This window comes from Allobosea sp. 05T438, from assembly GCF_056396025.1.
Genome location: NZ_JBFTKQ010000010.1, coordinates 1 through 57538 on the forward strand (window position 1 = coordinate 1; position 57538 = coordinate 57538).

The 57538-nt window shown below is 64.2% G+C and carries 46 protein-coding genes and 3 pseudogenes (1 of these 49 cut by a window edge); 18 read left to right on the forward strand and 31 right to left on the reverse strand.

Going from position 1 to position 57538, the window contains the following annotated elements; genetic code table 11:
* Positions 1–660: MFS transporter (locus tag AC1DIN_RS19065; RefSeq protein WP_476810928.1), on the reverse strand; the 660-nt coding region annotated here is incomplete at its 3' end.
* Between the two features lie 91 nt (positions 661–751).
* Between AC1DIN_RS19065 and AC1DIN_RS19070 the strand changes: the two genes are divergently transcribed.
* A complete protein-coding gene (locus AC1DIN_RS19070) occupies positions 752–1648 on the forward strand; it encodes a LysR substrate-binding domain-containing protein (RefSeq protein WP_441473893.1) in 897 nt (298 codons plus the stop codon).
* Between the two features lie 108 nt (positions 1649–1756).
* Here the strand turns inward: AC1DIN_RS19070 and AC1DIN_RS19075 are convergent, their stop codons facing one another.
* The 6 genes from AC1DIN_RS19075 to AC1DIN_RS19100 all read right to left on the reverse strand — a co-directional run bounded on the left by AC1DIN_RS19075 (position 1757) and on the right by AC1DIN_RS19100 (position 7556).
* Positions 1757–3079: an MFS transporter gene (locus AC1DIN_RS19075; protein WP_476810929.1), complete on the reverse strand. Its 1323-nt coding sequence runs from the start codon at positions 3077–3079 to the stop codon at positions 1757–1759.
* 53 nt (positions 3080–3132) lie between these two features.
* Positions 3133–4224 carry an Ldh family oxidoreductase gene (locus tag AC1DIN_RS19080; protein WP_476810930.1) on the reverse strand — a complete coding sequence of 364 codons (1092 nt, stop codon included), beginning with the start codon at positions 4222–4224 and terminating at the stop codon, positions 3133–3135.
* A 53-nt stretch (positions 4225–4277) separates the two neighbouring features.
* Positions 4278–5009, reverse strand: coding sequence for an SDR family oxidoreductase (locus AC1DIN_RS19085; protein WP_476810931.1), 732 nt, complete (start codon positions 5007–5009; stop codon positions 4278–4280).
* Position 5010: 1 nt separating this feature from the next.
* Positions 5011–6141, reverse strand: coding sequence for a mandelate racemase/muconate lactonizing enzyme family protein (locus AC1DIN_RS19090; RefSeq protein WP_476810932.1), 1131 nt, complete (start codon positions 6139–6141; stop codon positions 5011–5013).
* A gap of 75 nt (positions 6142–6216) precedes the next feature.
* Positions 6217–7332, reverse strand: a complete 1116-nt coding sequence (locus tag AC1DIN_RS19095; RefSeq protein WP_476810933.1) for a mandelate racemase/muconate lactonizing enzyme family protein — start codon at positions 7330–7332, stop codon at positions 6217–6219.
* A 56-nt stretch (positions 7333–7388) separates the two neighbouring features.
* On the reverse strand, positions 7389–7556 hold the full coding sequence (locus AC1DIN_RS19100) for a hypothetical protein (RefSeq protein ID WP_476810934.1): 168 nt from the start codon (positions 7554–7556) through the stop codon (positions 7389–7391).
* A 255-nt stretch (positions 7557–7811) separates the two neighbouring features.
* Between AC1DIN_RS19100 and AC1DIN_RS19105 the strand changes: the two genes are divergently transcribed.
* The gene (locus AC1DIN_RS19105; RefSeq protein WP_476810935.1) at positions 7812–8504 is read left to right on the forward strand and encodes a GntR family transcriptional regulator; all 693 of its coding nucleotides are present in this window, start codon (positions 7812–7814) and stop codon (positions 8502–8504) included.
* Positions 8505–9191: 687 nt separating this feature from the next.
* Here the strand turns inward: AC1DIN_RS19105 and AC1DIN_RS19110 are convergent.
* Positions 9192–9929, reverse strand: coding sequence for an SDR family NAD(P)-dependent oxidoreductase (locus tag AC1DIN_RS19110; RefSeq protein ID WP_476810936.1), 738 nt, complete (start codon positions 9927–9929; stop codon positions 9192–9194).
* A 106-nt stretch (positions 9930–10035) separates the two neighbouring features.
* On the opposite strand from AC1DIN_RS19110, the gene AC1DIN_RS19115 reads away from it, so the two are divergent.
* The 4 genes from AC1DIN_RS19115 (at position 10036) to AC1DIN_RS19130 (ending at position 15818) form a co-directional block, all read left to right on the forward strand.
* The gene (locus AC1DIN_RS19115) at positions 10036–10626 is read left to right on the forward strand and encodes a TetR/AcrR family transcriptional regulator (protein ID WP_476810937.1); all 591 of its coding nucleotides are present in this window, start codon (positions 10036–10038) and stop codon (positions 10624–10626) included.
* 372 nt (positions 10627–10998) lie between these two features.
* Positions 10999–12564 (forward strand): hypothetical protein, encoded by a 1566-nt coding sequence (locus AC1DIN_RS19120; protein WP_476810938.1) that lies wholly within the window; start codon positions 10999–11001, stop codon positions 12562–12564.
* 151 nt (positions 12565–12715) lie between these two features.
* Entirely contained in the window at positions 12716–14467 is a 1752-nt protein-coding gene (locus tag AC1DIN_RS19125) for a type I secretion system permease/ATPase (protein ID WP_441522338.1), read from the forward strand.
* Positions 14468–14474: 7 nt separating this feature from the next.
* A complete protein-coding gene (locus AC1DIN_RS19130; protein ID WP_476810939.1) occupies positions 14475–15818 on the forward strand; it encodes an HlyD family type I secretion periplasmic adaptor subunit in 1344 nt (447 codons plus the stop codon).
* A 305-nt stretch (positions 15819–16123) separates the two neighbouring features.
* Here AC1DIN_RS19130 and AC1DIN_RS19135 read toward each other — a convergent pair.
* Both AC1DIN_RS19135 and AC1DIN_RS19140 read right to left on the reverse strand, forming a co-directional pair.
* Positions 16124–16297: pseudogene (locus AC1DIN_RS19135) on the reverse strand (transposase domain-containing protein); the annotation flags it as partial.
* Between the two features lie 179 nt (positions 16298–16476).
* Complete coding sequence (locus AC1DIN_RS19140; protein WP_476810940.1) at positions 16477–17271, reverse strand: metallophosphoesterase; 795 nt, start codon at positions 17269–17271, stop codon at positions 16477–16479.
* A gap of 1845 nt (positions 17272–19116) precedes the next feature.
* On the opposite strand from AC1DIN_RS19140, the gene AC1DIN_RS19145 reads away from it, so the two are divergent.
* The 4 genes and pseudogenes from AC1DIN_RS19145 to AC1DIN_RS19160 all read left to right on the forward strand — a co-directional run bounded on the left by AC1DIN_RS19145 (position 19117) and on the right by AC1DIN_RS19160 (position 25574).
* Positions 19117–20649, forward strand: a complete 1533-nt coding sequence (locus AC1DIN_RS19145) for a hypothetical protein (RefSeq protein ID WP_476810941.1) — start codon at positions 19117–19119, stop codon at positions 20647–20649.
* A gap of 339 nt (positions 20650–20988) precedes the next feature.
* Entirely contained in the window at positions 20989–22203 is a 1215-nt protein-coding gene (locus AC1DIN_RS19150) for an MFS transporter (protein WP_476810942.1), read from the forward strand.
* 75 nt (positions 22204–22278) lie between these two features.
* Positions 22279–22845: pseudogene (locus AC1DIN_RS19155) on the forward strand (glycosyltransferase); the annotation flags it as partial.
* Positions 22846–23300: 455 nt separating this feature from the next.
* Entirely contained in the window at positions 23301–25574 is a 2274-nt protein-coding gene (locus AC1DIN_RS19160; protein WP_476810943.1) for an FdhF/YdeP family oxidoreductase, read from the forward strand.
* Between the two features lie 277 nt (positions 25575–25851).
* Here AC1DIN_RS19160 and AC1DIN_RS19165 read toward each other — a convergent pair whose 3' ends face one another.
* Genes AC1DIN_RS19165 through AC1DIN_RS19175 form a run of 3 tightly spaced genes read right to left on the reverse strand, consistent with a single transcriptional unit; the run spans position 25852 to position 29872 of the window.
* The gene (locus AC1DIN_RS19165; protein ID WP_476810944.1) at positions 25852–27435 is read right to left on the reverse strand and encodes an MFS transporter; all 1584 of its coding nucleotides are present in this window, start codon (positions 27433–27435) and stop codon (positions 25852–25854) included.
* Positions 27432–28601, reverse strand: a complete 1170-nt coding sequence (locus tag AC1DIN_RS19170) for an HlyD family secretion protein (RefSeq protein ID WP_476810945.1) — start codon at positions 28599–28601, stop codon at positions 27432–27434. The genes AC1DIN_RS19165 and AC1DIN_RS19170 overlap by 4 nt, the downstream gene beginning before the upstream one ends.
* 41 nt (positions 28602–28642) lie before the next feature.
* Complete coding sequence (locus tag AC1DIN_RS19175; RefSeq protein WP_476810946.1) at positions 28643–29872, reverse strand: MFS transporter; 1230 nt, start codon at positions 29870–29872, stop codon at positions 28643–28645.
* Positions 29873–30095: 223 nt separating this feature from the next.
* On the opposite strand from AC1DIN_RS19175, the gene AC1DIN_RS19180 reads away from it, so the two are divergent.
* Complete coding sequence (locus AC1DIN_RS19180; RefSeq protein ID WP_476810947.1) at positions 30096–31214, forward strand: FAD binding domain-containing protein; 1119 nt, start codon at positions 30096–30098, stop codon at positions 31212–31214.
* 66 nt (positions 31215–31280) lie between these two features.
* Entirely contained in the window at positions 31281–33017 is a 1737-nt protein-coding gene (gene poxB / locus AC1DIN_RS19185; protein WP_476810948.1) for a ubiquinone-dependent pyruvate dehydrogenase, read from the forward strand.
* A 200-nt stretch (positions 33018–33217) separates the two neighbouring features.
* Here poxB and AC1DIN_RS19190 read toward each other — a convergent pair whose 3' ends face one another.
* From AC1DIN_RS19190 to AC1DIN_RS19205, 4 genes are all read right to left on the reverse strand, one after another.
* Positions 33218–34198 (reverse strand): alpha/beta fold hydrolase, encoded by a 981-nt coding sequence (locus AC1DIN_RS19190; protein ID WP_476810949.1) that lies wholly within the window; start codon positions 34196–34198, stop codon positions 33218–33220.
* A 110-nt stretch (positions 34199–34308) separates the two neighbouring features.
* The gene (locus AC1DIN_RS19195; protein ID WP_476810950.1) at positions 34309–34686 is read right to left on the reverse strand and encodes a response regulator transcription factor; all 378 of its coding nucleotides are present in this window, start codon (positions 34684–34686) and stop codon (positions 34309–34311) included.
* A gap of 117 nt (positions 34687–34803) precedes the next feature.
* Entirely contained in the window at positions 34804–35457 is a 654-nt protein-coding gene (locus AC1DIN_RS19200) for a response regulator transcription factor (protein ID WP_441471830.1), read from the reverse strand.
* A complete protein-coding gene (locus AC1DIN_RS19205) occupies positions 35454–37439 on the reverse strand; it encodes a PAS domain-containing sensor histidine kinase (RefSeq protein WP_476810951.1) in 1986 nt (661 codons plus the stop codon). Before AC1DIN_RS19205 ends, AC1DIN_RS19200 begins: the two co-directional genes overlap by 4 nt.
* A gap of 286 nt (positions 37440–37725) precedes the next feature.
* Between AC1DIN_RS19205 and AC1DIN_RS19210 the strand changes: the two genes are divergently transcribed.
* From AC1DIN_RS19210 to AC1DIN_RS19220, 3 genes are read left to right on the forward strand one after another with little or no spacing between them, the layout of a single operon-like run.
* Positions 37726–38244 (forward strand): Dps family protein, encoded by a 519-nt coding sequence (locus AC1DIN_RS19210; RefSeq protein ID WP_476810952.1) that lies wholly within the window; start codon positions 37726–37728, stop codon positions 38242–38244.
* A gap of 31 nt (positions 38245–38275) precedes the next feature.
* Positions 38276–38785, forward strand: coding sequence for a redoxin domain-containing protein (locus tag AC1DIN_RS19215; RefSeq protein WP_476810953.1), 510 nt, complete (start codon positions 38276–38278; stop codon positions 38783–38785).
* Complete coding sequence (locus AC1DIN_RS19220) at positions 38782–39426, forward strand: DsbA family protein (RefSeq protein ID WP_476810954.1); 645 nt, start codon at positions 38782–38784, stop codon at positions 39424–39426. Before AC1DIN_RS19215 ends, AC1DIN_RS19220 begins: the two co-directional genes overlap by 4 nt.
* Here the strand turns inward: AC1DIN_RS19220 and fumC are convergent.
* The 3 genes and pseudogenes from fumC to AC1DIN_RS19235 all read right to left on the reverse strand — a co-directional run bounded on the left by fumC (position 39326) and on the right by AC1DIN_RS19235 (position 42396).
* Positions 39326–40719 (reverse strand): annotated as a pseudogene (fumC, locus tag AC1DIN_RS19225) (class II fumarate hydratase). The gene AC1DIN_RS19220 and the pseudogene fumC sit on opposite strands and share 101 nt — an antisense overlap.
* 145 nt (positions 40720–40864) lie before the next feature.
* On the reverse strand, positions 40865–41851 hold the full coding sequence (locus AC1DIN_RS19230; protein ID WP_476810955.1) for an NAD(P)H-quinone oxidoreductase: 987 nt from the start codon (positions 41849–41851) through the stop codon (positions 40865–40867).
* Positions 41848–42396 (reverse strand): hypothetical protein, encoded by a 549-nt coding sequence (locus AC1DIN_RS19235; protein ID WP_476810956.1) that lies wholly within the window; start codon positions 42394–42396, stop codon positions 41848–41850. The genes AC1DIN_RS19230 and AC1DIN_RS19235 overlap by 4 nt, the downstream gene beginning before the upstream one ends.
* Positions 42397–42791: 395 nt before the next feature.
* Between AC1DIN_RS19235 and AC1DIN_RS19240 the strand changes: the two genes are divergently transcribed.
* Positions 42792–43706 carry a LysR family transcriptional regulator gene (locus AC1DIN_RS19240; RefSeq protein WP_476810957.1) on the forward strand — a complete coding sequence of 305 codons (915 nt, stop codon included), beginning with the start codon at positions 42792–42794 and terminating at the stop codon, positions 43704–43706.
* 433 nt (positions 43707–44139) lie between these two features.
* Here the strand turns inward: AC1DIN_RS19240 and AC1DIN_RS19245 are convergent, their stop codons facing one another.
* The 6 genes from AC1DIN_RS19245 to AC1DIN_RS19270 are packed head-to-tail and all read right to left on the reverse strand — an operon-like array spanning position 44140 to position 50862.
* Positions 44140–45006 carry an ABC transporter permease gene (locus tag AC1DIN_RS19245; RefSeq protein WP_476810958.1) on the reverse strand — a complete coding sequence of 289 codons (867 nt, stop codon included), beginning with the start codon at positions 45004–45006 and terminating at the stop codon, positions 44140–44142.
* Complete coding sequence (locus AC1DIN_RS19250; RefSeq protein WP_441471841.1) at positions 45003–45944, reverse strand: ABC transporter permease; 942 nt, start codon at positions 45942–45944, stop codon at positions 45003–45005. The genes AC1DIN_RS19245 and AC1DIN_RS19250 overlap by 4 nt, the downstream gene beginning before the upstream one ends.
* Before the next feature lie 27 nt (positions 45945–45971).
* Entirely contained in the window at positions 45972–46652 is a 681-nt protein-coding gene (locus AC1DIN_RS19255) for a DUF1028 domain-containing protein (RefSeq protein WP_441471842.1), read from the reverse strand.
* A 33-nt stretch (positions 46653–46685) separates the two neighbouring features.
* Positions 46686–47993 carry an NAD(P)/FAD-dependent oxidoreductase gene (locus tag AC1DIN_RS19260; RefSeq protein WP_476810959.1) on the reverse strand — a complete coding sequence of 436 codons (1308 nt, stop codon included), beginning with the start codon at positions 47991–47993 and terminating at the stop codon, positions 46686–46688.
* A complete protein-coding gene (locus AC1DIN_RS19265; protein WP_441471844.1) occupies positions 47990–49579 on the reverse strand; it encodes an ABC transporter substrate-binding protein in 1590 nt (529 codons plus the stop codon). Before AC1DIN_RS19265 ends, AC1DIN_RS19260 begins: the two co-directional genes overlap by 4 nt.
* The gene (locus AC1DIN_RS19270) at positions 49579–50862 is read right to left on the reverse strand and encodes a M20/M25/M40 family metallo-hydrolase (RefSeq protein ID WP_476810960.1); all 1284 of its coding nucleotides are present in this window, start codon (positions 50860–50862) and stop codon (positions 49579–49581) included. The genes AC1DIN_RS19265 and AC1DIN_RS19270 overlap by 1 nt, the downstream gene beginning before the upstream one ends.
* Before the next feature lie 126 nt (positions 50863–50988).
* Here AC1DIN_RS19270 and AC1DIN_RS19275 point away from each other — a divergent pair, with 126 nt between their 5' ends.
* Positions 50989–52029 carry a LacI family DNA-binding transcriptional regulator gene (locus AC1DIN_RS19275; protein WP_476810961.1) on the forward strand — a complete coding sequence of 347 codons (1041 nt, stop codon included), beginning with the start codon at positions 50989–50991 and terminating at the stop codon, positions 52027–52029.
* A gap of 441 nt (positions 52030–52470) precedes the next feature.
* Here the strand turns inward: AC1DIN_RS19275 and AC1DIN_RS19280 are convergent, their stop codons facing one another.
* The 5 genes from AC1DIN_RS19280 to AC1DIN_RS19300 all read right to left on the reverse strand — a co-directional run bounded on the left by AC1DIN_RS19280 (position 52471) and on the right by AC1DIN_RS19300 (position 56985).
* Positions 52471–53610, reverse strand: coding sequence for an ABC transporter ATP-binding protein (locus tag AC1DIN_RS19280; RefSeq protein ID WP_441471847.1), 1140 nt, complete (start codon positions 53608–53610; stop codon positions 52471–52473).
* A 47-nt stretch (positions 53611–53657) separates the two neighbouring features.
* Positions 53658–53993 carry an EthD family reductase gene (locus AC1DIN_RS19285; RefSeq protein WP_441471848.1) on the reverse strand — a complete coding sequence of 112 codons (336 nt, stop codon included), beginning with the start codon at positions 53991–53993 and terminating at the stop codon, positions 53658–53660.
* Between the two features lie 110 nt (positions 53994–54103).
* Entirely contained in the window at positions 54104–55216 is a 1113-nt protein-coding gene (locus AC1DIN_RS19290; RefSeq protein WP_441471849.1) for an ABC transporter substrate-binding protein, read from the reverse strand.
* A gap of 60 nt (positions 55217–55276) precedes the next feature.
* A complete protein-coding gene (locus tag AC1DIN_RS19295; RefSeq protein WP_476810962.1) occupies positions 55277–56113 on the reverse strand; it encodes an ABC transporter permease in 837 nt (278 codons plus the stop codon).
* Positions 56113–56985, reverse strand: a complete 873-nt coding sequence (locus AC1DIN_RS19300) for an ABC transporter permease (protein ID WP_441471851.1) — start codon at positions 56983–56985, stop codon at positions 56113–56115. Before AC1DIN_RS19300 ends, AC1DIN_RS19295 begins: the two co-directional genes overlap by 1 nt.
* 260 nt (positions 56986–57245) lie before the next feature.
* Here AC1DIN_RS19300 and AC1DIN_RS19305 point away from each other — a divergent pair, with 260 nt between their 5' ends.
* Positions 57246–57538: the 5' portion of a LysR family transcriptional regulator gene (locus AC1DIN_RS19305; RefSeq protein ID WP_441471852.1), read on the forward strand. Its footprint extends 661 nt past the window's final position; 293 of the gene's 954 nt are visible here — the first part of the coding sequence; the start codon lies at positions 57246–57248; its stop codon lies beyond the right edge, outside the window.

Genomic DNA, 57538 nt, shown 5'->3' on the forward strand with positions numbered 1-57538 from the left:
GAAGAACAGGACGAACATCAGGGCACTCGCGATCATGGCCCTGCCGTCGAGCTTCCGCGCCACGCCCTCAGTTGACGCCAAAACTGGGCCGGATGCCAGTACGACGATGCCGAGCGGTAAGTTGACGGCGAAGAGCCATGGCCAGGGCGCCACCGCCAGGATGGCGCCTGCAAGACCGGGCCCTGCGGCCGAGGAGATGGCGATCGTCATCGCGTTGATGCCGATGATCGTACCGAGCAGCCGCTGCGGCACCGACAGTCGAARGTTCGTCACGCCGAGAGCCATCACCGCACCCGCGCCCAAGCCCTGGACAAACCGCGCGGCGACCAGCATCGGCAGTGTCCCCGCGCAGGCGCAGGCGGCGGARGCCAAGGTGAAGAGCGCGACGCCCGCTAGAAAGACCCGCCGCGCCCCGACCATCTCGCCGATGGCGCCGCAGGGCAGCAGCGCAACCAGAACCGCGAGCTGATAGCTCGAAACGACCCAAACCGCATCGCTCGGGCTGGCATGCAACGAGGCGGCGATCGAAGGCAGTGCGATGTTGGCGATGGCGCCGTCGAGCACCACAAGCACCAACGTCAGGAGGAGGACGGCGATTGCGAAGTAGCGYCGCGGCGCCGGYAGGCCATCGATATGGGAATCGGCAACAGTCTGCGACATGGGAGCTTTCCTTGGTGGCTCCGTCCTGATAAGCCGCGGCCAGAGATTGCACCATACGCAACGAATTCAACTGACATTTGCGTATAACGCCATGCCAGACATAGATCTGAACCTGTTGATCGCGCTCGATGTCCTGCTTCAGGAACGCAGCGTGACACGCGCTGCGCTCAGGCTACGGCTCAGCACCTCCGCGATGAGCCGCACCTTGTCCAGGCTCAGAGACGCTCTCGGCGATCCGGTATTGGTACCGGCCGGCCGCGCGATGGTTGCGACACCTCGCGCCGAGGCCATTGCCGAGGAGGTGCACATGCTCCTGACGGGCGCGCAAGCGATGCTGCGGCCGCCGCCGCCGATCGATCCGCGGAGAATGGAGCGCGAATTCACYATYCGCGCCAATGAGGCATTCACGCAGCTCTATGCAGCAAAGCTCAGCGCCGCGGTGTCGGCCACGGCGCCCAGTGTGCGGCTTCGCTTCGTGCCGAAGCCCGATAAGGAGATAAGCCCTCTGCGGCACGGGACGGTCGATCTCGAGATYGGGGTGATCTCGGGCGAGGGACATGAACTTCGCGCACAAACCCTCTATCGCGACAGCTATGTCGGTGTGGCTCGGGCCGGCCATCCCCTCCTGGATGCGGCAGTCACGCCGGAGGGCCTTTGCGCGTGGGGCCATGTGGTGTTTGCGCGGCGTCGGGATCGATCCAGCCCGGCCGATGAAGCGCTGGCCGCCCTTGGGCTCTCGCGCCGAGTGGCCGTCATCGTCCCCGGCTTTCCAGCTGTGATCGCCGTTGCGGCGGCGTCCGACCTCCTGGGTCTCGTCCCGCGCTCGGCTTGCCTGGCACTTCCGGGATACACGACGGCTCTCTTCGATTTGCCGATCCAGATGCCCGAGCTCGTCGTGTCACAGATCTGGCACCCGCGGATGGATGCCGATGCCGGCCATCGCTGGCTCCGTGCACTGGTATTCGAAGCGTTCCGCAAGGGTCCGTAACCCCACGCGAAACCCGCCTTGGCGAGTTCGGATGCGACGGCATCAGGCGAAGCATCGTCCTCCGCCCTGCACGCGCTCCGCAGCCAACCGGCCCTTGCCAATATGCTGTTACTCCGACCCACGCTCGAAGGAGCGCGAACGCACCGCGATGATCGCAATCGCGCTGATCGCGCAGCACAACATCAGATAGGCGACGACCAAGATCGGCTTGCCGCCGGCTTGCGCTACCAGCGCCGAGGCGATGAAGGGCGTGGGCCCAGCAATGAGCAAGCTGTTCAACTCGCGCGTCATCGCGATGCCGGAGAAGCGGTAGCGCGTCGGGAACAGGTTCGCCAGGAAGGCGCCCTGGGCGCTGGCGAGCCCGGCGAAGCCGATGCCATATCCAATGCTGAGCGCGATCGAGGCGAGCACGACATTCTTCGTGTCGAGCAGCGCGAACATTGGAAATGCGTAGAGGAAAACGAAAATCGCGCCAAAGAGATAGACTCGCGCATGGCCGACACGATCGGCAAGCGCGCCCATCGGCGGTGTCAGGACGATGCCAGTGAGCGTCGCAATCATCACCGCGGTCAGCGAATCCGTGCGGCTCATATGGAGCGTATTGGTCATGTAGCTGAGGCTGAAGGCGCTCAGGATATAGGCGTTGGCATTGTGGCCAGTGACCGACAAGAAGCCGAAGAGCAGCTCCTTCGGGCTTTTGGTGATCAGCTCACCGAGCGGGACGCGCGCCTCGTGGCGCTTCTCGGCGGCCTTTTCCATCGCCGCGACATATTCCGGGGTCTCGTCGAGGTTCTTCCGGATATAGAGCGCGACGAAGAACAGCAGTGCCGAGATCAGGAAGGGTACGCGCCAGGCCCAGCCGAACAGCGTCTCCTCCGGCAGATAGGACACCAGCAAGAACATCAGCGTCGCGAGCATAATGCCGACCACCGTCGCGGCCTGGAGATAGGCGGTATAGTAGGCCTTGCGCTCTGGCGGCACGTATTCCGCGACCAAGGTCACCGCTCCGGCATATTCCGCACCGGCGCCGAAGCCCTGGAGCAAGCGCAGGATGACGAGGAGGACCGGAGCCCAGAGACCGGCCTGCGCATAAGTCGGCAACAATCCCATGGCCACGGTCGACAAGCCCATGAGCGCGATCGTGAAGATGAGAGCGGGCTTGCGTCCAAACCGGTCCCCCATATGCGAGATCAGCACGCCACCAAGCGGCCGGCTGAAGAAGCCGACGGCGAAGGTCGCGAAAGCCGCCAACACGCCGGCGGACTCCGAGAACTGGGGAAAGAACAGCTTGTTGATGATCAAGCCGGCAGCGGCTCCGTAAAGCGCATAGTCGAACCATTCGATGATGGTCCCGATCGTCGCTGCCGCGACCGCGCGTCGGATATTGGCTTGCTCGGCCGGGGCACGGCCTGCCGCGATTGACATCGTCATATGGGGTTCCCTCGATATTGTTGTTGTGATTGGCTAAGCCGCTTCGAATGGCTTCAGGTGACGGTTTCCGGCATTGCGAGCCCGAACCACCCCGCGCTCTCGGCAAGTCCCGCGACAATTCCTGCCGAGAGCTGGACGCCATCGCTTCGCTGCCGATCCCGCCGTGCGAGCGCCCGAGAACCGGGCAAATCCACATGATCGAAGCCGGATCGCGGCGCCGATGCGCGGCAAAGGCCGACGAGCGCTTCGACCTGTCGATCAAAGTCATCAGCTCCGCCGAAGGCGGACGGGTTGATCACGAGGATCAGCACCGCCGCGCTCCAGCCGTCGCCGCCCTCGGCCCGCCCGCGCCCGCCGAGGCAGCCGGTCAGCAGCTCGACGATCAGGCCGATCGAAAAGCCCTTGTGCCCAGCCTCCAGCCCGCCGAGCGGCAGGATCGAGCCCGGAGGATCGGCAGCGATGACGTTTGGATCGGTGGTCGGCCGCCCCTGCGCATCCATCAGGAACAGATGCGGCAGCGCCTCGCCGCGCTGGCGGAAGGCTGCGACACCGCCATTGGTCATCAGCGCCGTGGACATGTCGATCAGGATGGGCGCATCCGGCGCCGGCGCGCCAAAGGCGATCGGATTGGAGGTCAGCGCCGGCGTCACCCCGCCGAAGGGCGCGACGCTGCTGTGGCCGGGATCGGTCAGCGTCAGCAGCATCATGCAGCCAGCATCGATCGCCGGCTGGAGATAAGCGCCGAGGCAGGCGGTGTGATGGCTGCGCTGGATCGCGACCGCTCCGAGACCGAAGCGCTTCGCCCGTCCGATCGCTGCGGCGGTGGCGCGGCGCGCCAGCCAGGGACCGGGCAACTTGCGCCCGTCCCAGGTCAGGCATGCCCCGAAATCGTTGAGAACTATCGGCTCGCCCTCGACCAACAGGCCGCCTGTTTCGATCTCGCGCAGATAGAGCGGCAGCAGGGCGAGGCCATGGGTCGACTTGCCGAGCAGGTCGCCCTCGACGAGCACGTCGGCTACGTCGATGGCCTTGTCGGCCGGCATGCCCGCACGCTCCAACAGACTGCGCGCGAGGGCGAGCAGGTCCTCGGCGCGGTAGCGACCGCCGATCTGGCCGGCCGGCTTCTGCGATGAAGCCTCACTCATGCGTTATCCTCCTGTTCCCGCCCGCTTGTTCTTCTGTTTCAGGCGTGTGCCGGTCAGATCGTCCAGCCACCGTCGATGATGTGAGCCTGCCCGGTCGTGTAGGTGGCGCCGGCGAGATAGACGACGAGGTCGGCGATCTCCCGCGGCGTTCCGATGCGCCCGATCGGCTGGCGGGCGACGAAGGCGGCGCGTGCTTTCTCGTAGTCGCCCTGGGCGCTCAATCGCTGCTGCAAGGACGGGCTCTCGACCGTGCCCGGGCAGATCGCGTTGCAGCGGATGCCCTCGGCGACATAGTCGGCAGCGATCGACTTGGTCAGCCCGATCACGGCCGCCTTGGTCACGCCGTAGGCGAAGCGGCTCGGTACGCCTTTCACGCTGGAAGCGACCGAGGCCATGTTGACGATCGAGCCAGCCTTGCGTTCCAGCATGCCGGGCAGCGCGGCCTTGATCGTGCGGACCATCGCCTTGACGTTGAGGTCGTAGGCGAAGTCCAGGTCGGCTTCGCTCGCTTCCAGCACAGTCCCGTTCTGGACGACGCCGGCGCAGTTAAAGAGCACGTCGACCCGGCCGATATCGGCGAAGAAGGCGGCGACGGCGGGCCCGTCCAGAACGTCCAGCCGCCGGCGCTTCAACTGCGGCCCGGCTTCGATCGCAGCCAAGGCCTCATCATTGATGTCCGTCGCCCAGACGATGGCGCCTTCGCGGTCGAAGGCCTCAGCGGTTGCCCGGCCGATGCCCTGCCCCGCGGCGGTGATGACGACGACCTGTCCCGTGAGCGCGCCCATCTCAGGCCCCCGCCTTCAGGCCCGGCGCCGTGCCATGGCTCTTGCGGTGAACGATGGTCTTGTCGAGCGCCTCCCAATCCCAGTCGATACCGAGGCCGGGCTTGTCGGACGGGATCGCCTTGCCGTTCTCGATGCGGATCGTCGAGGAGGTCACGAGGTCGAGCTGCGGGATGTATTCGAGCCACCGGCTGTTCGGCACGGCGCAGCACAACCCGAGATGGATCTCCATCAGGAAGTGCGGGCAGACCGGCACGTTGAACGCCTCGGCCATATGAGCGACCTTGAGCCAAGGCGTAACGCCCCCGATCCGGCCAACATCGACCTGAACGATCGAGCAGGCCCCGGCCTCGAGGTAGTCCTTGAACTGCGACAGCGAATACATCGACTCGCCGACCGCGATCGGCACCGTCGTCGACTGCGAGAGCCGGCGATGGGCGCCGACATCATCGGCATGGATCGGCTCCTCAAACCAGGCGACGTCGAGCTTTTCGTAGTGCCGTGCACGGCGGATCGCTTCGTCGAGCGAGAGGCCCTGATTGGCGTCGGTCATCACCTCCCAATCCCAGCCAACCTTGTCGCGCACGGCTGAGAGGCGCTTCACGTCTTCGGCCACATGCGGACGGCCGACCTTGACCTTGGTCCCCCCGAAACCGCGTTCCTTCGCCTTGAGCGCCTCCTCGACCAGCTCGGACTCGGCCATGTGGAGCCAGCCACCCTCGGTATAGTAGAGATCGATCGCGTTCTTGGCGCCGCCAGCGAGCCGGTGCAGCGGCAGGCCGGTCTTGTGGGCGCGCAGGTCCCAGAGCGCCGTGTCGATGGCGGCCAGCGCGATCGAGGTCATGGCGCCGACCGTGGTGGCATGCACGCGGAAGAACAGGCTGCGCCAGATCCCCTCGATCTCCTCGGCGTCGCGGCCGATCAGGGCCGGTGCGAGATGGTCGTCGATCAGCTTGCAGACTGACGAGCCTCCTGTACCAATGGTGTAGCTGTAGCCCGTGCCGGTCACCCCATCCGCATCGGTTATGCGGACCATCGGCGTCTCCTGCAATTCGAAGCTCTGCACGGCGTCGGTGCGCTTGACCTTCGGCTTCAGGTCGGCCTGCAACACCTCGACGGATATGATCTTCGCCACTTCCGGCTCCCTTCTTAGTTGTTTCTCAGCGTTGCCGTGTCGCTCTTGCAGGGCAGAGCGGTTATCGGCGGCCGGTCACAAGCTCTTGCCGTACCGCACCATGCTGGCGGGCAGTGGCGTCGTGCCTGCTCCCGGCTGCTGCGGCAGCGAGTAAATGCCGCCCTCGACTCTGATCGGCTCCTGAAAGTGATCCTTGATCCACGGGATGTACTCGAGGATCGTCGAGGCCGGATGCCAGTAGGAGAGATGGACATGGACCTGGCTCATCTCGCCGGCATGAGGCACCACCGGTAGACGATACGCGTGGGCGAGATCCGCGACCTGGATGTATTCGGTGATGCCGGCGAGCCGGGTCACGTCGGGCTGGACAAAGGTCAGCGCGCCGGCTGTCAGGAACGCCTTGAATGCGTCCAGTGTGTAGAGCTGCTCGCCGAGCGCGACCGGGATCGAGGTCGAGCGGGCAAGCGCCGCATGACCGGCCACATCGTCGTACCAGAGCGGCTCCTCGAACCAGAAAATGTCGAGCGGCTCAGCTTGCGCGCAAAAACGCAGGCAGGTCGGCAGATCCCATTTGCCGTTGCCGTCGACCGCCATGCGGATGCTGGGTCCGATCGCCGTGCGCACGGCCGAGAGACGCTCGATGTCGACAGAGGGGTCGTCATGTCCGACCTTGATCTTGATACGCGTGAAGCCGTCGACCTCGACAGCCTTCTTCGCGCCCGAGATCAGGGCTTCCTTCGAGAAGGACAGCCAGCCGATATCCGTGTTGTAGGCCTCGAGTTTCTTGATGTTCTGGCCGCCGAGGAATTTCCACAGCGGCAGGCCGGCTTTCTTTGCCGCAAGGTCCCATAAGGCGACATCGATGGCGGCCAGTGCCAGATGCGTGATCCCGGCCCGCCCGACCCATTGCAGCGCCGGATAGCGTGCGAGCTTGGTCCAGAGTCGCGAGCGGTCGTTGGCGTCCTCGCCGATGAGCAGCGGCGCATAGGAGGTCGCTATGCAGGAGGTGATCAGCCGGTCGGATTCGAGATGGGCATGCGTGCCCGTGAAGCCATAGCCTTCCAGGCCGTCGTCGGTGCGGATGCGGGCTCCGACCACGCCCCAATGGGTGATGTTGTGGGTCGAATCGGAGATCGAGCTTTCCGTCAGCGGCAAGTGCAGGATGAATGGTTCTACGGCGACGATCTTCATGGGATGGCGGCCTTCCTGTTCCTGAAAAATGGGGAGGGTGCGGAGCATCTCGCGCGTCAGCGCATGGGCTGTGCGAGGCCGCTGCGTGACTGCTCGTGGCGCGACACGGCGAAGAATTCGGCGCGCGGCGCGCCCTCAACGATCGCGCCCGTATCCATGAAAATGACGCCATCGGCGCTTTGCCGAGCGAACGCCTTTTCGTGGTCGACGCAGATTATCGACATGCCGTCGCCGGGGCGCGTTCGAAGGCCGTGTCCCGCTCGCCGCTGCCAACACCACGATCGACACCGTCCTGTGCCTGGAGCGCGTCACACGTCTCGGCCGTTGCCCGAAGGCTTGCGAGTGCAACTGGGTACGCAAGCGTCTCGCTTGTCATTCTCATCCTCCCTCCCGAGGCGTGACGTTACTCAGGACAACGGAAATGTAAAATAAAAAATTTTCTGTTTTTTAAATTGCGCTGCCAAAGGGATTGCGCGATCATGGCCCGCATGAGCTCAGTCGTGCGCGCCACCTTGTCCGATCAGGCCTATGAGGAACTGCGATCGCGCATCCTCTCGGGGGCGCTACCGGGCGGGAGGCGACTTCTTCCCGAGGAGCTGGCGCTCAACCTTGCGATCAGTCAGACACCCATCAAGGAAGCGCTGTTGCGGCTGGAGGCCGATGGTCTTGTGGTCTCGCCGATGCGCAAAGGGGCGGTCGTGCGCCAATTCACCCGCGCCGACGTCGAGGAACTCTACGAAGCGCGCATGCTGATCGAATTAAACGCTGTCGGGCAGATCTTCGAAAAAGGGCCAATTGCGCCCGAATTGATCACCGATCTGTCGCGCTGCCTCGACGCTCACGAATTCTATGCGCGGCGCGGTACGCTCGACGACATCACTACCGCCCTCGTCCACGATCGCAAGTTCCACAGCGTGCTGATGACGGCGGCCGGCAACCAAATGATCTGCGAATGGCACCAGCGCATTCTCGGACAGACCCATACCGTATTCGTCTATCTCGCCGGCAATTACAGCCGCTCGGCCGACGAACACCGCGACATTCTCGATGCGCTGAAGGCCGGTTCGTCCGGCCAGACGCGAGAAGCTTTACGCCGACATCTCCTGCACAGCCACGACAACGCCTTGGAGAATGTCCGGCGCTCAGGACTGGCCGAAATAAAGGAGTCTTGAACAGGCCGCGTGCACTCTGTTGTACATCCGGGAGAATGCGAGGAGGTCTCCGGGCTTTGCCGGCACTCTCGCGCTTTGCCGTGCCCGCCGTCAGCGCCCTTGAGACCATTTCGGGTTTTCGAAAGGGAGTTTCTCAGGATCATCGCAGCCATTCAGGAGCGCAGATGAGACAAACCCGAAGGACCGCGCCATCGAGAACCTTCCTAGGTCCGTTATGGCCGCCCGCACACGGAAATCCTGACAGTACCATGCTGTTCATCCAGGCCGCGAAGGCATCATCATGAGACCGCAGAATTAGGCGAAGCTCAGCTTCGGAAACTGGTTGAAGGGAGCAGCTCCTTGGCAATAAGCTCGCTGCCGCCCTCGTCAACAAGCTGGCTCGCATCAGCTGGAGCGCACTGCGCAACGACCGATCGCTCGATACGCACGGGGACCGTCCGCTACCAGTTTCGTCATCAACCGGCAGCGTCGCGCCAGGATCGGACACTGAGCCACTGCCCGGTAGCGCACGTTCAGCAAAAGGGTGCAAGAAGCAGTTGTTACACTAGGAGTCGAAGTTGGCGCCCCTGCCAGGAAGCGCGTGGTCAGAAGCGTAGGGTGGCGACCCGTTGCGATGCTCTTTTGGAGCGGGGAGAGGCGCAAGCATGTGGCCTTATGTGATGCGATCGCCCCGCCCCGACCGCGTAGCTAGGCGGTCCATCCGCCGTCGATGGTCAGGCTAGCGCCGGTCATGTAGCCAGCTCCAGGACCCGTCAGCCAAGCAACAAGGTCGGCGATCTCATCTGGCTTCCCGATGCGGCCCAGCGGCAGCTTCGGAACGATGTACGCCATCAGATCAGCGGTCATATCGGTTTCCACCGGACCGGGCTGAACGTTGTTGATGGTGATCTGGCGGGGCGCGAAGTCGAGTGCGGCGCCGCGCACCAACTGGGCCACGGCGGCCTTTGTCATGGCGTAGACGCTGGAACCGGGCGAGCCGATCCGGTCTGCGGTGTTGCTGCCGATGGTGACGATGCGGCCACCGTCCAGAAGGTGAGAAGCAGCGTAGCGGATCGCAGCGAACACCCCACGCACATTGATTGCCAGCATGCGGTCGAAGTCGTCCAGGGTGAACTGATCGATGGCGCCGCCCATGAGGATGCCAGCGTTCACGACAAGGACACCCAGCTTGTCGAAGCGCTCGACAGCGGTTTCGACTGCGAGGCGCACGGCCTCGGGATCTGCGCTGTCGGCCCGGATGGCAAGCACGGTCCCGCCGGCGGCTTCGATGTCCTGGACCAGCGCGGCGGCTCGATCCGGCGCGCTGACATAGGTGAAGGCGACGGGGCGCCCCCCGGCGGCGAGACGACGAACGATGGCGGCGCCCATGCCGCGCGCGCCGCCGAAAACCAGGGCGGGCGCGGTCGGAGAAGAGGTGGTGGTCATGTGCCAATTCCATTCTTGACTGATTGGTCCTAAATCCATTCTCCATTCGGGACCAAGCAGTCAAGTATTTTCTGGATTGAATGATCAAAATTGGTACAGTGTAGCCATGGCTAGACCTTCAGAGTTCGATCGAGACGAGGCGATCGCTAGCGCGATCAAGGTGTTCGCGCGGCAGGGGTTTGAGGCGGCCTCGACCAGCGACTTGCTCGAAGGCATGGGCATCGCCCGGCAAAGCCTCTACGGCGCGTTCGGAGATAAGCGGGGCCTGTTCCTGGAGGCCCTCCGCCGCTACGCGGCGAGCTCACTTGCGCAGATGCGCGAGGCCCTTGCGGAAGGGACGGCGGCCGAAGGCATCGAGGCGGCCCTGCTAGTCGGGTTGGGTTCCAGCGACGATGTCGAAAGCGGCTGCCTGGGGGTCGGGTCGGTCGTCGAGTTCAGCCGCTCGGACCCGGAGATCAATGCTCTCAACGACGCCGCCGGCGAGACCGTTGTCGCGGCCTTCGCTGCTCGATTTCGCGATGGTGTCGAGGTCGGCGAACTGGACGCGGGGCTCGACGCTGACGCCGTCGGCCGGATGCTGCTGGTCCTGCGTTCGGGCCTCAAGGTGGCGGCGCGTGGCGGCGCCAGCGATGCTGAACTCCGCCATGCCGCCGGCCTGGCGCTGCGCGGCCTGATCACAGTAAGTCCAAGCCGCTAGTGCTGCTCTCCACCCGTGCGGTAGCGGCGTTGACCGGGTCCAAGACAGTCCTCGCGCCATTTGCTGACGTTGGCGCACCATCCAGAAGCGGACATGTCTGGCTCTATGGCGTACCTGAACTCCGCACCTTCGTGGAGGAGCGCCCCGTGAAAGCTAGCTTTGCTGGGCGGCGTCCTTCGGCAAATGGAGCGGGGCCTGGCACTGGCTAGGAAAGGTCGGCGCCACGACGTAGACCGCTTGGCAGCGAGCATGCGCGGAGCGCCCGGAGTGTCGTCGATCCAAGCGAACTACCCCGTTTGTGGTCGTTGTGGGCTTGGGCATATCAGCCTAATATCGCGACGGGCGCTGGGGTAACTCAGTGGGAGCATGACCATGTCTCACCGCGTGCCATTTACCCCGGGTGATCTGACCGATCATCAATTGGGCGCTGATGACACTCTTGCCGGCGATCCGACCAGCACTGTTTTGATTGGCGACGCAGGCGGCAACCTGCTCGATCATTCCAAGGGCGGCAACGACACGTTCAGCGGGGGCGCCCCTGCCAACTACACCTTCTACGGTGACGCGGTCGGCAGGATGCTCGACCATGCTCAGGGCGGCAACGACTCTTTCAGGGGTGCGCTCAGCTCCACCAACACGGCTTACGGTGACGTGGGTGGCGACATGCTCGACCACGGCAAGGGCGGCAATGACGTTTTCACGGGTGGGGGCCTCTCCACCAACACTTTTTTCGGGGATGCGGGCGGCCGGATGTCCGGCCAGGCTCAGGGCGGCGATGATCGTTTCGTGGGCGCTGCCCTGTCCAACAACATCATCATCGGAGATGCGGGCGGCGATATGTCCGGCCATGCTCAGGGCGGCAGCGACAACTTCATCGGCGCCAGCAACCAGGCCAACAACGCCTTCTATGGCGACACGGTCGGCAGCATGTTCGACCATGCTCGAGGCGGCAATGACAGCTTCACCGGCGGCGGCCGCGATGCCGACAACAGTTTCTACGGTGATGCGCTCCGCGACATGTCGGATTTCGCCCAAGGCGGCAACGACGATTTCACGGGTGGCGGTGCCTTCAGCAACAACGTTTTCGCCGGCGACGCCGGGCGCAGCATGTCCGGCCATGCTCGGGGCGGCGACGACAGTTTCACAAATAATGGCGCCTTTTCCACCAACTTTTTCTACGGTGACGCGTTCGACATGGTCGACTTTGCCAAGGGCGGCAACGACACCTTCACCAGCGGTCCCGGCTCCAGCAACACTTTCTTCGGTGATGCCGGCCACAACATGTTCGGCCGGGCTCAGGGCGGCGATGACGTGGCGTTCTTTGCCGGCAATGAGGGCCTATCCGCACAGTTCGCGAATGCGGCCTATGGCGACGCGCAGACGATGTTCGGCGATGCTGCCGGCGGCAATGACCGCCTGTCGGGCGGCGTCGGTTCCGGGGATGTCGTCAACCAGTTCTATGGCGACGCGCAATCCATGCGCGAGGCGGCGAGAGGCGGCAACGATACGCTGACCGGCGGCAGCAACAGCGGCGGAGGCGCGGTGACGAACAGCCTCTTCGGTGACGCCGCAACCCTGTCAGGCTTCGCCAGGGGCGGCAATGATACCTTGATCGCCGGGACCGCAGCATCCGGATCCGCGGTCAGCAACGACATGTGGGGCGACGGACAACTGAGCGACCACGCGCGTGGCGGCGCCGATCTGTTCCTGTTCAAGGATTCTGGTTCGATGACGGTCGGGACCAATAACACCATCGAAGATTTCAGTCAGGCCCAGCATGACAAGATCGGGTTCAACGGTGTGGCGGGCGTACACTCCTTCGTTGATCTGACCATCGCGCAAAGCGGCTCCGACACCGTCATTACCGCCGGGGCGGATCAGGTTACGCTGCACAATTTCACGCACATGCTGACACATAGTGATTTTTTGTTCGCCTGAAAGCAAAGCGGGATTTTCCGGCGGCTCGTTCAAGCGCAGCTGTCGGAAGTTCCGGGAAATCTTGCCTGCTGTTGGCCGAAGGCGGATCTCCGGTGAGATCCGCCGGGGCCGTAGGGTGGGCCCTGCCTGACCCGTTCACATCTGCTTAGGGATGGCTGCCTTGCTTCCCAAGCCCTCTTCCAATGCTGCCAGCGAGGCGTTGGCCTCCTGCCGCTCCGCCTTCCTGGCGGTCGCGCTGTTCTCTGCCCTGGTCAATGTGCTGATGCTGACCGGGTCGATCTACATGTTGCAGGTCTATGACCGGGTGCTGCCCTCGCGCAGCGTGCCGACGCTGGTCGCGCTCTCGATCATTGTCGCAGCCCTCTACATTCTGCTCGGCCTGTTCGATTGGCTGCGCCAGCGCATCATGATCCGGATCGGGATCGTGCTCGACCGCCAACTCAGCGCGCCGGTGGTCGGCGCAATCCTCGGTACGAACTTACGCGGCGGGCCGGGCGGCATTCAGCTCTCACGCGATCTCGACAGCGTGCGCGGCTTTTTCTCGGGGCTCGGGCCGACGACGCTGTTCGACCTGCCCTGGATCCCGCTCTATGGCGGTCTGTGCTTCCTGCTGCACCCTTCTCTCGGCTGGACCCTGGTCGCCGGCGCGGCGATCCTCATCTTCATCGCCTTGCTGACCGAAGTGCTGACGCGTGGCCCGGCGCGCGAGTCGTCTCGCGTGGGTGCCGAGCGCTCGGCCCTGCTCGAGGCCGCCAGGCGCAATGCCGAAGTGATCGGCGCGCTCGGCATGGAGCGGCGCGTCGCCACTCTGTTCGACCGCATCAACGACCGTTACGTCGTGACCAATCTTGGCTCGTCCGATCTCGTCAGCACGCTCGGCACGATGTCGAAGACCATCCGCTTCATGCTGCAGTCGGCCATGCTCGGCCTCGGCGCCTGGCTGGTGATGAAGAACGAGGCCTCCTCGGGCGTGATGATCGCCGCCTCGATCCTGAGCGGCCGGGCGCTGGCACCGATCGAACTCGCCATTGGCAGCTGGCGGCCTTTCATCGGTGCCCGCCAGGCCTGGCAGCGGTTGAAGGCCGCGCTGGCGGAGCCGCGCGGCCATCCCTCCATCGCGCCGGACCGGCCGACGCAGCGGCTGGTGCTGGAACATGTCTTCGTCGCGGCGCCGGGCGCCCAGGGCCCAATCGTGAAGGATGCAGGCTTTGCGCTGAATGCGGGGCAAGGGCTTGCGATCATCGGCCCCTCCGCCTCCGGCAAGTCGACGCTGGCGCGGGCGGTGGTCGGGGTCTGGCCGCTGATGCGCGGCAGCCTGCGCCTGGACGGCGCGACGCTCGACCAATGGGCTCCCGAGCAGCGCGGCGGGATCATCGGCTACATGCCGCAGGACGTGCAGCTCTTCGCCGGCACGGTGGCGGAAAACATCGCCCGCTTCGATCCGGATATCAGCGAGGAGGCCGTTCTCGCCGCAGCCAAGGCGGCCGGCGCCTACGCCATGATCCTCGGCCTGCCCAAGGGCTTCGAGACGCCGATCGGCGAAGCCGGCAGCCTCCTTTCCGGCGGCCAGCGCCAGCATATCGCACTCGCCCGGGCGCTCTACCGCGACCCGTTCCTGGTTGTGCTCGACGAGCCGAACGCTAGCCTCGATGCTGCGGGCGATGCGGCGCTCACCGCCGCCGTCAGCAGCGTGCGCGAGCGCGGCGGCATCGTGATCGTCATTGCCCACCGCCCCTCGGCGCTCGCTGGCACCGACCTCGTCCTGATCCTGGCTGAGGGCCAAGTGCAGGCGTTCGGGCCGAAGGAGGAGATCCTGCGCAAGAGTCTGGCGGCTGCCCCCGCAGCGGCCGGCGCCGGCTTCCCGACTTCGAAGAGGATAGTGACAACCGATGCGCACGGCTAACGAGAACATGGCAGGTAGGCACCTGTCAGGTCCTGCGAACCGGAAGATCGCGCGCCGCCTAGATCCCCGTCGCGATATCCGCCAGGCGGCGATCGCTGGCGTCGCCGTCATCGCCGTGCTCTTCGGCACAGTCGGGCTCTGGGCCGCGACCGCACCGCTGGCGGGCGCGGTCATCGCCTCCGGAAAGATAGTTGTCGAGAGCAATGTCCGCCGCATCCAGCATGCAGCCGGCGGCATCGTAGCGGAGATCCGGGTCAAGGACGGCGACCACGTCAAGGCCGGCGACGTCCTGGTCAGGCTCGACGAGACCCATGCCAGGGCAAGCCTGGCACTGATCGAGATCGAACTGCGCCGGTTCCAGGCCCGCAAGGCCCGCCTCGAGGCCGAGCGCGACGGCAAGGCCGAGGTCGTCGTCCCAACGGAGCTGGCGGAGCGGGCCAGAGCGCCGACGGTGATCCAGGCGCTGGACAGCGAGCAGGCCCTGTTCCGCACGCGACGCAGCGCGGCCGAGCTGCAGCGCTCGCAGTTCCGCGAGCGCATCGCCCAGTCGCGCGAGGAGATCAGGGGGATCGCGGCCCAGATCGAGGCCAAGCAGGGGCAGGCCGGCCTGATCAAGCAGGAACTCGACGGCGTACAGAAGCTCTACGACCAGAACCTCGTCGCGCTGTCACGGCTGACGGCGCTGCAGCGCGAGGCCTCACGACTCGCCGGCGAGCAGGGCAGCCTCATTGCCGACACGGCCCGGGTGAAGGGACGCATCGCCGAGATCGAGCTGCAGATCCTGCAGATCGACGAGGACCTACGCCGCGAGGTCACGACCGAGTTGCGCGATGTCGACGGCAAGATCGCCGATCTCTCCGAGCGGCGCATAGCAGCGGTCGACCAGCTAGACCGGACCGAGATGCACGCGCCGCAGGACGGCATCGTTCACCAGAGCACGGTGCACACGATCGGCGGCGTTATTTCGCCGGCCGAGCAGATCATGCTGATCGTGCCCGAGACGGACGGTCTCGTGATCGAGGCACGCATCGAGCCGGCCATGATCGACCGGTTGCGCATCGGCCAGGCTGTAGTACTGCGGTTTCCTGCTTTCGACAGTCGCGCGACCCCCGACCTGGAGGGGCGCCTGATCCAGATCTCGGCCGACGCCTCCACCGACGAGAAGACAGGTGTCTCCTTCTACACCGCCCGTATCGGCCTGAGATTGACCGAAGTGAAGCGGCTCGATGGCAAGGTGCTGCTTCCGGGCATGCCAGTCGAAGCCTTCATCCAGACCGGCCTGCGCACCGCCTTCGTCTATCTCGTCAAGCCGATCGAGGACCAGATCGCGCGATCGTTCCGATACGATTGACGCTGAGCATGCTTCTGGGGGGACACATTTCGTTCTCGGACACGTCAATTTGGAAGCGAGCCGCGGAGGTAACGGCAGCGACCGACCGGCTGGCAGATCATCGAATTCTGTGGCGGCTGTTCGTTTACAGGCGACGACGGCCATCGGCCCGGCACTCCGAAGCTGATCCGCCCCGTTGAGAGGCCAAATCTGAATGGACGGTTGGTCTGGCCCCAAGCCAGTCCGGCTACGCCGCCCGCGCTGGCGTCGAGGCCAACCGGCCACCAACAATCAAGCCGCACCTCTCAGCGGAGTAGCCGCTGTTTTCAGGCCCCGGCTTTGAGCGGCCGAGGTGCGTAGGCCCAGGGCATGAGGTCATCGATCTGGCTTTGCGGATGGCCAGCGACGATGCGGGCGATGACGTTGCCGAGATCGGCTTGCGGACCGACGGCGTTGAGCTCGCAGGTTTCCACCAGCGAGGCGACGACGGCCCAGTGCTCGCCGACTGGCCAGAGTACAGCCCAAAAAACCCGGCGATCTCCAAACTGGTCTGGCAGCTCGCCTATGATCACGGCGTGCGCGTTGTCGACATCGAGCTCATCATTGAGCGAGCCCTGCGCGAAGAGCTTTCGAAAGGGCAGGGCGATGGAAACTCCCCTCGCTCAGCACCCACCCCCGATCAGACTTGAACGACCAGGCTCGGATTGAAATTCGGATTCTCTCTGGTTCCGAAACTCGTCGGGTAACCCGCCTGGTTCGCGAGGATCCGCGTCCGGCCAACCAGGTAGTCGTGGGAACCGTGGTCGTGACCGTGAATCCAAAGCTCGGGCTGATGCTTCAGGATGACCTCGCTCAGGTCTGAGGCAAAAGCGGCCGTCAGCGCCTGTCCGGCATAGCGAGCGGCGACTGAGCCCGGGTGAGGGGCATGATGGGTGACAACCACCGTCGGTCCTGCATATCGCTCTAATAAGCGGTCGACGATGAAAGCCAGATCGCGACGATGAAGCATCTCAGCGTGCGAGGGCGTGAACCGCGTGGACCTGGTGCCCTCGACGAAGCGGATCAGCCGATGGTCGTTGAGATCGGCCTGCGCCGTCATCTTCGCGGAGCGGGCATCGCCGTTCAATGCGTAATTCGTCCAGAGCATGGCGCCGATGAAGCGAACGCCATCGATCGTGGTCGCGCCAGGAGCTAGCAGTGATACCCCAAGGGTCCGCGCCAGTTCGTCCGCCTCGGGCATCTCCCTGGCCACATGTGATTTGTAGAACTCGTGGTTGCCCGGGACGAGGATGACCGGCCGCCCGTTGAAAGCGCCGCCGTCGCGCTCCCTTGCAATCCATTCGAGCGATCGCTTCAGAGGACGATAGATATCGCCGGCGAGCACCACCGCATCGAAGTCGGCGGCGATGGGTGGCAGCCGGTATCCATCAGGCAGGAATTCAATGTGGAGGTCGGAGAGGACGAGGAGCTTCATGACCGAGATTCGGTATCATTTTCCCGCAACAGCCGCACTTCGCGATAGTCGCTAGTCGCGAATGAGTTTTGTCAGAACTCGTTAGACAAGTCGCTTTCTGTGCTCGTTAGACATGTCACTTGGGCCGGTTTTCCAGCCAAGCTCAAGCAGCGCGGCGGAGCTGGTCAGGCTTGTACAGCCGCGATGCGTCGCGTCTACAAGCGGCCGAGCGGGCAGGGTGCGGCTCAAGCTGAAGGGCAGAGAAGCTATCAGCGTAACTGCGGAGGCTCTCGACTTTACCTGTGAGAATGAGCTCAAAGGCGATGACCGTGTCGCCGGTCCCGCCAAGAAATTTGACGATGGTTCGCAGCGTCACTGGCCCGGACTAGGCGCCCAGAAGGGGTGCCCGATGAGGCATCAAAATTCGCCCGTGCGGAAGCACGCAAAAGAGTCTCGGGAGGCTACTTGGCGGAGGCCAAGGCGACAATCCCGAAGCCTCGCATGAGGCGATCGACCAGCGAATTTTTGCGCCTCAAATCATCAGGCCAGTCCCGTCTCCTAGCCCCCTGTGCGCGTAGGCACTGGACCACCAATCAGAGGCCGCCAAAGGGCGGTCAAACGACATCCAAACCGATCGTGCCCAGGCGTAGGCCCGGGCTGGCGTGCGAAGGCGCGCATCAAGATCCATGGGAGATGGAAGTGACGTGGTCCCAGGGGCTGTCGGAGACCTCAATGACGCGAAGGCGGCACTCAGTTTTCTGTGGTGTGCGAAGGCACCCACAAAAACTGAGGTATTGAGCCTATTTTTTATTTTTGGGGTGAGGCCCATTCCGGGCCTGTCTTTGATGGGATGCAGCCACTGTGAGGCTGCGCATTTGCGGGGGTTTCTGCCGTCCTTGTTGGGGCTCCTCAGGCGCCCCGAGCTGGCGAAGCCAGGGGCGAGGGGCAGGGCCTTGGTCCTTGGGGGGAGGCTCTGTGGGGCCTTCAGGCCGTCTATGGAGACTCGTCCTTACTGGGGAACGCCGGCGGCAGCTGCCCGTACTTCAGCCAGCAGATGCCGCCGGCGGAATCGTCACCTTGCAAGCGGAGTGTCGTCAGCCACCGCGGGGTTTGCACGAGGCCACAAATTTGAAGCGTAGGAGTCGATTTCGGKCCCCTTTTTGATGGGGCGAAAAATAGGCTCAATACCTCAGTTTTTCTGCAGAGCACGCTGGATTTGGTAACGAGGCTCAATACCGCAAACGTGACGCGTACCGCCGACGGACGCCTTTGAGGACACGTCAGACGATTCGCATAAGTAAAATCATGGAACAGGGCGGGATCCGATTCCGATTATCTACGCCTCGTTCTGGCGGCTGAATGTCGGCCGACGAGCCGGGCCACGCCAGCCTGGGGAGCTGAATATCGCTACCCCGAGCGATTGTAGCGCACTGAATTCCTTGTGATTCATGGTGCAAGAATCGAGGCATCAAAAATAGGAGGCAACTGCCGCGGACATGGCGGGGTCACGCTGATGCCGGCGAAATTGGAGTGCAACTTTCAAGACACGGAAATTCGCAGCACGCCAACTTGTCGAGGCGAAATTATTCAGCAACTTTCCAGGCGGGATAATTCCGAATTAGCATCGAATGATGCTCGCAGGACGAGGCGTGGAAATTCGAAAACTCGAGGCGAAATAAATCCGAATAGGCACTAGACGCCTGGATCGCGATGGGCGGTTTGCCGACTGGAGAAGCGAAGCGGAATAAATCGAATTTTCGAGGCGGAAAAAATACGGCTATGCCTTGCGAGCCGTCAGTCGGCTCAGCTAAAATGGGCATCAAATTCGGCTGCCTGGCTTGGCCCGGGCGACCCTCAGGATCGACAATGGCAGTTTACGAATATTGGTGGGGCACCGAGCGGCCCCAGCTGCAGGAAGCGCGGCATCAGCGCATGGCCGAGGTTCTCGGTCAGGCTGCGCGTGCGCGTCTTCAGGCGGATTTTGAAGCTGGGATGGCGGAAGTCGATCGCATCACCGCGGCATCGAACCAGCGTGTTGGATTGATCAGGATGTCGCTGGTTGGCGGCCGCTATAGCCGCGAGGTAGCGAATGGCGTCGCGGCGCAGCACGGTCTGCTGGGATCAGGAGATCCCGTGAAGCGCGGTCGCGGTCGCCCGCGCAAATACGGTCCTGAGGATGTTCGTCCCGCCCGGCCCTCTCGCGCGAAGACAGACGCGGGTCGTCTGCGTGCGATGGGCAAACAGTATCCCAAGCGCGGGCCGCGTGGTGTTGAGGCACGGAGCGCCGGCGGGACCGTGTCGCCTGTGACGGCTTCGCCGGCGCGCGCTGTCGCGCCGAAGGCTGCCGCCGGGATCGGTCGCGCTCTTCTGGGCGGGACCATCGCTGCGCAGCAGGATGTTGTCGCGCCGATCGAAGTCGACGTCGTCGTTTCCGGCGGCGCGCTCGTTGCTGAGCCGGCGGCTGCTTCGGCGCCGGCGGGGCTCGATATCGGCGCAATTGCGGCCCGTCATCGGGCGAGCTTTGAGCGCGCCGCTGAGGAATTAGCCGGCGACGATCTCTCTGAGGATGGCGTTCTGCTGCTCAGCAATGTCCTCCAGAGTCACAAGGTGCAGAACCAGGAGTTCGTGCTGTGGAAACGGGGGCAGGACGGTGCCCCGATGCTGCCTTATGATTTCAGCGATGCGATGGATGAAGCCAAGGCGGTGCCGGAGGTCCGGGCGCTGTTCAAGGGATTTGGTCTCTCACGGCATTCACCGTCGTCAGAGATGTCCGAGGGTGAAATGCAGGCTTGGATGCAGCAGACCATCTTCAATGACGAGGACAGCCCTAAGGCTGACTTCGATCGGTATGTAAAGGAGTGCGGTTCGTGCCAGGGTTTCTATCGGCGGTACAAACGAACATTCGAACCTAAGATTGAGAGGGAGCGCGCGCGCGTTCGTGTCTGGCCGACGCTCGCGCAACGCGTCGGATATGTCGAGCGAACCAACCAATTGTTGACGCGTGGCGAGATTGACCGAGACACGGCGATGGTTCGCGTGGCGAGGCTCGATTTCTCTATTCTCGACTTCCTGCCGACCAGCACCCATGGTGTTTATCGGGAGATTGTTGATGCGCTGACTTGGTTCGAGGGCTTCTCGCGCCTCGACATTGCCAAGTGGTCGGGTCACGATCCTGCGAACGTCCCGCTTTGCAAAGTGAAGCAGGGTTTTCCTGCCTGGACTTACCCGAAACGGCTGCATGAGGCGGTTTTCAACGGTCACATGTTCGATGATCTGCCCAAATTCGATTACCAAGTACCCACAACGGCGGAGCTCGCGGAGTTCGCGTCGACTGACCATGAGCTGCTGATCGCGAACCTGCGTGAGCGCGGTATCGATTATGCCGATATCGATCTCTGAGGGTTTGAGCGATTGGGCATGAAAAAGGGCGGCCGCCGTGAGGCGAGCCGCCCTTCCCTTTTTGCGCGGTCGCATTAGCCGCCGAGGCCGCGCTCCACGAGGCTCGCTGGGTTATTTGTAGCCGAGCCTGCGTCGGCCAGCGCGGGAGATTTCCGGAATGCCATAGCTTCCCGTCTTGCGTGGCGTGGGGACCGGGCGCTTATCCGGCTGCCGCCGTCGTTTGTGCAGAGGCAGGGCCGTTTTCGCCTAGCAGGAGCTACGGAAAGGATTTGGAAGTGCAGGCACCATTCCGCTCCGGCTCCCAAGATCGTTTGCGAGGGATTGAAGGGAGAGGAGGGAGTGTCGTATCGGTCAAGCCTAGATTGGCTGAACTTCCTGCTGGCGGATCTGCGCGGCGGGCTCGGCCCCTACGTCAATGTCTTCCTGCTCACGGAGGTCGGCTGGGACCAGGCGAAGATCGGGGCGCTGCTCACCGTCAGCGGTCTGATCGGCATTGCCTTTCACGCGCCGATCGGCGCCCTGATCGACGCCACGCGCGCCAAGCGCGGCCTGATGGTGGGCGGGGCCTGGCTTCTCGCGCTCCTGGGGGCGGGCATCGCGACCTATCCGACGATTGCGGTCGTGTTCGTCGCGGATGTCAGCATGGCGCTCCTCGGCGCCGTCTTTGCACCCACGATCGCGGCGATCACGCTCGGGCTCTACGGCTCCCGCGACGTTGCCGCGCAGCTCGGGCGCAATGCCGCATTCGACCGGTTCGGCAACCTGTTCATAGCCGCGCTGGCTGCGGTGGTCGGCACGCATTTCGGGCAACGTGGTGTCTTCTACATGCTTCCGCTATTCGCCGGGCTGTCGATGATCGCGGTCCTTTCGATCCCGGCCGGTGCCATCGATCATGAGCGCGCTCGCGGCCTCGATGACGTCGCCCCCGAAGCCGGCTGGCCCTATCCCTGGCGGCAGTTGTTCGCCGAGCGCTCCTTTTCCGTGCTGGCGATCGGCACGGCGCTGTTCCACTTCGCCAATGCGCCGATGCTGGCCCTCGCAAGCCAGAAGCTGGCACTCGAGGCAAAGGGCTTCGAGTCCGCCGTGACGTCGGCGGCGATCATCATCGCCCAACTCGCGACGATCCCGATGGCCTTCCTCGTGATGCGCGCCAACCGGATCGGCGGCAAGCCGCTGCTCATCCTGGCGTTCGCCGCTCTCCCGCTGCGCGGCATCCTCTTCGCCACGGTCGACGACCCCTACTGGATGATCGCCTTCCAACTTCTCGACGGGGTCGGGGCCGGGTTGTTCGACGTGTTGCTGCCGCTCGTTCTCTACGGCGCCGTCTTGGGCAGCGGTCGCTACAACATGGCGCGCGGAATGCTCGGTACCATTCAAGGTATAGGAGGCGCATCAAGCTACGCATTCGCTGGCAGCTTGGTCGTTTGGGGCGGATACAATGTCGCCTTTGCCGTGCTCGCCGGAGTGGGGGTAATCGCCCTTCTTCTTATTCTGACGGCTATGCCGGAGACTGTCTCGCAGGCCCGACCAAAAACCCGCATCGGCGAGCTCTGACCCTGAACTTTCGGCCGCGATCGGCGTTGAAAGCGCGCCCGCGTTCGCAGGGCAGGTTGGCCGGAGAGCAAGGGGATGCGGATCGCGCAAGCTGCGGCGCTGGCGGAACCGGTTCCTCCGCGGCTGTATGGGGGCACGGAACGGGTGGCGTCATGGCTGACCTAGGAGCTCGTGCGGCAGGGGCATCAGGTCACCTTGTTCGCCTCGGGCGATTCCGAGACCTCGGCCGAGTTGGTCGCCTGCGCACCCGGAGGCTTGCGGCTGTCAGGAATTCGAGATCACACGGCCAGCCACCTCGCGATGCTCGCGTGAGTCCGGGAACGGCAGGCGTCATTCGACGTCATCCATTTCCATCTCGATCGGCTCCAGCACGCTATGTTCTCGGACCTGACCCATAAATGCGTGACGAGGCTGCATGGTCGCCTGGACCTGCCCGATTTCCTGGCGGTCTATCATGCATTCCCGCGGATGCCGCCGATCTCAATCTCCGACGGCCAGCGGAAGCCGATGCCCAGCACCGTGAATTGGCTGGCGACCGTCCATCACGGACTGGGGCAGGGACTATGTCCGTTCAATGAGCGGGGAGGGGAACTTAGCTTTGAGCTTCGGCCATCGCCCAGGTTGAACCCGCGTCCTGCATTAGCCGTCGGCAGAACCTTCGTGTCGAAATGCGAGACCGAGGAACGACGGGCTCGATGCGGCCGAGTACACCGCCAGTGCGAAAGCGGTCAGGCTAGAGCCGCACAAGCTCAGGAGGAAGCAGCTTCACCTGCCAAATAGGGCCGTTAATGGCCCCTAGCTGACTTGTGGAACTTCCGCTCTCGGGCGGCCTAATTCGCGATTTTCAAATTAGCCCGCGGCTGGCACGGCACTACCGCACAGCTCACCGAGCTTTTTTCGGCGCAGCATCATGACGAGCTCAAATCATACTTGCTGAAAAACCGGTCATGCTCGCTGGCAAGTCACGCGCGGGTGGCAAGATCGTCATCGCTTTTTTGAGGCTTCGGCGGGTGTAACCCCAAACCCAGGTATGATGGCCATTGCCGCGATAACGGGAGATTGGACGCTGACAACATTCTCCATGCGGGAGCCTCATCATGGCGGACGACGCGACCGACGGCATCAAGCCATATTCAGGACCGGCGGGAGGCTGGGGAGCCCTGAAGGCAGTCGCTGAGGCGCTCCGCAACGAAATGGGCGCCAGCAGCGGCACAAGGGCTCTGCTGCGGATGAACCAGCCGACTGGCTTCGATTGTCCCGGTTGCGCCTGGCCGGACCCCAAGCACACCTCCTCCTTCGAGTTCTGCGAGAACGGCGCCAAGGCCGTTACCTGGGAGGCGACCGTCAAGCGTGCCGGACCGAGCTTCTTTGCGGAACACACGGTGTCCGAGCTTTGGACGTGGTCGGACCATGCACTGGAGGACGCCGGCCGGCTGACGCACCCCATGCGCTATAGCCGTGAAACGGATCGGTTCGAGATCGTTGAATGGCAGGAGGCCTTCGCCGAGATCGGCGCGCGACTGCGGGCGCTTGATCATCCCGACAAGGCCGAGTTCTACACTTCGGGCCGAGCCTCCAACGAGGCCGCCTTCCTCTACCAGCTCTACGCGCGTGCCTTCGGGACCAACAACTTCCCCGACTGCTCGAATATGTGCCACGAGGCGACGAGCGTCGGACTGCCGCAGTCGATCGGCGTCGGCAAGGGAACGGTGACGCTGGAGGATTTCGACCTCGCCGACGCGATCTTCTGCATCGGCCACAATCCCGGCACCAATCATCCGCGGATGCTGACGACCCTGCGCGAGGCTTCCAAGCGCGGCGTGCCCATCGTCGTCGCAAATCCTTTGAAGGAACGCGGCCTCGAACGCTTCGCCGCTCCCCAAGACCCGGTCGAGATGACGACGTTCAGCTCGACGCCGCTTGCCTCCGCCTACTACCAGCCGAAGATCGGCGGCGACGCGGCGATGCTGAAAGGGATGATGAAGGCGCTGCTGGCCGCCGACCGGGCTCAGATCGACGAGGGCGGCGAGGGGCTGCTCGATCGCCCGTTCATTGCCGAGCACACGACGGGTTTCGAAGCGCTCGTCGGTGACATCGACGCGACCTCGTGGGCGCAGATCGAGGCCCGGTCGGGCTTGTCCCGCGCCGACATCGAGGCCATGGCGCAGGTTTACTGGAGCGCTGAGCGCGTGATCATCTGCTACGGCATGGGCCTGACGCAGCATCGCCACGGCACCGAAAACGTCCAGCAGCTCGCCAATCTCCTGCTGATGCGCGGCCAGATCGGCAAGCCCGGCGCAGGCATCTGCCCGCTGCGCGGCCACAGCAATGTGCAAGGCGACCGGACCGTCGGCATCACGGAAATTCCGACGGAAGCGTTTCTGCAGAAGCTGGACAAGGCCTTCGGGCTGAATGCTCCGCGCAAGCACGGTCACAATGCGGTCGAAGCCGTGGCTGCCATGAAGGAGGGGACTGCGCGAGCCTTCATCGGGCTGGGGGGCAATCTCGCGGTGGCGATGCCCGATCCGGAAGCTTGCTTCGCGGCCTTCCGCAAGCTCGATCTTTCCGTGCAGATCATCACCAAGCTCAACCGGACAGCCCTGCTCACCACGCCACACAGCTACATCCTGCCCTGCCTCGGCCGGACGGAGCGGGACGAGCAGCACGGCGTGCCGCAGTCGATCACCGTCGAGGATTCGATGTCGATGGTGCATGCCTCGCGCGGTGGCCTGAAGCCCGCCTCGGACCTTCTGCTCTCGGAGCCCGCGATCATTGCCGGGCTGGCGCGCGCGACCCTGGCCGATAGCGCCATCGACTGGGAGGGAATGATCGCCAACTACGACCGCATCCGCGACAAGATCGAGGAGGTCTTCCCGGACTTCCATGATTTCAATACCCGCGTTCGCAAGCCCGGCGGCTTCCGGCTCACCGTGGCTGCGTCCGATCGCGTCTGGGCAACGCCGGATGGGAAGGCCCACTTCCTGACCTTCGAGGGCGTCGACGAGGACGATCATCGCGACGATGACACCTTGGTGCTGACGACGATCCGCAGCCACGACCAGTACAACACCACGATCTACGGGATGAACGATCGCTATCGCGGCATCAGCGGGCGGCGCGACGTTGTCTTCGTGAACGAGGCGGATCTGAGCGATCTCGGCTTGTCTCATGGCGACCGGATCGACGTCGTCGCCGGCCCCGGGCGGGTACTTGCCGGCCAGACGGCCGTCGCTCATCCGATTTCGAAAGGATCGGTCGCGGCTTACTACCCCGAAGCCAATCTGCTGCTGGGTTTGCACGACTATGACCGGAGCAGCGGCACGCCCAGCTACAAGTCAATTCCGGTCATTCTGCGCGCTGCCGCTGGCTGAGCCGGCTCCTTAGCCGCCCGGCAGAATTTGGCGTGGCCGCGCGCACCTGAGGCGGGTTCGCGCGCAGAATGCGTGGCAGCGTGTCTGAGCCGCCGGCGATCCAGTCGGATCCGATCGTTCGTCGCATTGTCAGGGGCCCTGCGGCGATTCCGGATGATCATGCGCGACAATGACGTCGCTTCGTAGCCCATCCATGCAGCTACCTCGTTTCGCCGGTGTGTTTCTGGCCGACTGAGAATTAGTCGGCCCGGAATCCTCACGCGGATGGGAGAAGAGATTACGCTGGTATGACCCGAGCCGAACCGGTTTTCGGCGCCAACGCGGCCAGAATGCAGCAAAGAACGGCAACGCCCGCAGCGGCCGCGAAAGCGTCGATATAGGCCAGGACCGCCGCCTGCTGACCGACCGCTGTCGCCAGCACTTTCAGTTCCAGCGCCGCCGCTTGCGATGTCGTGGCGAGACGGTGCGCAATCGAATATCCGTAGTCCGCGAGCCGATGCGCCGTGTCCGCCGTCTGCCCCTGCACGTGCAATCCTAGCAGATTGGAGTGGATCTGCTCGCGCACTCTGACAAAGGTTTGCATGAAGGCGGTCCCGGCCTCGCCGCCAAGAAGCCGACTGGTCTGCATGAAGGCGCCGACCGTCACGGCTTGCTCGGGCTTCACTGTTCTCGATACGAGGGCTACGAGGCTGGTCAGGGCGAGGGACTGGCCGACGGCCTGCAGGATCTGCGAGGGCAGGAAATCGCCCGTCGCCCAGAATCCGGTCAGCCGGGTCAATAGGAGGCAAGCGATCGCGACCAGTCCCGCGCCCGCGATCAGCGTCCAGCGGGGATCGATGCGCTTGATCAGAATGGCCAGCGGGACCACGAGAAAGACCTGCGGCGCAGCTATCCAGACCAGCACTGCGCCGATGTCCAGCGAGCGGTAGTTCTGCAGCGTCTGAAGGTAGGTCGGGATGACATAGGCCGTCGAGAGGATGATGAAGCGGAATCCGGCGAGCAGTGCGAACAACACCAGCAGGCCGGGAACAGCGAGCAGGCGCAGGTTCAGCGCCGGCCGGCTGGCCGTCATTTCTCTTGCGACCAAGGCGATGACGGCAAGGCCACCGACGACGAGCAGGCCGTTGATCAACCCGCTGCCGAGCCAGTCCAGCCGATTGCCCTGGTCGAGCGCGATGTAAAGCGCGCCGAGCCCTAGCCACGCATAGGCCAGCCCGCTGCCGTCGAGGTTCTTGAGCGGGTCGCGGATGGGCGTGTCCCTGGGCATCCCGAGCCAGACGCACAGACCCATCAGCGGCAGCACGAGGCAATATTGCCAGGATATCCAGCGCCAGGACCAATGGTCGAGATAGAATCCTTCGAGCGAGGCCGCCACATTCAGCGAGATCTCCAGATTCATCGCGTAGACCGCGATGCCGTAGGGCAGCAGCGGCTTGGGCAGATAGCGGATGATGAAGATGATCGTCAGCGGTATGAAGGTTCCCGTACCGAGCCCGGCGAAGAATTGCGCGGCGATATAGCCGTGGACAGTGTGAGATAGTGGCGCGAGCAAGAAGGCGACGAAGGAGACGACGATGCCGCCCAGCAAAAGCCTTCGTCCACCGATGACGGAAGCTATGTAGGGACATGAGATCCCCGAGATGAGCTGGCCGAGGCCGAGCGCCGTCGTGATCCAGGCCCCTTCATCGAAGCCAGCGCTCAAGCTGCCGCGAAGGTCGGCGAGACCGAAGGTGGTCACTCGCGTCCCGAGAGTCGCGATCATGGAGCCCAGCATCACACCCAGAAGGCCAATGTAGGGCTGCCAGGCGATCCCGGGCGTGGCGCTAGGCACGAGGCTCTGGCTTTCGACGGAAACCGTCACGGCGCCCTCCCGGACGAAGCCCCTGCCGGGCCGGCTGCCTGGGGGCGGGCGGTGTCGATCGTGGCGACAACGGACATGCCCGGCCGGATCAAGGCTCCGAGATCGCGATTGGGATCGAGCGTGAGCTTGACCGGAATGCGCTGTACGACCTTGGTGAAGTTGCCGGTCGCATTGTCGGGAGGAAGCAAGGCGAAGACGCTGCCGGTGCCCGGAGACCAGCTCGCGACACGCGCCGTCAGCACGCTTCCCGGGAACGCATCGACCGTGACCGTGGCCTTGTCGCCCACGCGGATATTGGTCATCTGCGTTTCCTTCAGATTGGCGACGACCCAGAGTTTTGCCATCGGCATGACGGTGATGATCTGGCTGCCGATGGAAACAAATTGTCCGGGATGGACCTGCCTCGCACCGGTGAGGCCATCGACCGGAGCCAGGATGCGCGTGTAGCCGAGATTGTCATGAGCGAGCTTAAGCCGGGCCGCGGAGGCACTCACTTGCGCAGCGAGCTCGCGTTCGGTTGCATCGAGCGCGGTCAGGGCGGCTTCCTGCTGAAGCAATTGCGCACGCGACAGAGCCAGCGATCCAGCTGCCTTGGCTGCCGCGGCATCCGCCTGCTCGACCAGTTGTTCGGTTCCTGCGAGGCCTTTGCGCAGCAGCTCGCGTTGCCGGCTGGCCTCCGCATCGGCTCTCAGCACTTCGGCCTCGGCTATCGCGATCGTGGCCCTGGCCTGCTCGATCAATGTGCGCTGGATGGCGCGCTTGTCCGTGACCGAGGCGAGCGTCGCCCGGGCAGCGGCGAGATCGGCCTCGGCGAGGTCACGCTGCGCCAGATAGTCGGCGGGCTCGATCTCGGCGATCAGATCCCCCGCTCGCACGAGCTGATAATCATCGACCGCAACCGACCTGACCAATCCCGCGATCTGGGCCGCGAGAGGTGTGGTGTCGCCGGCGATGAAGGCGTTGTCGGTGGCCTGGTAACGCGCCGACCCGGTCCAGCGGTCCCAATGCGCCGCGATGGCCCAGCCCACGGCGACGATAGCGATCACAACTCCCCCATGGAACAGCGGATGGGCCAAGGCCGCGAGGCCGCGATAGCGCCAGGACGCCGGGCCGTCATACTGCTCAATGGGCGCGACGCTCTCGGTTTCGGTCACGGCAGATGTCATGGTCGTTCCTCCCGCTTTGAAGGACGAGGGCGCCAGTGGCTTCAGTGCGACGAGGCACTGCCGGAAGCGGCGCTCGCGCGCTTCCTCCGCCGCTCGCCGATATGGCTTGCTGCCTGCAGCGCGACAGCGGCGGCGCCGAAGGCGACCCCGAGCGCGACAACGCCAGGCCAGCCGGCAGCCTGCCAGGCATAGGTTCCGGTCGCCGAACCGACGGCGCCGCCGAGGAACATCGCACCCATCAGGATGGTGTTAAGGCGAGCCCGGGCTTCCGGCCGCAGCGCAAAGACGATGTGCTGGTTGGAGACCAGCGCCGACTGCATGCCGAAATCGAGCAGCACGACGCCAAAAACGAGCCCTGCGAGAGAGGTCCACAGCCCGAAGACCAGCCATGACGACAAGGTCACGACGGCGCCCAGCGCAACCACGGGAGCAGCTCCCTTGGAGTCCGCGATGCGGCCGGCGAGCGGCGCCGCGAGGATTCCGACCGCGCCGACGATGCCGAAAAGTCCTGCTACATCGGCGCCGAGGCCGAAGGGTGGCGCCTGCAGGCGGAACGCAAGGACGGTCCAGAAGGCCGTGAAGGCCGCAAAGAGCAGAGCCTGCGTCAGCGCCGCCAGTCGCAGGGCCGGGAACTCGCGCCACAGATGCAGCATCGAATGCAGCAGGCGGCCATAGCCGAGTTGGGAATCCGGCCTGCTGTGCGGGAGCTTCAGCATCATCAGGGCCCCGGCTCCCAGCGCCATCGGCACGCCGAGCCAGAACATCTCGCGCCATCCGCCATGCGTCGCGACGAAGCCGGCCAGCGTGCGGCTGAGCAGGATGCCGGTCAGGATTCCCGCGAGGATCGTGCCGACCGTGGCGCCGCGCCGCTCCGGCGCCGAGAGATGGGCAGCCAGCGGCACGATCTGCTGGGCGACCGTCGCAGCGAGGCCGACGAGGAGCGAGGCGAGCACCAGCAGGGCCGCGCCCGGCGCCACGGCTGCCAGAATAAGCGCCACCGCCAACACCCCGAACTGGATGACGATGAGACGCCTGCGTTCGACGATGTCGCCGAGCGGCACCAACAGGAACAGCCCTGCGGCGTATCCGAGCTGCGTCGCGGTTGGAATCAGCCCGGACAGCGAGCCGGGCAGTTCCGCCTCGATCAGACCGAGCATCGGCTGGTTGTAGTAGATGTTGGCGACTGCGATGCCGGCTGCGGCTGACATCGCATAAATCATCATGCTGCCGATGCGCGGCGGGCTTGCATCCGGCTTGACGGGCTTGTGCATAGTATGTGCTCCGCTAGCGGGCCGGCGCGACCGGGTTGGCGGTCGATCCGGCTCTGATGGCTTCGAAGCTACGCGCTGGCGCTTGCGCATTCTGTAGCGCTTGCGGATGCCCGGCACACACCTGCGTATGATTGCCGGATCGGCCCGCCGCGTTGTCTCAATGAAGGGAACAGGCCCGGTGGCGGAAACGCTCAGGGCCCTCCGGCACCGCGAGAGGCGCGCCATGAAACCACTTCGCATCAGCATCATCGGCGGATCTCTCGCAGGCCTGTTCGCCGGCGTCCTGCTGAAGCGCGACGGTCATGATGTCACGATCCATGAGCGCTCCCCCCAAGGCCTCGCGGGTCGCGGCGCCGGCCTAGTCCCTCAACGAGAGGTTTTCCAGATCCTGCGGGCGATCGGCATCGAGCATCTCGCCGATATCGGGGTCGTCGCGCAGGAGCGCATCTTTCTCGATCAGGCTGGAGAAATCGTGCAGACGATCAGGGAAGCGCAGACCCAGCTCTCCTGGGACGTGCTCTACGAGCAGGTCGCAGCACGCATCGCGCCGGCCGATTACCGGCTCGGCAGTCAACTCGTGCGGGTCGAAGCTGAGGGCGACGGCGCTACGACGCTCAGCTTCGCCGAAGGCTCGCGCGACGAGGCCGATCTGGTGATTGGCGGCGACGGCATCGGTTCGGTCGTGCGCCACGCACTCTCCCCCGATCATGCGGCAAACCGCTATGCCGGCTATGTCGCCTGGCGTGGATTGATCCCGGAGACGGCGCTGCCTGCAAGGGCTTCGCTGCTGTTGGACCGCTTCGCCTTCTATCTCGTGCCGGGCGACCACGCGCTGGGCTACCTCGTGCCCGGCCCGAACGGCGAGACCGCGCCAGGCAAGCGGCGCTATAACTGGGTCTGGTACCGCCGGGTGGCGGAGCACGATTTGCGTGCGCTTTTCACCGATCGCGACGGCCACACCCATCCGGTCTCACTGCCGCGCGGCGGGCTGTCATCGGAGCGGCGCGACGCGCTGCGCCATGATGCCCGCATCCACCTCCCGCCGCCTTTCTCGCTTGCCGTCGCGGCGGAGGAGACGCCCTCGATCCAGGGGATCTACGACTACGAGACGCCGGCCATGGTGGGAGGGCGTATCGCTCTGATCGGCGATGCGGCCTTCGTGGTCAGGCCGCACACCGCCATGGGGGTCGGCAAGGCGGCCGGCGACGTGATGTCATTGCGCAAGCATCTGGCCGCGGCCGCCGATCTGGAAACGGCTCTCGCGCTTTACCAAAGCGAGCGCTTGCCGGTCGGTCGCGAGATCGCAGCCCTGGGCCGACGCCTTGGTGCGACCGCGCTGTAAGCTCCGGCGGACATGCCGGCCATGTGACACCGAAATCCTTCGAAGACAGCGAGAGAGGCCAAGCTCATGTCGAAACGCAATGTTGCCGATCTGATCGTCGAAACCCTGGATCGTGCGGGAGTCGAGCGCATCTACGGCGTCGTCGGCGATAGCCTGAACGGACTGACCGAGGCGCTGCGCCAGACCGGCAAGATCGACTGGGTGCATGTCCGGCATGAAGAGGTGGCTGCCTTCGCCGCCGCAGGCGAATCCCAGATCACGGGCAAGCTCGCAGTCTGTGCCGGCTCCTGCGGCCCGGGCAACCTACACCTCATCAACGGCCTCTACGACGCCCAGCGCAGCCGCACGCCCGTGCTGGCCATCGCCGCGCAGATACCATCGGCGGAGATCGGCGGTGGCTATTTCCAGGAAACGCATCCGCAGAACTTGTTTCGCGAATGCAGCGTCTATTGCGAGATGGTCTCCGACCCCAGCCAGATGCCTTATGTGCTGGAGAATGCGATCCGCGCTGCCGTCGGAGATCGCGGTGTCGCGGTCATCGTGATCCCCGGCGACGTGGCGCTGAAGCCGGCGCCGGCGCGTGATGTCGCGCCCGCCGCAGGGTTGTTGCCGCCGATGCCCGTCGTCACGCCTGCCGAGGCGCAAGTCGAGGCCCTCGCTGCCCTGCTCAACGGAGCACAACGCGTGACGCTGTTCTGCGGCCGTGGCTGTGCCGGCGCGCATCCCCAGCTGATGAAATTCGCCGAGATGCTGAAGAGCCCGATCGTCCACGCGCTCGGCGGCAAGGAGCATGTCGAATACGACAACCCCTATGATGTCGGCATGACCGGCTTCATCGGCTTCGCCTCGGGCTATGAGGCGATGCACGCATGCGATCTGCTGCTGATGCTGGGCACCGATTTTCCCTACAAGCAGTTCCTCCCGAGCGGCATCGCGATCGCGCAGGTCGATATCCGCGCATCGCAGCTCGGCCGCCGCTGCAAGCTCGATCTCGGCATCGTCGGCGATGTCGGCACGACGATCGAGGCCCTGCTGCCGCGTCTCGCGGTTAAGCAGGACCGGACGCATCTCGACGATAGCCTCGACCGCTACCGGCACTCCCGTGAAGGGCTCGATGCGCTGGCGCGCGGCACGCCAGGCCGCAGGCCGATCCATCCGCAATATCTGGCGAAGGTCCTGAGCGACGTCGCCGCGGAGGATGCGGCCTTCACCTTCGATGTCGGCACGCCGACGATCTGGGCTGCACGCTATCTCAAGATGAACGGCAGGCGCCGGTTGGTCGGTTCGTTGGTGCATGGCTCGATGGCCAACGCCATGCCGCAAGCCATCGGCATCCAGGCGGCGCAGCCCAGCCGGCAGGTGATCTCGCTCTCCGGCGATGGCGGCTTCACCATGCTGATGGGCGATCTGATCACGCTCAAGCAACAGAAGCTGCCGGTGAAGATCGTCATTTTCAACAATGGCGTGCTCGGCTTCGTCGCCCTCGAAATGAAGGCTGCGGGCTTCGTGGAACTCGGAACCGATCTTGAGAATCCCGATTTCGCAGCGATGGCGCGCGCCATGGGCATTCATGGCGTCAGGGTCGAGGATCCCGGCGATCTGCCGGGCGCGGTCGCAGACGTGCTTGGCCATAGCGGACCAGCCGTGCTCGACGTGGTGACCGCGACGCAGGAACTCTCGATGCCGCCGGCTATCGCTGTGGAGCAAGCCAAGGGCTTCGGCCTGTGGATGCTGCGGGCCGTGATGAGCGGGCGTGGCGACGAGGTGCTCGACCTCGCCAAGCAGAACCTGCTGCCGCGCTGACCTGACCGGAGCCGAGCCGATCGAACGACGCCAGCCGGGGCCTCGCGGTCCCGGCTCCCGCACCTTATCGCGGGGATCCGATCCTTCCGGCCTTTCCACTGATCGGCTCGCGGTGTTTTCAGCCTCCGGCTGCGGCCAAACGAAAGGGAGGGCGGAGATGATCCGCCCTCCCTTGGTCATTGTTGCGCGTGGGTTGCGGGTCAGCCCTTCACGAAGGCCAGCAGGTCCGGATTGATCACCTCGGCGTGGGTGGTCAGCATGCCGTGCGGGAAGCCCGGGTAGATCTTCAGCGTGCCGTGCTTCAGGAGCTTGGCTTGGAGAAGCGCCGCGTCCTTGTAGGGTACGATTTGGTCGTCATCGCCCTGCATCGCCAGCGTCGGCACGGTGATCGCCTTGAGATCCTCGGTCTGGTCGGTCTCGGAGAAGGCTTTGATTCCCTCGTAATGGGCCAGCGCTCCGCCGATCATGCCCTGCCGCCACCAGTTCTGGATCACCCCTTGCGAAATCTTCGCGCCCTCGCGGTTGAAGCCGTAGAAGGGGCCGGAGGCGACATCGAGATAGAACTGCGCGCGGTTGGCGGCCAGTGCCTTGCGGAAGCCGTCGAAGACCTCGATCGGCGTTCCGCCCGGGTTGCTTGCGGTCTTCAGCATCAGCGGCGGCACGGCGCTGACCAGCACCGCCTTGGCGACGCGGCCATGGGGCTGGCCGAACTTCGCGACATAGCGGGCGACCTCGCCCCCGCCGGTGGAGTGGCCGATATGGACGGCGTTCTTGAGGTCGAGATGCTCGACCACGGCGAAGGCGTCAGCGGCGTAGTGATCCATGTCGTTGCCGGTATCGGCCTGCGACGAGCGGCCATGACCGCGACGGTCATGGGCCACGACGCGGTAGCCGTTCGCGAGGAAAAACAGCATCTGCGCGTCCCAGTCGTCCGAGGACAGCGGCCAGCCGTGATGGAACATGATCGGCTGGGCGCTTTTGGGCCCCCAGTCCTTGTAGAAGATCTCGACGCCGTCCGTGGTCTTGACGTAACCGCTGCTCATGGTCTTGGCTCCTGTCGTGTTTCGAAGGGGTTGTGACGGTTGTGCGGATGCTGCCGCAGGGATCAGGCTCGCTGCAGAAGCGGCGGCCATGCCGGCCATCGCGGCCCGCCGGGTGACGATGAAACTGACGTCGGACATGGCCTTGTCTCCGCATTGGGTAGCTGACGAAGACAGGTTAGGCGGGGGCAGCCGGGGCCGGAATCCTACGCTTGGATCAGCGTCTCATACGAAGGTGTGGGGTGTGCCGGTCAGCCGCGGCTATGCGCCAGCGCCGCGGCCAGGTGATGCGCAATCGTGTCGGGTTCGGCTGGCTTGTCGAGGAAGGCGCAAGCGCCGGCGGCCATGACGCGATCGCGCGTGGCGGCTGTCGGAAAAGCCGTCATGAAGATCATGGGGAAGCTCCGTCCGGTCGCTAGCAGTTCGGCCTGGAGCTGGTCCCCGTTCATTTCGGGCATCTGTATATCGGAGATCATGCAGTCGGGATCGCCCGTCTCGCAATCTGCGAGGAATTCCGGCGCCGAGCCATAGCTGCGGGCTTCGTAGCCCAGCGAGCGGATCAGGCTGGCGAGAGAATTACGAACGCCGTCGTCGTCATCGACGATCGCGACTGTCGGTATGTGATGCATGTCCACGTTTCTTTGTGCCGATGGTCGCACGAAAGGGGACTCCGGTGCGCGGCCTGACCTTGTTATGAAGGATCATGCGTCGTGCGGCCATCATACGCAGGTTTGCACCCGGCACGCTCACGGCTTGTAAACCCCCAGGGCCTCGGCCGTGCGGACGAGGTCGGCCAGCGTGCGCACACCCATCTTTCGCATGACGTTGCCGCGATGGATCTTCACCGTGATCTCGCTGAGGCCGAGCACGCCGGCGACCTGCTTGTTCATCAGTCCGGCGACGACATGCGCCATCACCTCGCGCTCCCTGGCTGTCAGCGTCGCATAGGCTGAACGCTGATCGTCCAGCGCCGCCGTCGCGCTGCGCCGCTGCCGGTCGCGCTCGATCGCAGACGTCACCGCGTCGAGCATTTCCTGATCGCGGAAAGGCTTCGACAGGAAATCGACGGCACCTGCCTTCATCGCCCGCACGGTCATGGGTATGTCGCCATGTCCGGTCATGAAGACGATCGGCAGCGCGATCCCTTGCCGGGTGAGCTGGTCCTGGAAGTCGAGGCCGCTGATTCCGGGCAGGCGCACGTCGAGGATGATGCAGCCCGGCACGTCGGGCAAGCTGCCCTGCAACAGCTCCGCCGGCGCGCCGAAGAGCCGCGTCGCCAGTCCGACCGATCGGATCAGGCTGTCGAGGGATTCACGCACCGCCGGATCGTCGTCCACGATAACGACGAGTGGCGGGCTCGGTGAGGCCGGGGCCGGCTTGACGGAGGTCTGCCTGATCATACCGCGGTACCATGGTGGGAAATAGGAAGGGTCAGGCGGAATGTCGCTCCGCCGTCTGGAGGGTTCTCGACCGAAAGCTTTCCGCCGTGAGCTTCAGCGGTCGTGCGGCAGATCGCAAGACCCATGCCCATCCCCTCCGGCTTGGTTGTGAAGAAGGGATCGAACAGGCGCTCCAGGTGTTGGGGCGAGATGCCGGGACCGGTGTCGCGTAGAGCGATCTCGACAGGACTGCCTTCCATTGGGCAGTGTGTCTGACCGGCGGTGATCGTCAGCAGGCGCCGGCCATCATGTTCAGCCATCGCCTGGCCGGCATTGACCATGAGGTTGACCAGGACTTGCTGGAGCTGGATCCGGTCGCCGATGACAGGCGGCAGGTCCGCCGCGACCTCGACGCGCAACTCGACCTCGGCGCGCGCGAGCTCCCGCTGCACCAGCTGCGCCGCTTCCTCGACCAGCGTCGCGACGTCGAGCGCATTCGACCGGGTCGGTGCCTTGGTCAGGAAGGCCCGAATCCGCTTGACGATCTCGCTGGCGCGCCGCCCTTCGGAAACGACACGCCCGATGGCGCTGTCGACCTCCTGCAGGTCCGGCTGGTCGCGGCGCAGCCAGCGGAGCGCCGCCTCGCCGTTGGTCACGACCGCCATCAACGGCTGGTTGACTTCATGGGCGATCGAGGCGGTGAGTTCCCCCAGGGTCGCCACGCGGGCGGCATGGGCGAGCTCCGCCTGCGCGTGCAGCACCGCGTCCTGCGCCTGCCGACGTTCGGTGATGTCGACGACGAAGACCAGCACGTTGCCGTCGCCGTCATCGACCGTAGGAAAGGTGATGGCGAAGATCACCGGCACGCGACTGCCATCTGCCCTGACGATTTCCGTCTCGCCTTCGTGGAAGCCGTCGCCACGAGCGAAAGCCGCCAGCGCCGGCCCGAAGGTCGGATCGCTGTCGCTCAGCACGTCGTCGACTGTCTGATGGAGATGAGAAGTGCTCTCCGCTCCGATCATGGCAAGAAAGGCCGGGTTGACGTCGACAATCTTCGTCACCTTACGCAGGCGCGCGACAAGGTCTGGCTGAGCGGCCAAATGGCCGGCCAGTGCCTCCTCATCCGCGAGACCGAGCGCAGCAAGTTCGCGACGCGCCGCGCTCCAGTCCTCCTGGACGACGCCGACCCGGGTCGCGTCGAACATGCGCCGGTAGCGTCTTTCGCTCTGAACCAGCGCTGCGTGGGCCGCCTCGCGCTCGGTCACATCCGTATTCGTCTCGAACACGCCGACGATGCGTCCCCTGGCATCGTGTTGGAGGGCCCAGCGACTTTCCACGGTGATCCGCGCGCCGGCCTTGGTCCGATGCTCCAGCGTGCCGTCCCACCGTCCGGTGTCGTGAAGCACGCGGTCGACCGCGTCGCGAGGCCGCGCATACCGCGTCTCCAGCAACTCATCGGCAATGCGGCCCGTCGCCTCGGCGGCAGACCAGCCATAGGTCTCTTCCGCGGCGCGATTCCAGAAGGTGATCTGTCCGAAAGTGTCTCGCACGAAGATCATGTCGTGCGACAGGTTGAGCAACCGGGCTTGCGCCGCGAGCGTCGCCGTGGCCGCCTGGTTCTTCAGGGAGAGCAGCGTCGCGATCATGGTCGCCGCCACGCTGACCAGCGCCCGCAAGGTCGGTGCGCCGGCCAGGCTCAGGCCATGTGTATCGACATAAGCCACGATGGTCAGGATCAGGCTTGTCGCCGCCGCCACGAGGATGTCGCCCCGCCGTCCGGTGCCCGCTGCCAGCAAGACCACCAGAACGTAGAGCACTGCGACCGCGCCCTCCAGCGGCGAGAGCGTATCGAACAGGAAGATGCAGAGCGCGAGCAGAGCCGCCGCGATGCGAAGCGCCGTCGTGTTCATGGCCGGAGAGAAGAAGGAGCGCTGGGGGAGACCGGTGTCCCGCGGGGCGGATCGAGAGGCGCCGTGCCGAGCGGCGGAGAAGCGGGAGGACATGAGAGGCAGCCGATTCCGGTCGCGAGAGCTGACAACGCGCTAGCATAGCTCATCTGCCTCGTCCCCCGCGATCGGCGCGGATGCTTCGATCCGCGGCATCACTTTCGCGAAAGCGGCCGGCGATGAAATCATACAGGGGTTTAGGTCGGCCGGGCGCGCCCTTCGCTGGCGCACATAAACCTAGGTATGAGCTCGACATGCCTTCGTCCGATTCAGGCGGTGGCGGCCGCGGCCTAGGGTCAGGACATCGGGGAGACAGGCTCCTCGAAGCCAACGGAGAGCTGCCATGAACGACCTGTCCACCCATGCCAAGCGCGACGCCGCCTTGCGCACCCCGACCGATCTCGGCGCGAACGCCACGACCGACATCGCAGCCGCGCTGACCGGCGTCCTTGCCGACATGTTCGCGCTCTATCTCAAGACCAAGAACTTCCACTGGCACATGTCCGGCCCGCATTTCCGCGACTACCACCTGATGCTCGACGAGCAGGGCGATCAGATCTTCGCGACCACCGACGCGCTGGCCGAGCGCGTCCGCAAGGTCGGCGGCACGACACTGCGCTCGATCGGCCATATCGGCCGGATGCAGCGGCTGCTCGACAACGATGCGGACTACGTCACGCCGCAGGGCATGCTGGCCGAGCTCGCCGACGACAATCGCAGCCTCACCGGCTTCCTCCGCGCCGCTCACGGCGTCTGCGAGACCCATAACGACGTCGCCTCGACCAGCCTGATCGAGGTCTGGATCGACGAGGCCGAACGCCGGAGCTGGTTCCTCTACGAGACGACGCGGGCGGCGCGCTGAGCGCCGCTGTCCTGAACGGAGGAAGACGACCATGCCCGAACAGCACTCGCAATCGGCCCTGCCTGCTGGCGGGGCCGCCCCGGCCTTCACGCTGCCGGCAACCCCTGACCAGATGGTCTCGCTCGAAGATCTCCGCGGCAAGTCGGTGATCCTCGCCTTCTATCCGGCGGACTGGAGCCCGGTCTGTGGCGACCAGATGGCGCTCTACAACGAGATCCTGCCCGAATTCCACAAGGCCGGCGCGCAACTCGTCGGCATCTCGGTGGACGGCGTCTGGTGTCACGCCGCCTTTGCCGGCGAGCGCAAGCTGCACTTCCCGCTGCTCTCCGATTTCGAGCCGAAGGGCGCGGTCGCGCGCAGCTTCGGCGTCTACCGCGACAAGGAGGGCATCAGCGAGCGCGCCCTCTTTGTCATCGACGGGGCCGGCATCATCCGCTGGAGCTTCGTCTCGCCGCTCGGCATCAACCCGGGCGCCGACGGCATCCTCGACGCGCTCGACAATCTCGGCGCCGCGGCGCCCTCCGAAGGAACTGCGTCATGACCCGTCTCGCGATCCCCGTAGGCAGCCAGGACCATGTCCAGGGCCAGGCCCAGGCCACTGTGACCCTCGTCGAATATGGCGACTATGAATGCCCCTATTGCGGCGAGGCCTATCCCATCTTCAAGGCGGTACAGCGTGCCATGGGGGACCAGTTGCGCTTCGTCTTCCGCAACTTTCCGCTCGCCGAAATGCATCCCCATGCGGTTCGTGCGGCAGAATTCGCGGAGACCGCCGGCGGGTTCGGCAAGTTCTGGCAGGCACATGACATGCTCTACGAGAACCAGACCGCGCTGCGCGACGCCGACCTCTACGCCTACGGCCTGCGCCTCGGTCTCGATACGGACGTCGTCGCGGAAGGCTTCGACGGCCGCTTCGACCGCAAGATCAAGGAGGATTTCACGGGCGGCATCCGCAGCGGTTCCGCGAAAGCTGTGACGGCTTGCTGCACATGCGCGGTGTCGGCCCCGTTCGCCAGCATGAGCCGGCCCAGCCGCAACACGAGGTGCGCCGCATCTGGGGCCGGAGGACGAGAGGCATCCATCACGCGCCCGCGAGGCCCGCGCCGACCATTTCGATCGGCTTCACGACCTTGTCGAACAGCACCTCGTCCACCTTGCCTGACATTAGCGCCGCCTGCCTGAGCGTGAGGCCATCGGCGATTGCTTTTTCTGCGATATGCGCGGCGTTCTGGTAACCGATGACCGGCGAGAGCGCCGTGACCAGCATGACGCTGCCCTCGACATAGTGCTCGATCCGCTCGCGGTTGAGTTCCGTGCCCTCAATGGAGAATTCGCGGAACCTTTCGCAGCCGTCCGCGAGGATGCGGGCCGAATGCAGGAAGTTGTTGATGATGACCGGCCGCATCGCGTTGAGTTCGAGATTGCCCTGGCTGCCTGCGACCGCGACGGCGCCGTCATTGCCCATGACCTGGACGCAGATCATCACCATGGCCTCGCATTGGGTCGGATTGACCTTGCCGGGCATGATCGACGATCCCGGCTCGTTGCTCGGCAGCAGCAGTTCACCGAAGCCGCAGCGCGGGCCGGACGCCAGCCAGCGCATGTCGTTGGCGATCTTCATCAGCGCACGGCCAGCCCACGAAGGGCGGCATGCGCCCGCACCATCGCGTCCAGCGAGCCCTGCGCCGTGAACTTGTTGGGCGCGGTGACGAAAGGCCTGCCGGTGAGTTCGGCGATTTTTACCGCTACATCTACCGAGAAGCCCTTGGGCGCGTTCAGCCTGGTGCCGACCGCCGTGCCGCCGACAGCCAGCTCGTAGAGGCCCTCACGGCTCGCCTCGATGTCGGCGATGGCAGCGCGGATCTGCCCGGCCCAGCCATGCCATTCCTGGCCGACCGTGAGCGGCACTGCGTCTTCCAGATGGGTTCGGCCGATCTTCACCACCTCCATCCAGCCATCGGCCTTGCGCTCGATGGTTTGGGCCAGCTTCTCCACCTGCGGCAGCAACAACGTATCGACAGCCGCGACGGACGCGATATGCATCGCGGTCGGAAACGTGTCGTTCGACGACTGTCCCATGTTGACGTCGTCGTTCGGTCCGATCGGGTGCTGCGAGCCTAGCGTCCCACCCAGCAGCTGTATCGCGCGGTTCGAGATCACCTCATTGACGTTCATGTTCGACTGGGTGCCGGAACCCGTCTGCCTGACGTAGAGCGGGAAATGATCATCAAGCTTGCCGGCGGTAGCCTCGTCAGCGGCTTGGATGATGGCATCGCGTTTCCAGTTCGGAAGGCGGCCGCCGGCAGCGTTCGCCAGCGCGCAGGCTTTCTTGACGATGCAATAGGCGTGGTAGACCGCTTTCGGCATGCGGTCGTCACCGATGTTGAAATGGTGCAGCGAGCGTTCGGTCTGCGCGCCCCAATAGCAGTCAGCCCGCACATCGACTTCGCCCAGCGAGTCGAACTCACGGCGCATACCCGTGGCGTCAATGCCGATCGGGATGTCACGCAGTTTTTCGGTAATCGGGACAGAGATCTCCGCCATGACTGAACTCCTGACTGTTAGCGATGGCTCGATCAACGCGATCAAGCGTTCAGCGACGCGCTCTCAAAGCTCGTCCTTACACGGCAACGGCCAGCACGATTTTCCCGAAGCCGCCGCCGGATTCCATGCAGCGATGCGCCTCGGCGGCCTCCGAGAGCGGAAAGACCCTGCCGACGAGCGGCTTGAGCCGGCCGTCGCCGAACATCGGCAGCGCGCCCTCCGCGAAGCGCCGCAGCATCTCGCGCTTCTCGTCCGGTGTGCGCGATTTCATGACCGTGCCGATGAGGCGCAAGTGATTGTGCAGAAGAACTGCGAGTGGGATCGTGGTGCTGTCTTGGCCACCGAGCAGGCCGACCTGCACCAGACGTCCGCCGGGTGCGAGGCTGCGCAGGTTGCGGGCGAGATAGTCGCCGCCGACGAAGTCGACGACCACATTGACCCCGCGCCCCCCGGTGGCTTCGCGCACGCCCTGCTCGAAGTCCTCGGATCGATAGTCGAACACGGCTTCCGCGCCGAGAAACAGGACGTTGGCGCGCTGTTTTGTATTGGCCGTTGCGAAGACCCGAGCACCAAGCGCGTGAGCGATCTGCGCGGCGGCGGATCCCACACCGCCCGCCGCCGCATGAACGAGCACCGCCGAACCCTGCGCGGCGGCGCCGAGGTGCACGACCGCCTCCCAGGCGGTGACGAACGACTCCATCGTCGCAGCTGCGCCGATGTAATCGATGTGATCTGGAATACGCACCGCCATGCCGCGATCCACGCGGGCATATTCGGCGTAAGCGCCACCGCCGACGATGGCCATCACCCGCTCGCCGGGGCGAATATCGCTGACATCGTTGCCAACGGCGACCACTTCGCCCGCGACCTCCAATCCGAGCAGGTCACTCTCGCCATAGCTTTGGCAACCGTAATAGCCCTGCCGTTGCAGCAGATCGGCACGATTGACGCCGGCAGCCATGACCTTAACCAGGAGGTCGCCGGCGCGAGGTTCCGGCGTCGGCGCCTCGGCAAGGCGGAGAACATCCGCCTTGCCGAAATTGTCGAATACGACCGCTTTCATTTCCCGGCTGCCTTGGCTGTCGCCCGGCGTCCGATGCTGGCAGCAAAGAGCGGCGTCTCGCGGCGATTATGGTCGCCCCCCGCTTCCTGCCGGGCCACCGCAGCTTGCTCGAAGGTCTGGCCGTGCGCGGCGATGAAGTCCATGAAAACGTCTGTCGGGTGCGAGGTGACCCGGTTGGTGTAGCGGGTCTTGCCGCCCTCGATTGCCTCGGCGATCAGTTCCCAGATCACGTTGACCTGCGTGCGTCCGACAGGGGTGAACACATCGGATATCGAGTTCATCCGGCAATAGGCCGCACTTGCCTGCTCGGCCACATAGTGCTGGATCACGAGCCCGGTGCCGATCATCTCGACATTGATCACCATGCGCTGTCCGTCGTCCGTGGTGGTGACGCCGGAGCCGATGTGGTCGGGCGGGCAGCAGCGCAGATACTCGGCCTCCGGCAGGGTGAAGAGCCAGTCGGCGATGTCGATTTTCTCGAACGAGACGTCGATCTCGGCGGCGCAGGCCGATTCCGAGAGGATCTTGTCGGTCAGAACTTTCATGGTCTTTCCCTTTCGAGGGTCCAGGTTGGGCGAGGCCAGCCTTCTACGGGCGGCAAGCGAGCCGCATCTCCGGTGCGTTTCGCAATGAAATCCGTGTCCAGCGGTCTGAGGCTTTGAAGCTGCCTCTGTTTACTCATTGAAGTTGCCGCCCGCAGCGATTTGGAGAAATCATACGCAAGGTTTCGAACGATAAATCAGGGTATATCTCCACATACCAACGTATATATTTGAGTTCTCGCGCTTCCGTCGGATACGCGCAGCTTGATTGAATTTGCTCCTGCCGCCGCGGCCCGAAACGCAACTGCAATTTCAAAACGAGCGAAGGCGTTGTGCGTCTGATTCAGGAGAAGGATAAGCCGCACGCGTCTGCAAACGGCTTTGCGCGGAGAGCAAAGATGAGCCCCCATTTCGCCGAGTTCCTCTCCATCTTCGTCGATGTCGTCCGGGCGGGGAGCTTTTCGGGCGCAGCCCGTAGGCGCGTACTCACGCCCTCGGCGGTCGTGCGTAAGATTGATGCGCTTGAAAAAGATTTGGGTGTCACCCTTCTGGTTCGCTCGACACGTGCGCTAACTCTCACTGACGCAGGCCAGAGGCTGCACGAGCGGGCCCTGCATCTTCTTGACGAACTGGCAGATACGCGCGCCGAAATCTCGGCCCTCGATGGTTGCGTTTCAGGCACGCTGCGGATCGCCTGCTTTCCAACCTTCGGCAAACGCTATGTCCTGCCGGTTATCGCGGCTCTGCAAACCGAACATCCTGCGCTCAATGTCGATCTCGATCTGACGGAGAGGCTGGCCGACCCGGTTGTCGAGCGTCTCGATGTGGTTATCCGCATGGGGGCGCTGGCTGACAGCACGCTGATCGCCACGAGGCTTGCGCCGCTGAACCGGCTGCTGGTGGCAAGCCCGACCTATCTGGCGCGTTCAGGTGCGCCGAGTTGCTTGGCGGATCTGTCGTCTCATCGTCTGCTCGATAAGTTGCATGGCCCTGATCTGCTCGGTTGGCGAAACCTGCTCGGCCGGCCGGCAGGGCATGGGCAAGATGTGGTAACGTTCCGCTCCGACGATTTTGAAGCCCTACGCGGAGCAGCCGAGGCCGGCTTAGGAATTGCGTTCTTATCGAGCTGGGTGGTTGGGCCAGACGTCCGGGCGGGAAAGCTGGCGAGGCTGCCGGTGGGTGACGAAACTTGGAATAAGACAACGGACGGGATTTACCTCCTCCGGTCCTTGCGGCATCCGAGTGCCAAGGTGAGAGCGTTCACCCTGGCACTGCAGAGCTCAATTGGAACGCCGCCAGTCTGGGAACCCTGATTCGCGTGCGTTTGCTCTCAGCGTTGCGCCAAGAAGCTTTGCGGCGGCACCGCCGAGGTCTTTAGTAGCGAAGCCGGAATGCTTGCTGCTCGACACACGGCCAGCGTCGATTCCTGACGCTCGACTGGCCCCACCGCCTCGGGCCATAAAGTGACCGGTTCGGCAGGGAGCGGCCTCCTGCCAGTCAGCAAGGCATGTCTGATTGCTGGTTAGGACCCGGATTTCCGCTTATGTCGCAACCTGGGCGGATGGTTAATGCTAATGAACGGACCTATTAATCCTTAGACAGTGTGAGGCCGCCAGTCACTGTTTTCGTTGGGACGGTATCCGCGCAGAAGGAATGGGGCGCCGTATTGCATCATGGCGGCGCTGGGAGCGCGAACCGGAGCTATTGGCGCCAGCCTGCCGTCTGTCCGCTCGGCTCGAAGCGTCTTTACCCGCGAAGTCTTGGATCAAGCATGTCGCGCAGGAAGTCACCCAGCACATTGGTCGCCAGGACGAGAGCGAAGATCACAAGGCTCGGGATGATCGCAACATGCGGCGCGAAGAAGAAGAAATTGATGCCTTGAGCCGCCATTGTTCCAAGCTCAGGCGCCGGCGGCTGCGTGCCGAGGCCGAGAAAGCCGAGCGAGGCTCCTAGGAGGATGGCCTGACCGAGCCGAAGCGTCAGGAAGACGACGATGGTCGAGAGGCAATTCGGCAGGATGTAGCGAACCAGCAGGCCTCTATCCGTCAGGCCGATGACCCGTCCGGCGGCGATATAGTCCTGTGCGATCACCGTCAGCGCCGCGCCGCGAGCGATCCGCGCCGTGAGCGGGATGGTGGAGATCGCCAGTGCGATGATCACCGACAGCGTGCCCGCGCCGATGATCGCGGCGATCGCGAGCCCGAACAGAATGGCCGGGAACGAGAGCAACACGTCCATCAGGCGCATGATCAGCCCGTCCAGCCGCGGATAGAACGCCGCCAGCATTCCCGCCGCGGTGCCCAGTGCGCCGCCGATGGCGATCGCGCAGAAGCCCATCAGGCCGGTGAGCCGAAGGCCGAACAGAACGCGGCTGAAGATGTCTCGCCCCTGGCCGTCGGTGCCGAACCAATGGGCCGCGCTCGGGGGCTGCATCACCTGCGTCATCTCGATCCGAAGCGGATCGTAGGGAGCGAGAACGGGCGCGAACAACGCCCCCGCTGCCAGCACGAGGAGCATGCCGAGGGCGGCGGTGGCGATCGGATCGGCTGCGAGACGTCGCAGCAGCCGCGCGCTGTTGCTCTGCGGAAGGGCGGAGCCTGGTACCAGCGTCATCGGGCCTGGATCCTCGGATCGAGCACGGCATAGAGCAGATCGACAATGATGTTGATCGCGATGAACCCGAGCGCCAGGGCGATGATCGCGCCCTGCGCCACGGGGAGGTCATTGGCGACGATCGCGCCCACGGCAAGGCGGCCGACGCCAGGCCATGAGAAGATCGTCTCTGTGACGATGGCGCCGCCCATCAAATAGCCGATCTGGAGGCCGATCAGCGTCGTCACTGGGATCATCGCGTTGCGCAGCGCATGGCGCCCGACGATCAGGCGCTCCTCCAATCCCTTGGCGCGCGCCGTCCGGATATGATCCGCACCCAGCACCTCGAGCATGGATGTGCGCGTGATCCGCGCGACCGGGCCGACGAAGATCAGGCCCAGGCACAGCGATGGCAGAACCGCATGGCGAAAGCCGTCGAGGGTCCAGAGCGGGCCGCCGCGCCCGGTGAAGGGCAGCCACTGCAGCTGAAAACCGAAAATCCACAGCAGGATCATGCCGATCAGGAAGACCGGCAGGGAAATGCCAGCGACGGCCCCGCTGATGATCAGCCGATCGAGAAAGCCGCCTCGCGAGACGGCGGCAGCGACGCCGAGCAGGATCGCCAGCGGCACGGCCCAGACCAAGCAGAGAACGATCAGCTCCAGCGTCGCCGTGAACGAACGCGACAGCTCTTCCGCGACCGACATGTTGTTGACCAGCGATGTGCCGAGATCGCCTTGCAGAATGCTGCCGACATAGAGCAGGAATTGCTCCCAGAGCGGGCGGTCCAGCCCCATTTCGCTTCGGATCTGGGCGATGACGGCGCCGGTGGCCGTCGGCCCGGCGCGCACGGTCGCCGGATCCGAAGGAACGAGGTTCAGCAGGGTGAACCCGATCAGCAGGACGCCGAAAACCACCGGGATCGCAAGCAGCAGGCGCTGCGCCGTGTATCTCAGCATGGGGCTGCCTTTCGGGCTCGCTTACGATCAGGCCTGAACCGGCTCGGGAGCCTTGCGAGGCTTCACCTCGTTCGGGCGCAGGACCTGCACGATGAAGTGTTCGAGCTGCGGCTCATAGGCCTCCCAGAGCTGGCGCAGCTTAACCTGCGGCTCCGGCTCGAGGTCGACGCGCAGATCGACCAACGGCCAGTCCTGCTCGTCGACGACGAGGAGAGCCGCCGACATGATCGGCTGCGTCTCGCCACCCGCGGCCAGGCCAGCATCGATCGCGCCCAGCAGCTTCTCGACGAACGGCACACCGGCGGAGCCCTCGAAATATTCGACCATCGCCTTGGGCACGTCGAGGTTCGCGATCACATTGCCGGTCGAGACGCAATTGACGCCCTGGTAGCCCGAATTGATCGAGGGGATCTTCGGCCCGGTGTAGAACGCCGTGCCTCCATCGCGGTCGATGGCTGCGACTTGACGCTGATCAGGGAATTCGCTCTCCGCGATGAGGCGACGCACGGTCTCCTCGGCGCTCAGCCCGGCTGACAGGAAATCGAGCCCCTTCGGACCGAGGCGGATGTCGCTGCGGTGCTGCGAAGTCACGGCGCCGACCTTGGCGCGGGCCCAGGGGCAGCGGTTGCCGACGGCAATGCTCGACGTGGCGATACCGATGCCGAACATGCCCGTCTTTTCGTCACGGGCGATCAAAGAAAATGTCATCTCGTTCTCCTGAAATTGAACAATCTGGCGCGATCAGCGGAACCAGGACCGCGCCCTGTCCTGCAGCGACAGGGCCATGGTCATCGGCGCCATGAACCAGGGGATGCCGTTGTAGTAGGGACGGCTCGGCAGCTCCTGCTGAGCGAAATGGCTCGTCGAGCGGCCGGACAGGACCAGTTCGGCCGTGCAGCGGCCGAGATAGCTGCCCATCACGATCCCCGAGCCGTTGCAGCCGAGCACATGATGGATGTTGCCCCGCCGGCCGATGTGCGGGATGCGGTCGAAAGTGAAGCCGACACGGCCTTCCCAGGCATTGCTGACACGCGTCTCGGCGAGCGAGGGAAAGGACTGCACCATCACCTGCTTAAGGCGACGCGCGATCGCGACCGGGTCGACGCGGTCTACCTGCAACGCCCTTCCTCCGACGAGCAGGCGCCGTCGATCGGGGCTGGCGCGAAATGCGAAGGCGAGCTTGCGCGTGTCGTTGACCAGTTGGCCTCCGGGCAGAAGGCGCTCGACCGCGCTCGCCGCCAGCGGTTCGGTCGCGATCATGTGGCTGCCGACGGCGATGACGCGGCGGCGATACCAGGGCAGCTCGCGCCCGGTATAGGCGTTGGTCGCCAGAATGACGTCGCGAGCGCGGATATCGCCGGCCGCCGTCGTGACCGAGGTGGCCTTGCCGTTCTCGGTCACCCCCGTCACCGGGGTCTGTTCGACGACCTGGACGCCATGTGCACGCGCGAGGCGCAACAAGCCGAGATGATACTTTGCGGGATCGATGCCGCCATCCTCGGGCAGCACCATCGCGCCGTGATAGAGATCGGTCGCCACATGCGCGGGCAACCCGCCCTTGTCGACGGTATGGGCCGGAATGCCGAAGGTCGTGGTCAGGAATGCCGCCTGGCGCTTGAGCATCTCCATGTCCCTGGCGGTCCAAGCGCAGATCAGCCGGCCGGACAGCGCCAGGTCGCAATCGATGTTCTCGTCGCGGACGAACCCGCGGAACCAGCCATAGGCGTTCCAGGTCTCGCTCAGCAGTGCATGCGCCTTCTTCGCCCCGAAATCCTTGGCCAGCGCGGCGTAGCCCTGCCGCAGCCGGCCGCCGATCATTCCGACGCTGCGGGTGCTGGCTCCATGGCCTGCGCTGTGAGCTTCGATGACGACGACCTCGCGACCGGCGCGAGCGAGCGTGATGGCCGCGGAAAGGCCTGCATAGCCGGAGCCGACGATGACGACATCAGCCTCGGCGGGGAGCGACTGGCGAGCGGCCGTGCCCTGGGGCACGGCCTCCCACCAGTAAGGCTCGGCCTTGAAGCCGTCAGCCAATAGGGTCTCGCTCACTTGGCGATCTCGATGTCGAGGCCCTTGTAGACGGCGCTGTTGTAGATGCCGTGCACATCGACGCCCTTGACCCGCTTGGTCGAGAACAGGAACAGGCGCTCGTGAACCAGCGGGATCAGCAGGGCCTGGTCCGCCACGATCTTCTGGACGGCGGCATAGGCTTCGGCCTTCTTGGTCGCGTCGAGGCTGGTCTGGCCGGCTGCGAGCAGATCATCCGTGGCCTTGTCCTTCCAGTTGAAGCGGTTCGGCGCCGGAACGTTGGCGGAGTGGAACATCATCAGCACCTCGCCCGCCGTGGCATAGGGCGAGAACAGGGCGTAGCCGTCGAACTCCGGCGAGGTGTTGATCTGCGCCATCGCGGCCGCGGGCTCGACCAGCAGGAGCTTCAGGTCGATGCCGACCTGTTTCATGTAGCCCTGGATGGCCTCCAGGCGGGAGCGCCACCCGGCCGTGCCGGCGGCCAGGATCGAAGGCGCGAGACGCTCGCCGTCCTTGTAGCGAAAGCCGTCATTGCCGAGCTTCCAGCCGGCCTCGTCGAGCAGAGCCTTTGCCTTGGCCGGATCGTAGACTGCCTCGGCCGCGCCCGAGTAGTCGATGGTGCCGGGGCTGACGAGCGTCTTGGCGGGTCGGGCCTGGCCGAACCACATGCTCTTGGCGAGCGCCTCGCGGTCGACGGCCAGGATCATCGCCTGGCGGACGCGCAAGTCGCTGGTCATCTTGCGGTTAGGGCGCAGGCCCAGATAGGCGGAATAGTTCGAGATGCGCGGCTCGGCCTTGTTCAGCATTGGCATCTTGCTGAGCTGATCGATCGACCATTCCGGCAGCACATAGGAGATGTCTCCCGCGCCCGTCTGCATCGCCGCCAGGATCGCGCTTTCCTCGGGGATGACGCGCCAGACGACGGCTTCGACCTTGGCCGGCCCCTTGTTGTCGTAGATCGCCGGGCCCCATTTGTAGGCATCGTGGCGGGTCAGCACGAACTGGTCGCGCGGACGCCACTCGCCCCAGCAGAATGGGCCGGTGCCGTTGAGGCCCTTGACGCCGAAATCGGCGCCCAGCTTCTCGACATTGGCGCGGTCGATGATGGAGCCGAAGCTCTGCGCGAGGTGCAGCAGGAGCTCGTTGTGCGGCTCCTTCAGCGTGTAGATGACGGTTGTGTCGTCCTTCGCGGTGACGTCGGCGACCTTGCCCAGGCGCCAGGCAGCCGGGGACCGTGTCTCCGGCGCGATCAGGCGCTTCAGCGAATAGACGACGTCAGCGGCCGTGAGCGGCTTGCCGTCGCAGAACTTCACGTCGTCGCGAAGGTTGAAGGTATAGGTTAAGCCGTCATCGGACAGGGTCCACGACTTCGCCAGCAGGGGATGCAGCGTCTTCTGGTCGTCCTCGACCGAGACCAGCGTATCTGCCATCATGAACAGGATTTCGGCCGCGCCACGGCCGGTCGACTTGTGCGGGTCGAAGCCGACGGAATCGTTCCTGACCAGGATGGTCGCCGTCCGTTCCTTGGCCGGCGGATTTGCTGCCGATGCTGGCAGGGCGCCGGAAAGAAGCGCTGCTGCGATAAGACAAGCCCGAGCTATAGCCATCATTCCCCTCCATTATTGGTCGCGAGATAGTCGATTGCCGACAGCGCATGGACGCGCAGAACGGCGAACAGCTCGTCGATCGTGACGTGCTCTTCGCGGTGGCCCATCGTCTTGGGAGAGGGGCCGTAGAGATAGGCAGGAACCCCGCGCCACCGCCAATAGCGCGCGTCCGAGCCGCCGAGGCTGACGATCGGCACGGCCTCCCGCCCCGTCACCTGCCGCGTATTGGCGCGCAGGATGCCGGCCATGTCCCCCTCGGGATCACACCAGCTCGAGGGATAGCTGTGGTCCGGCCGCGTCTCGCGCGTCACCATCGGATAGCGGGCGAGAATGCCGGCGAGCTCGCTCTCGACCCGCTCGATGCTCAGGCCGGGCGGCATCCGGACCTCGACTTCGAGCAGGCACTCGTCCGGCAGCATGTTGACCTTGAGCCCGCCGCGGATCACCCCGATGTTCACCGTCGCACGGTCGGCGATGTCGGCGGCGCCGTCGCCGAGGCTGATGTTCATCGCCTCACGCGCCGGCGCGGAGCCGATCACGGCACTGACCGCTTCCGGCAGTTCGGACCGGAGCTCCGCCAGCGCTTCCAGATCCGTCGCCAGGCGACAGGCGATCTTGATCGCACTGTCGCTGAGATGCGGGTAGGCGCCATGGGCTCCACGGGTGCGAACCGTCAGCGCCATCCGCAGCGCGCCCTTTTCGCCGAAGCGCAGGGTGGCCAGGCCGCTTGGCTCGCCGTTGAGGCAGCAATCTCCGATCACCTCCTCAGGGATCGTCTCCATGAGATGACGCGTGCCGTAGCGGCCACCTGTCTCCTCGTCGGACACCACCGTCAGCGTCAGGCGCCCGCGCAGCTCCGGCATCAGCTCCGCGAGGTAGCGGTAGGTGTAGATCGAGGCCGTCGTGCCGCATTTCATGTCCGCGGCGCCGCGCCCATAGATGCGGCCGTCGACAACTTCGCCGCTCCACTGGCTGCGCTGGCCCGGCAGTTCCTCGATCGCCGGGAATACGTCCATGTGGCCGTTGAGGATGAGGTGCCGCCCCGGCTGCGCCGCCGAGACCGAGCCGACAATGTTGGGCAGATGCTCTTGGGCGCTCAGCACGCGGAAGGGCAGCCCGCGCTCGGCGAGGAAGCGCTCGACATGGGCGCTCGCGAGGCGGGTATCGCCGGGAGGGTTCGGGGACTTTGCCTGCAGGAATGCCGAGAGGAAGGCGATGATCTCCTCGCGATCACGCTCGATCCAGCCAAGCACGCGCTGCTTCAAACTATCTGCTTCGGTCACGATAAATCCGCTTGTTAGCGCTAACGTTAGCGATAACATCCAGGTTTATGTTTTGCCCGCTGTCAAGTAGGGTACGACTCAAACCAGCCGCGACGATGCTCAAAAGGCGTGCAGCAGAGCCGATCTATGAACCATGATCCCGTGAAGCGATTGCCGGGCTGGGCCACCATGTCCGATGTCGCGCATGCCGCCGGCGTCTCGCTTATGACGGTCTCCCGCGTCTACAAGAACCCGTCCGCCGTGAGCGCCGGGACACGCGCGCGCGTGTTGAACGAAGGCGAGCGCCTGGGCTTCGTTCCGAACATGCTCGCCGGCAATCTCGCCTCGGGCCGCAGCGCCATGATCGGGATCGTCGTGCCATCCCTCCGCAACTCCAACAACGCCAACAGCATTCAGGGCATGGCCGATCGCCTCAGGCAGGCCTCCTATCAGTTCATGATCACGAATACCGGCTATTCGCCGGATGCGGAGGCCTCAGCGGTGGAGGCTTTCATCCGCCGGCGGCCGGACGGCCTCGTGCTGACGGGCACCCGCCACAGCGATGAGACCTACGCGCTGCTGCGCGGCTCCGGCCTGCCCGTCGTCGAGGTCTGGGAGACGGAAGGGCCGATCATCGACATGGCGACAGGGTTCCGAAACCGCGAGGCGGGAACCGAGATCGCGAACTACCTGATCGCCAGGGGTTACGATCGGATCGGATATGTCGACTATCCGGTATCCGGCCTGCGACGCTACGAGGCTCGCCGGGACGGAGCGCTGGAGGCGCTGCGCCAGGCGGGCCTGCCGGCCGATATCGTGGTTTCACCCCTGTCTTCGGATGGGGCGGAGGATGCATCTAGCTTTCGTGGAGGAGCGAGCGGGCTGCAGCAGTTGCTCGATGCAGGCGGCGTGCGGGCCGTACTCTGCGCATCGGATCTCCTGGCCGTCGGTGTCATCTTCGAAGCGCAACGCCGCGGCCTGCGGATCCCGGAGGATCTCGCCGTTGCAGGGTTCGGCGACTTCGAGATCGCGGCCGAGATCCCTCCCGGTCTGACGACCATCAGGACCCAAGGCTATCAGATGGGTTGGGCGGCCGCTGATATGCTGATCTCCCGCATCGAGGGCTCGCCGATCGATGCGGCGATCAAGAATGTAGATTATGCTCTTGTACAGAGAGGCAGCGCCTGAGCGAGCTGGGTTGGGCGTAATTTAGGCGGCCCGGCACTACGCCCGACGGCCGCTGGTATTTTGGCTGCCGCCGTCGTGTTTGTGGGCGCGAATTCGGCCTCCGTAACTGCGCGCTATGCACATCGCGTCCTGCACCGCGAAGGTCCGGTTTCGGACGAGGAGCTAGAGTCCGCTTCTGGCGCGATGAAGCCTGAAGGCTCCCACGGAAACCTCCCGATTGGATCAGGACGCCGAGCCGAGAGGTGTTAAACTCCGACCTCCCCTTCTCCTCACCGTCCTAGTGGCACACCCGCGACGCGTGAACCTGCGGCAGGACAATGCCAGGGGTCTCGATGCCTTGGGAACCAGCGCTCCATGTCGTCGATCAATACTCTTCGCGGGCTAAGTTACCCGCGCAGCACCTGAGCCGAGCTGGCCGCTGTCGGAGCTAATTCCGACACGCTAGTCAGCCAATATCGATGCAGCGTCGACCGACCAGCTAATCGCGACGCGATCTCCCTCTTTCGGCGCGAAATGCTGTGCTGCGTGGCCGGTGTCCGCAAGGAAAACCGTCCCGTCATCCGTCCTCATTTCATAGCGAACGGTAGCGCCCATATAGCTGCGCGAGACGACCGTCCCGACAAGTTCGTCGCGGCCGCCTCTGGGAAGGGTCACGTCGAGCTTCTCGTATCTCAAGGCGAACAGAACCTTCTGTCCCGGCTGAATCGATGGGGGTATCCGGCATGTCAGGGATGCCGCCCCGGTGGTCACCATGCCGACTCGATCGGGCCCGACTGAGTGGACGCTGCCTTCGAGGAAGTTGGAATGGCCCATGAATTGCGCGACAAATCTCGAATTGGGGCGCTCGTAAACCTCTTCCGGCGTGCCGACCTGAATAATCCGTCCATTGCCCATCACTGCAATCCGGTCGGACATGGTCATTGCTTCAGTCTGGTCGTGCGTCACGAATATGAAGGTTCGCCCGGTTTCCCTGTGAAGCCGCTTGAGCTCGTCCTGCATCTGCAGACGCAACTGCAGATCCAAAGCTCCCAGCGGTTCATCGAGAAGCAGGACGTCGGGTTCGTTGACGAGTGCGCGTGCCATCGCAATGCGCTGCTTCTGACCGCCTGACAGGGCGTCGATTTTGCGCCCTCCCATTTCAGAAAGACGGACCAACGCCAGTGCCTCGTCGACCTTTCTCGCTATCGTCCTGGCATCGAGCTTCTTCATCTCCAGGCCAAAGCCGATGTTTTCGGCCACGGTCATGTGCGGGAAGAGGGCGAGATGCTGGAAGATCATGTTTGTGCGCCGGCGATACGGCGGGTCTTCGATCACACTGCGGCCACTGATCGAAATATCGCCCGAGGTGGGCGTCTCAAATCCTCCGATCATCCTCAACAGGGTGGTCTTGCCGCAACCGGACGAACCCAGCAGGGAGAAAAACTCTCCCTGCCTGATATCGAGATCGGTCTCTCGCAGGACCTTTACCTGACCGAAGGACTTGGAGACTGCGCGGATTGAAACTGCGCTGGGAGGCGCCGCCCTATCGGCCTGGCTCAAGTTTGCATCCATCAGGTCCACCTGCTTAGCCACAGCCACCATGGTGCCATCCCTTCAATTGATGTCGAAAGCCTGCGAGGCTTTATCGGTTAGAAGAGGATGTGCTTCTTGAAGGCCTGATGCGTGACTTTCCCTTCGAAATGAGGAAACCGACCCGCGTCCTCACGCGCACGGATGCGTGCTTCCGAAGCGAGGGCAGCGTTGAGAGCGTCGACCGAGTCGAACGTGAATTCACCCAGCATGAAAGACGTGCCCGGGTTGATCTTCAGAGGATCGTGCCAGCCCTCGACCGGCAAGTGAACGATTGCCGACCGGATGCCGGGGTAGCCCTTCATGAACGAGCCGTGAGTGTTCATGTAATAGTCGACAAACCGCTCTGGCTCACTGGACTGCCCCTCATAGCGAACGAAATAACCGATCGACATGCCATTCTCCCTTGGTCGGCGACCGGCCAAGCCGGCCGAAAATAAGCTGAGGGCTCCGGCCTCGGCCGGCCGGAGCAGTTGTCGGTGCGGACGTTGTCAGGGGCCGCGACTTACGCGCTCTTCACCCGGTTCCAACCTTCGATCCATTTCGCGATGGCCGGCGGGAACCCGAGTCCGTGATGCTTGGTCGAACCATCGAGAACGCCGTAGCCGAAGCGCTTCCGCTCCTCGGCTGTGAAATCCTGGCTGCCGAGATTCGAGGTCGAGAGGTAGCCGGAGACCTTCGTCACCTGCGAAGCGTAATCCTTGCCCAGCATCGCATTGATCACGGCCTGAGAGGCTTCCAGGTTCTTGGAGTCGCGTGGCACGAATGCCGAATGCGCGAAGGAGAGCACCCCCTCCTTTGGCCATGCATTGGTGACCTTGAAGCCCTTGCGCTGCAGTTCGGCGCGAACCGGGATCGGTCCGTAAAGACAAGCGACCTCGCCCGTCGCGAGCAAGTTCGTGCCTTGAGCAAACGTCGACCAGATGGTGCGGATGTTCTTCTTGCGGGAGATCAGGAATTTGACGACCTCGTCGAGGTCCTTCCCTTCCAGCTCCTCGGGCTTCTTGTTCCCAAGGTGAAGGCCGGCCGCCATGATCATCTGGTGTGCGGCGTCGTACCACGCAATCCGCCCGGCATATTTGTCTTCGAACAGGGGTGCCCAGGACTGCGTGAAGGGATCATTCTCCGGCATCTGCTCCGTGTTGTAGATCACCGAGTCGAAGCCCCAGAACACCGGCACCATAAAGATTTTGCCGTCGCGGTCGGCGACATCCTTTTTGAAGGCGTCTGCGACCTGGCTGAAGTTCGACATCTTCGCGGTATCGATGGGCAGGACGAGCTCGCTCCCGGGCTTCGGTCCCATGATCGGCTTGCGAACGAAATCGGAGCCCGCGATGAGCAGGTCGTAACGACCTGTGCCGCCGGGTGCCGTAAGGCGGGAGACGACGTCGGTCGTCGACTGCCAAGGCGCATCGTTGATCTTGCCGCCGGAGGCACCTTCGAGAACTGCGCGGAGAGGGCCGCCGATCGCCGCATTGACCATGACGATATCGATGGAGGCGGCTGCCTTCGCAGCGCCGCCCCAAAGCCCGAGGCTCGCAGCGGCGCCAATGCCCGCGCCGCCTTTCAGCAGAAGCCGGCGGTTCAGGCCCGATGATGTGGAATTCAGTTTCGACATGCTGTTCCCCTCGTTCCGTTCTTGTTGGATTTTCGAAAGCGGTGTCTTGCCGGTGCGGCTTCACTTCTCCTTCGGCGTAAGAGCGAAGCCGACGAGCGAAACGCTGACCGAAACGGCCATGATCACGACGCCGACGGCGGGCAGAAACGGCGCCATTTGATCGATGATCAAAGTCCAGAGATGAACGGGGATCGTGCGCTGCGTGCCGATGACGAGGAACGTGCGCACGAACTCGTCGAAAGACAGTGTGAAGGCGAAGAGGAAGGTCGCGACGATGCCTGGCCGGACGATCGGCAGGAGTATTCGCCGGAAGACGACGATCGGCGTGGCGCCCAGATCCATCGCCGCTTCCTCGAGGCCGCGATCGAAACCGTGCAGTCGCGGAAAGATCGTCAGGAAGGCGAAGGGTAGAGCCCAGGTGATATGGACCATCAACGCCGTGGTCCACAGTCCGAACGGGATTTCCAGATAACCGAAGAAAACCAGGAACACGGCGCTCCCGACAATGCCCGGAATCAGGATCGGCAGGAGCACGATCTTCATCAGAAGGCCCTTGAGCGGGAACTCCCGTCGGAAGCCCATGGCCATCATCAGCGCGATTGCAGTCGCGATGCCCGCGCTGACAAAGCCGAGCGCGAAGCTGTTCGCCAGCGCGCGCATGAGCTCGGGCGTCGTCAGGACGTATTCGTACCAGCGTAAGGTGGTGCCCTTGAAGGGCAGTCCGATCACCTCGGAATCATTGACCGACAGAACGAGAAGGAGCCCAATCGGCGCATAAAGGAAAAGGAAGAACAGGGCGGCATAGGCGTAAAGCATGCTTTTGCGCAGGCTTTCGGCGCGTGGCCAGATGAACGACGTGGCTGGCCGAGCTTCGGCCTGGAGAACGGCGTTGCTCATCAGTGCTGCCCTCCAACGAAGATCTCTTCCATCTTGGCCTTGCGGCCGACCAGGAACATCCCGGCCAGGACCACGAGCACCAGGACGACGGACAACGCGGCTCCGAGCGGCCAGTTGTTCGTGTTCAAGTACTGGGCGGCGATGATGTTGCCGAACATGACGCCGGCGGTGCCGCCGAGAAGCTGCGGCGTCACATAGGCGCCGCAGGCGAGCAGGAAGACCATGACGCTGCCCGACAGGACACCGGGCATGCTCAGTGGCAGGACGATGCGCCTGAATGTGTTGACTGGACCGGCTCCGAGATCGGCCGCAGCTTCGATCAGGCGCTTGTCGAGGCGATCGAGCGACAGGTAGATCGGCAGGATCATGAACAGCGAGTAGACGTAAATCAGCCCGAGATGGACGGTGCCCTCCGAGAAAAGCAGGACATTGATCGGCTCGTTGATGATGCCGATCTTCATCAGCAGCGTGTTGACGAGGCCGTTCCGCCCCAGCATCGGCAGCCACAGGAATGTGCGCACGACGTAGCTCGACCAGAACGGCATGAAGAGCAGGAGAAGGCAGATCGCCTTGCCGCGGCCGGTCAGGCCGGCGAGGAAATAGGCGACCGGATAGGAGAACAACAGCGTCAGCGCTGTCGTGATCAGCGCCATCCGGATCGTTTTGGCGAGGATAGTGAGATAGACGCTATCGGAGAAAATGGTGGCGTAATTGTCGAGCGTGAATTCGGTCGAAAGGCCGAAGATCGTGGTCGACCAGAACGACATGACGACCAGAAAGCCCAAAGGCAGCACGGCAAACGTCAGCAGCCAAATCGCACCGGGAAGAGCGAGAAGCGCCTGCCGCGATCCTGGAGTGGCTGAAGACCTCATCGGCATGTCCCTCGGACGTCTGACGATTTTTCGATGAGCCCAACAGGCCGCTCACCGCCGTCGATGCGAGCAGGATTCAGGCCATTCAGAGCAGCAACGTCGAACATGTCCCGCCACGATCTCTGGTGCGCGGCGTGGTGCGAAACGTGCCGCCGTCTACTAGGATGAAAGGATAGGCGGAGATATTTTGATAATTCAATGATGATGTTTTTTCATCGGACGATAACGGAACGATATCGAAAATTCGGAGGCTCCGACGTATGTTCACCGCCGACCTGCAATCCCGGCTGAAGGTCCAGCACCTGATGGTGCTCGCAAACGTCGGGCGCTTCCGCAACGCTCATCGAACTGCCCAGGAGATGGGTCTGAGCCAGCCGGCGATCAGCAAAATCATCCGCGAGGTCGAGGAGATCTTCGAGGTTCAGCTTTTCGACCGCGGCCGCAGCGGAATGCATCCGAACGGGATCGGAGAGGCATTGATTGCGCGTGCGGTCGCTCTCCTCAATGAGCTGGCGCATACCCGGTCCGAGATCGAAGCCATCACCGCGGGTGA

Excerpts from the sequence above, each read along its gene's own strand:
- AC1DIN_RS19265 (WP_441471844.1), bottom strand. The coding sequence starts at position 49,579 with ATGGCTATAGCTCGGGCTTGTCTTATCGCAGCAGCGCTTCTTTCCGGC.
- AC1DIN_RS19120 (WP_476810938.1), top strand. The coding sequence starts at position 10,999 with ATGTCTCACCGCGTGCCATTTACCCCGGGTGATCTGACCGATCATCAA.
- AC1DIN_RS19175 (WP_476810946.1), bottom strand. The coding sequence starts at position 29,872 with ATGCACAAGCCCGTCAAGCCGGATGCAAGCCCGCCGCGCATCGGCAGC.
- AC1DIN_RS19170 (WP_476810945.1), bottom strand. The coding sequence starts at position 28,601 with ATGACATCTGCCGTGACCGAAACCGAGAGCGTCGCGCCCATTGAGCAG.
- AC1DIN_RS19195 (WP_476810950.1), bottom strand. The coding sequence starts at position 34,686 with ATGCATCACATACCGACAGTCGCGATCGTCGATGACGACGACGGCGTT.
- AC1DIN_RS19180 (WP_476810947.1), top strand. The coding sequence starts at position 30,096 with ATGAAACCACTTCGCATCAGCATCATCGGCGGATCTCTCGCAGGCCTG.
- AC1DIN_RS19085 (WP_476810931.1), bottom strand. The coding sequence starts at position 5,009 with ATGGGCGCGCTCACGGGACAGGTCGTCGTCATCACCGCCGCGGGGCAG.
- AC1DIN_RS19110 (WP_476810936.1), bottom strand. The coding sequence starts at position 9,929 with ATGACCACCACCTCTTCTCCGACCGCGCCCGCCCTGGTTTTCGGCGGC.
- AC1DIN_RS19105 (WP_476810935.1), top strand. The coding sequence starts at position 7,812 with ATGGCCCGCATGAGCTCAGTCGTGCGCGCCACCTTGTCCGATCAGGCC.
- AC1DIN_RS19200 (WP_441471830.1), bottom strand. The coding sequence starts at position 35,457 with ATGATCAGGCAGACCTCCGTCAAGCCGGCCCCGGCCTCACCGAGCCCG.
- AC1DIN_RS19220 (WP_476810954.1), top strand. The coding sequence starts at position 38,782 with ATGACCCGTCTCGCGATCCCCGTAGGCAGCCAGGACCATGTCCAGGGC.
- AC1DIN_RS19285 (WP_441471848.1), bottom strand. The coding sequence starts at position 53,993 with ATGTCGATCGGTTATTTCGTTCGCTATGAGGGGCAGTCCAGTGAGCCA.
- poxB (WP_476810948.1), top strand. The coding sequence starts at position 31,281 with ATGTCGAAACGCAATGTTGCCGATCTGATCGTCGAAACCCTGGATCGT.
- AC1DIN_RS19160 (WP_476810943.1), top strand. The coding sequence starts at position 23,301 with ATGGCGGACGACGCGACCGACGGCATCAAGCCATATTCAGGACCGGCG.
- AC1DIN_RS19125 (WP_441522338.1), top strand. The coding sequence starts at position 12,716 with ATGGCTGCCTTGCTTCCCAAGCCCTCTTCCAATGCTGCCAGCGAGGCG.
- AC1DIN_RS19100 (WP_476810934.1), bottom strand. The coding sequence starts at position 7,556 with ATGTCGATAATCTGCGTCGACCACGAAAAGGCGTTCGCTCGGCAAAGC.
- AC1DIN_RS19230 (WP_476810955.1), bottom strand. The coding sequence starts at position 41,851 with ATGAAAGCGGTCGTATTCGACAATTTCGGCAAGGCGGATGTTCTCCGC.
- AC1DIN_RS19295 (WP_476810962.1), bottom strand. The coding sequence starts at position 56,113 with ATGAGCAACGCCGTTCTCCAGGCCGAAGCTCGGCCAGCCACGTCGTTC.
- AC1DIN_RS19205 (WP_476810951.1), bottom strand. The coding sequence starts at position 37,439 with ATGTCCTCCCGCTTCTCCGCCGCTCGGCACGGCGCCTCTCGATCCGCC.
- AC1DIN_RS19130 (WP_476810939.1), top strand. The coding sequence starts at position 14,475 with ATGGCAGGTAGGCACCTGTCAGGTCCTGCGAACCGGAAGATCGCGCGC.
- AC1DIN_RS19245 (WP_476810958.1), bottom strand. The coding sequence starts at position 45,006 with ATGACGCTGGTACCAGGCTCCGCCCTTCCGCAGAGCAACAGCGCGCGG.
- AC1DIN_RS19290 (WP_441471849.1), bottom strand. The coding sequence starts at position 55,216 with ATGTCGAAACTGAATTCCACATCATCGGGCCTGAACCGCCGGCTTCTG.
- AC1DIN_RS19240 (WP_476810957.1), top strand. The coding sequence starts at position 42,792 with ATGAGCCCCCATTTCGCCGAGTTCCTCTCCATCTTCGTCGATGTCGTC.
- AC1DIN_RS19145 (WP_476810941.1), top strand. The coding sequence starts at position 19,117 with ATGGCAGTTTACGAATATTGGTGGGGCACCGAGCGGCCCCAGCTGCAG.
- AC1DIN_RS19080 (WP_476810930.1), bottom strand. The coding sequence starts at position 4,224 with ATGAGTGAGGCTTCATCGCAGAAGCCGGCCGGCCAGATCGGCGGTCGC.
- AC1DIN_RS19140 (WP_476810940.1), bottom strand. The coding sequence starts at position 17,271 with ATGAAGCTCCTCGTCCTCTCCGACCTCCACATTGAATTCCTGCCTGAT.
- AC1DIN_RS19210 (WP_476810952.1), top strand. The coding sequence starts at position 37,726 with ATGAACGACCTGTCCACCCATGCCAAGCGCGACGCCGCCTTGCGCACC.
- AC1DIN_RS19190 (WP_476810949.1), bottom strand. The coding sequence starts at position 34,198 with ATGTCCGACGTCAGTTTCATCGTCACCCGGCGGGCCGCGATGGCCGGC.
- AC1DIN_RS19075 (WP_476810929.1), bottom strand. The coding sequence starts at position 3,079 with ATGACGATGTCAATCGCGGCAGGCCGTGCCCCGGCCGAGCAAGCCAAT.
- AC1DIN_RS19115 (WP_476810937.1), top strand. The coding sequence starts at position 10,036 with ATGGCTAGACCTTCAGAGTTCGATCGAGACGAGGCGATCGCTAGCGCG.
- AC1DIN_RS19215 (WP_476810953.1), top strand. The coding sequence starts at position 38,276 with ATGCCCGAACAGCACTCGCAATCGGCCCTGCCTGCTGGCGGGGCCGCC.
- AC1DIN_RS19095 (WP_476810933.1), bottom strand. The coding sequence starts at position 7,332 with ATGAAGATCGTCGCCGTAGAACCATTCATCCTGCACTTGCCGCTGACG.
- AC1DIN_RS19255 (WP_441471842.1), bottom strand. The coding sequence starts at position 46,652 with ATGACATTTTCTTTGATCGCCCGTGACGAAAAGACGGGCATGTTCGGC.
- AC1DIN_RS19280 (WP_441471847.1), bottom strand. The coding sequence starts at position 53,610 with ATGGTGGCTGTGGCTAAGCAGGTGGACCTGATGGATGCAAACTTGAGC.
- AC1DIN_RS19235 (WP_476810956.1), bottom strand. The coding sequence starts at position 42,396 with ATGAAAGTTCTGACCGACAAGATCCTCTCGGAATCGGCCTGCGCCGCC.
- AC1DIN_RS19300 (WP_441471851.1), bottom strand. The coding sequence starts at position 56,985 with ATGAGGTCTTCAGCCACTCCAGGATCGCGGCAGGCGCTTCTCGCTCTT.
- AC1DIN_RS19250 (WP_441471841.1), bottom strand. The coding sequence starts at position 45,944 with ATGCTGAGATACACGGCGCAGCGCCTGCTGCTTGCGATCCCGGTGGTT.
- AC1DIN_RS19275 (WP_476810961.1), top strand. The coding sequence starts at position 50,989 with ATGAACCATGATCCCGTGAAGCGATTGCCGGGCTGGGCCACCATGTCC.